Genomic DNA, 57671 nt, shown 5'->3' with positions numbered 1-57671 from the left:
CTGGCTTCAAGACCAAGGGCGTGGACCGCAGCCTCAAGGCCCTGGCTGCGCTGCCAGCGGCGTTGAAAAAACGCACGCGGCTGCTGGTGATCGGCCAGGACGACCCCAAGGTCTTCCAGCTGCAAAGCGCAACCCTGGGGTTGGGCGATCAGGTGCAGTTTCTCAAGGGGCGCAGCGACATCCCGCGCTTTTTGCTGGGCGCTGATGTGCTGATTCACCCGGCTTACAACGAGAACACCGGCACGGTGCTGCTCGAAGCGCTGGTCGCCGGCCTGCCGGTGCTGGTCTCGGCGGTGTGCGGCTATGCCCATTACATCGCCGAAGCCGACAGCGGCCTGGTGCTGGACGAGCCGTTCGAGCAAGAGCAACTCAATCGCTACCTGGTGCGCATGCTCGAAGACGATGCCGCACGGGCCCAATGGGCCAGCAACGGCCTGGCGTTTGCCGACACGGCTGATCTTTACAGCATGCCGCAGCACGCGGCGGATGTGATCCTGGCACAGGGGCGCGCATGAAACTGATACTGGCAGAACCCTTCAAGCGCCTGTGGGCCGGGCACGACCCGTTCACCGAGGTGGAAGCCTTGCAGGGTGTGGTCTATCGCGAGCTGGAAGGCCGCCGGACCTTGCGTACCGAAGTCGAAGGGCGCGGCTATTTCGTCAAGATCCACCGGGGCATCGGCTGGGGCGAGATCATCAAGAACCTGACCACCGCCAAGTTGCCGGTGCTCGGTGCCGGCCAGGAATGGCAGGCCATCCAGCGCCTGCATGAAGTCGGCGTGCCGACCATGACCGCCGTCGCCTATGGCGAGCGGGGCAGCAACCCGGCAAGCCAGCACTCCTTTATCGTCACCGAAGAACTGGCGCCCACCGTCAGTCTCGAAGATTTCAGCCTCGACTGGACGCGCAACCCGCCGCAGCCACGGCTCAAGCGCGCACTGATCGCTGAAGTGGCGAAGATGACCGGCGGCATGCACCGTGCCGGGGTCAATCACCGTGACTGCTACATCTGCCATTTCCTGCTGCACACTGACAAACCGGTGACGGCAGACGATTTCAGACTGTCGCTCATCGACTTGCACCGGGCCCAGACCCGCTCGCAGATCACCCGTCGCTGGCGCAACAAGGACCTGGCCGCGTTGTACTTCTCGGCGCTGGACATCGGCCTGACTCGCCGCGACAAGCTGCGCTTTCTGCGCGGTTATTTCCAGCAGCCGCTGCGCCAGATCCTGCGCGAGGAAGTGGCCCTGCTGGCCTGGCTCGATGCCAAGGCCGCCAAGCTGTATGACCGCAAGCAACGTTACGGGGATGCGCTCTGATGGCGGGTTGGAAACTGGCGCCTGCCTATGCATCGCTGGCCGCGGATTTCGGCAGCCTGGAAGCGGTGTTTGCACTCACGGGTGAGCGCCTGACCCATGACCGGCTGTCTGAAGTGATCCGCGTGCAACGTGGCGGGGTCAACTACTACGTCAAGCGCTACGTCGGTGCCGGCAAGGGCCTGCGTCGCTACGTCGGGCGCCCGCGGGTCAAGTCCGAATGGCAAAATCTCAAGCTGTTCGCCAAGTGGGGCATTCCCACTGCCGAAGTGGTGGCCTGGGGGCTGGAACGCCGTGGCGCGGCGTTCGGGCGCGGGGCGATGATCACCCGCGAGCTGCCGAATACCGAAGACCTGTCGGCGCTGGCCGACCGCAAAGATCCGCTGCTCAAGGATGCCGCTTGGGTCGACCGCGTCAGCCGCCAGTTGGCGAGCAACACGCGGATCATGCATGACCACCACTTCACCCATAACGACCTGAAGTGGCGCAACCTGCTGGTGGATGACAACGCGAAGCTGTACTTCATCGACTGCCCGACCGGGGCATTCTGGGTCGGCTTCATGCTGCGCTATCGGATCACCAAGGACCTGGCCTGCCTGGACAAGGTCGCCAAATATCACCTGTCGGCCACCCAGCGCCTGCGTTTCTATCTGCAGTACCGCCGGCGCACGCGCCTGAATGCCGCAGACAAACGCCGCATCCGACACATCGTCACGTTTTTCGAGGGACGCGAATGAGCGATTTCATTGCCAGCACGGAACAGGCACTGCTCGAACGCCACGGCCTTGCCGGTTTCGACGAACTCTGGAGCCTGCAACTCGATGCCGTTGATGAGTCCAGCACCGGGCGCGGCGGCTGGAGCAGCGTTTATCGCCTGGAGCTCGAGGGCAAGGGTTTTTACCTCAAGCGCCAGAGCGGCTACTTGACCCGCACCTTGCGTCGCCCGTTCGGCGAGCTGACCTTTGCTCGTGAGTTTCGCAATATTACCCGCTACCAGAAGCTGCAGATTCCGGCCTTGCAGGCCGTGTTTTATGGCCAGCGTCGGGTGGACGGCGAAGGCCAGGCGATCCTGATGACCCGCGCGCTCGATGGCTGGAATGACCTGGACAGCCTGCTGCTGCAATGGACCGCCCTGGCCTCGGTGCAGCGTGCCGCGATCCTGCGCGCCTGCGGCGAACTGGCTCGAGTGCTGCACAGCGCCGGGCAAGTGCATGGCTGCTTCTATCCCAAGCATATTTTCCTGCGGGCGCGAGGTGAGGGTTATCAGGCGCAGCTGATTGGCCTTGAGAAAACCCGGCCCTTGCTGCTCGGCCAACGTGACCGGGTCAAGGACCTGGAGCCGTTGATGCGCCGTGCGCCAGACTGGTCCGAGGCCGACATTCGGGTATTTCTCTCGGCGTACCTGGATCAAGGCGCAGACTCCACGCTGGTCAATGCCTGGCTCAAACGCCTGACTGAACGCCGCCATCACAAAGGAGCCCGTTGATGCGCTTGTCTGAACTGCAAAACGCCGGACGTACCCCGACCCTGCCCATGAGCATTGAGCTGGCCGACGGTGCCGGCAGCGCCCAGCTGCAACTGCTCAGCCTGCTGCGCGTACTGCCGGGGCAACGCTATGTCGGCGCCGGTATCTGGCGTGGCCGCAGGGTGCTGGCCAAGCTGTTGGTCGGGCCCAGGGCGGCGCGGCATTTTCAGCGTGAGCGCAGCGGTGTGCAGCGGCTGGCCGAGCAGAAACTGACCACTCCGGCCTTGCTGGTGGATGGTTTGAAAGAAGGTGAGGGCGGCTGGCTGTTGTTCGAACTCCTCGAAGATGCTCACAGCCTGGGCGACGCCTGGTCGGCGGTCGAGCAGCTGCCGCTGCTGGCGGATGAACAGCAGGCGGTGCTTGGCGAGGCGCTGGGAGCGATTGCCCGAATGCATGCCAAGGGACTGTGGCAGGAAGATCTGCACCTGGACAACCTGCTGCGCCATCACGGCGAGCTGTATGTGATCGACGGCGCCGGTGTGCGTGTCGAAGAAGCGGGCAAGCCCCTGTCGCGCCAGCGTGTGCTGCAGAACCTGGGGGTTTTTTTCGCCCAGTTACCCCATCATTTCGAGCCATTTACCGAAGAGCTGCTGGTGCAGTACCTGCTGGTCAATGGCGAACACGCGCTGCCGCTTGAGGCCTTGCAAAAGCAGGTGGACAAGGTGCGTGCCTGGCGCCTGAAGGATTTTCTCGGCAAAGTCGGCCGCGACTGCACGCTGTTCAGCGTGCGCACGGGTGCCTTTGCCCTGCGTGCCATTCGCCGCGAAGAAGAACCGGCGATGTTGTCGGTGCTGGCCGATGCCGATGCCTTGCTCGAACGCGGGCATCTGTACAAGACCGGTGGTGCGGCCAGTGTCGGTCGCGTCGAAGTGGACGGGCGCAGCCTGGTGATCAAACGCTACAACATCAAGAACGTGCTGCACTGGTTCAAGCGCTTCTGGCGCCCGAGCCGGGCCTGGCACTCCTGGGTCGAGGGTAACCGGCTGGCTTTTCTCGGCGTTGCCACGCCCAAACCGCTGGCGCTGCTGGAGCGCCGTTTCTGCTGTCTGCGCCGGCGCGCTTACCTGGTGACCGAGTATCTGCCGGGGCCGGATATCATCGAGCACCTGGCGCCATACGTGGCGTCGGGACAGGTGCCCGAGGCCGAGTTGCAGGCGCTGGATCAGCTGTTTATCGACCTGACCCGCGAACGCATCAGCCATGGTGACTTGAAGGGGCATAACCTGTTCTGGCATGACCAGCGCTGGGCGCTGATCGATCTGGATGCCATGTGTCAGCATCAAAGCCAAAGTAGTTTTGCTGTCGCTTATGCCCGTGACCGTGCGCGTTTCCTGCGTAACTGGCCCAGCGACAGCGCCTTGCACCAGATGCTGGATCAGCGTTTGCCCACTGTCGCCTGACCCGCCCCCACATGTAGGAGCCGAGCTTGCTCGCGATGCAGGCACCACGGTGTATCTGTTGCACAGCGGTGAGGCTATCGCGAGCAAGCTCGGCTCCTACACATAAGGTAAGCCGGGGAGTGTGGCGTCATGCGCTACAGGTGCCCTGCGCGATGGGCTATAATCCCGCCCTTTGGCTGCTGCTCGCAGATTCTGCGAGAGCACATTTTTGCAGATTGAAGAGGCTAGACCCTTGGCATTGACGATTCTTGGCCTGTCCGGCGCCCTTAGCCATGATCCTTCCGCGGCCCTGTATATCGACGGCAAGCTGATCGCGGCCGCCGAAGAAGAGCGCTTTGTTCGCGACAAACATGCAAAGAACCGCATGCCTTACGAGTCGGCGAAGTTCTGCCTGGAGCAGGCCGGCATCAAGCCGTCGGATGTCGATGTGGTGGCGATCCCGTTCGCGCCCATCAGCCTGTTCGGCAAGGCACGCTGGCACTACGCCAAGCGCTACTGGTATGCCCCCGACCGCGCCCTTGACGCGATCCTGATGGGCAACCGCCGCTACAAGCGCTACCGCAAGAAGATCGTCTGGTGCCTGGAGCAGCTGGGCTTCGACCCGAAAAAAATCAAGATCGAGCCGGTCGAACACCACCTGGCCCACGCCTCCAGTGCCTACCACTGCTCGGGCTTCCAGGAGAAAACCGCGATCCTGGGGATCGACGGCAAGGGTGAGTACGCCACCACCTTCTTCGGCTACGGCGAAAACGGCAAGATCCACAAGATCAAGGAATTCTTCGATCCGGACTCCCTGGGCGGCCTGTATGGCGCGATTACCGAGTTCCTCGGCTTCGAGATGCTCGACGGTGAGTTCAAGGTCATGGGCATGGCGCCGTACGGCGATGCCAGCAAATATGACTTCTCGCGCCTTGCCAGCTTTGAAAACGGCGAACTGGTGATCAACACCGAATACGCCAACGTCATCGGCCTGCGCCGCTACAAGGAAAAGGGCAAGGGCTTCTACTTCACGCCCAAGCTGATCGAGTGGCTGGGGCCCAAGCGCGAAGGCGACATCGCCGACGAGCCGTATATCCACTACGCCGCCAGCATGCAGGCGCTGTTTGAAAAGCTGGCGCTGCAGATGATCGACCACTACCTGAGCGATGTGCTCAAGGAAACCGGCAAGCTGGCCTTCGCCGGCGGTTGCGCGCTGAACGTCAAGCTCAACCAGAAGATCATCGCCCGCCCGGACGTCAAGGAACTGTTCGTCCAGCCCGCATCCGGCGATGCCGGTACTGCAGTCGGCGCGGCGGCCTACGTGTCCCACGCCCGTGGCGTGCCGGTCGAGAAGATGGAGCACGTCTACCTCGGCCCGGCCTACTCCAACGAAGACGTGATCGCCGCCTGCGCCCGACATGCCGACAAGCCGAAGTGGCGCAAGCTCGACAACATGCCGGAGCAGATCGCCAAAATCATGGTCGATGGCAACCCGGTGGCCTGGTTCCAGGGCCGCATGGAGTTCGGTCCGCGTGCGTTGGGCGGTCGTTCGATCATCGGTTGCCCGAGCGTGGCTGGCGTGGCGGACCGCATCAACCACCAGATCAAGTTCCGCGAGCGCTGGAGGCCTTTCTGCCCGTCGATGCTCGACACCGTCGCGCCGCAGATGATCAAGATCGATCACCCGGCGCCGTTCATGACCTTCACCTTCGAAGTGGCCGAGGAGTGGAAAACTCGCGTGCCGGAAGTGGTCCATGAAGATGGCACCTCGCGTGCCCAGGTGCTCAAGCGCGAATACAACCCGCGTTACTACGACATGATGAAGGCGCTCGAAAACCTGACCGGCAATGGCGTGTCGTTGAACACCTCGCTGAACCGCCGTGGCGAGCCGATGATCTGCTCGCCGACCGATGCGCTGAACATGTTCTTCGGCTCCGACCTGCAATACCTGATCATGGAAGACATCCTGGTGGTCAAGGACGGCGCGGATGCCTATGACGCGCTCGGCTGAACGCCACGTCCTGCAGTTCTGCCATGGCTATGACGGGCCCTTCCTGGACTGCGCGCGGCAGTACGCCAGCCTGTTCGAAGGCCGCGGCTACAAGGTGACCACGGTGTTTCTCACCGGGGTCGCCGACGCCGAGGTTGCCCAGGGTTGCGCGAGCGACCAGGTGTTGTTTCTCGAATACAGTTCCAAGGCCGTACGCGGCCTGAAACTGGGTGCGATCCGCGATCTGCGCAAGATCGCGGCATCGCGCGATTTCGCGTTCTGCATCGCCCACCGTTTCAAACCCGTCTACATCGCCCTGCTCGGCACCGGTTTGCCAGTCATCGGCGTGCACCATGCCTTCGGCGACTACCAGCGGCGCACACGCCAATTGTTCGCCAACCTGTTTCGCCGTCGCCTGAGCCTGCTCGGGGTCTCGGATGCGGTGCGCGACGAGATGCGCCAGTGCCTGCCGAAATGGCCCACCGGACGTATCCGTACCCTGTACAACCGGATCGACATCGACGCTGTGCAGGCCTCGTTGCTGACCGGCAGCGAGGCGCGCCTGGCCCTGGGCCTGGCCGAAGACGACTGGGTGGTGGGCAACGTCGGGCGGCTGCATCCGGACAAGGACCAGGCCACGCTGTTGCGCGGGTTTGCCCAGGCCTTGCCCGGGCTACCGGCGCGTGCACGGCTGGTGATCATGGGCAAGGGCCGTCTGGAACAGGATCTCAAGGAGCTGGCGATCGAGCTGGGTATTACCGCGCAGGTCGGTTTTCTCGGCCAGGTGCCCGATGCACGCCGCTATTTCCGGGCCTTCGATGCCTTTGTCTTGAGCTCCGACCATGAGCCGTTCGGCATGGTCCTGCTCGAAGCCATGGCCGCCGGCGTGCCGTTGCTGGCAACCGCCTGCGGCGGTGCGAAGGAAGTCGTCGAGGGTGTCGGACTTCTCTTTCCATTGGGTGATGCCGAGCATCTGGCCCAAGGGCTCCGGCACCTGGCGTCGCTCGATGCCGAGCAGCGCCAGGCCTGCAGCGATTTGATGCAGCAGCGATTGCAAGAACGTTTTTCCGATCACGCCGTGCGGGAAGCCTTCTGGCGCTTGCCACAAGTGACTGACCTGACCGCGGAGGCTTGATGCTCAACCGAATTCGAAGCTGGCGTGAGCGCGGCTGGACAGCCGTGGATGCGGCAACTTATGCACAGGCCTGGCAGCGCTTCGGTGGCAGTGTGGCGACTCACCCGCTGGTGATCGAACAGCTGGCCGAAGTGGCGGGTATCCCGGTGCGCTATCTGGCCTGGGAGCAGGGCGGTGAAGTGCAGGCGGCGATTCCCACCTGGGGCCGTCACCTGGCGCTGTCCAAGCAGGTGCTCAAGGCCCATGGCAAGAAAGGCGTGTTCGATATGGGCAATGCCGAGTTCATTCTGCCGGCGGCGACGGGGGCCGACGTACCGTTGCGGCATGTGGGGCGTTACCTGTCGGCGCTGAACCAGAACTGTTTCAGTACGCTCCAGGAGCAGGCTGAATCGCTGGCGATGGCACGCATGCCTGAAGAACTGTCCAAGAAGTTTCGCTACAACCAACGCCGTGAACTGCGCCTGCTGGAAGAGGCGGGTGGGGTGGTGCGACCGGTCAGTGAGTTCACCAGCGCGGAATTGGGGGCGATGTATTGCGACCTGTTTCTACGCCGCTGGGAATTCCCGGCCACCGGCGCCGAGCGCATGGCAGAAGTCATCGAGCGCCTGCGTTCATTGCTGATTGGCTCGGTGGTGTTTCTCAACGATGCGCCGATTGCGATCCAGCTGGTTTATCGGGTTGAAGCGCCGGAATGGATCAGCGTCGAATACGTCAACGGTGGCGTCGATCCGCAAACCCGTGAGTTCAGCCCGGGCAGTGTCCTGAGTTTCCTCAATACCCAAAGTGCCTGGGAAGATGCCCGCGCGCGCAACAAGCCGTTGCGCTTCTCGTTCGGGCGTTCGGATCGTGATTACAAGGACCGTTGGTGCAACCCCGTGCCGGTATTTCAGGTTTGAACCGCAAGCAGCAGTTGCTCAAGCGCCACCGGCGCAACAAGCGGCTGGGCCTGTTGGTGGGTCTGGTGCTGCTGGTTGTCGTGGGCGTGCTGGTGGCCTGGTGGCTGCCGTTGCTGCTGGCGGTGCTTGCCTGGGTCGCGCACGAAGCCTGGTTTGCCGACCATCTGTTCTATGCCCCTGATGAGGATTATCGCTACCGTTTCCCCGACGACAGCGAACAACCGCCGGTGCGGTTCGAGGGTGGCCGCCTGCTCGTCGAGCAGCCGTTGCAACTGGATGGCAGTGAGACCCTGATCCTGCAAATCAGGCTCAAAAGTGGTTGGCTGGGGCGTTTTCTTGATCCTGCGGTTGCGTTGATCGCCGATCAACAACACGACCGGCAAACCTTCGAGCGCGGTGTAAAAGGCCTGCGTTACCTCAATCTCAGCGGGATGGGGACGGCACTTGGCGAAGGGCGCTTGCGCCTGCGGGGGCGGTTCTGCCGGCTTCTCGGCCAGCCGACGCTGTGGGTGTTTCGTCATCCCGACTATCGCCACAAGCGGGTCATGGTCATTGCGCCCCATGCCGACGATGCCGAGCTGGCTGCCTATGGCCTGTACAGCCAGGCCGCGCAAGCCTGGATCGTGACCCTGACCGCCGGTGAAATCGAAGCCGAGCATTATCAGCAAATGGGCCTTGAGCGCGCGGCGGCTGCACAGCTCAAGGGCCGTTTGCGGGCCTGGGACAGTATCGCGGTGCCGCGCTGGGCTGGCGTACCTGAGGCCCAGTGTGTGCAGTTGGGCTATTTCTGCCTGCAACTGCCGGCGATGCAGGCCGCGCCCGATCAGCCGATCGGCTCGCGTGAGGCCGAGACTGGCGATACCCGGCCGTTCCGGCAGCTCAACAGCCTGGCCTTGCCGGGCGACGACGGGGTACCGAGCTGGAGCAACCTGCTGGCGGACTTGCGCGCCATGCTGCTCAAGGCCAGGCCGCAGGTGATCGTCATGCCTCACCCCACTCTCGACCCCCATCCGGACCACCTGTGCGCCCAGCAGGCGCTGATGGAAGCCCTGCGGGGCCTGGATTGGCAGCCTGAAGCCCTGCTTGGCTACGCCAACCACCTGCACGACAACGACCGTTGGCCCATGGGTGATACGGGCGCGGGGGTGGCCTTGCCGCCGGTGTTGCAAGGCGACGAGGCCTGGCTGCCTTACAGCCTGTCGCTTGACGGGCAACGTCAGTGCGACAAGGCCATGGCGCTGGGTATGATGCATGATCTACAGCCTCGGCCACCGCTCAAACGGCGGTTGCGCCGGGTACTGCAGCGGTTATTGGCAGGTCGTCACGGCTCGAAATTTGGCGAAAACGAGTTCTTTCGCAAGGCGGTACGCCGTCATGAGCTTTTCTGGGTCGTGAAACATGACGCAGACACTAAAATGCCCTGAAACGTCTTAAAACAGTGAGCTTCAAGTGATCAATCCCAACCCTCGCATCTTGTTCATCATCCCGTATTTCGGGCGTTGGCCGTTCTGGATGCCGTTTTTTCTCGAGAGTTGCCGGCGTAACGCCGATATCAACTGGCTACTGTTCAGTGACTGCGGAATCCCTCAGGACCTGCCCAAAAACGTGCAGGTTGAGGAGATTGGTTTTACTGAATATTGCAAATTGGTCTCTTCGAGATTGGCCATCGACTTCGCCCCTACCAACGCCTATAAGCTGTGCGATATCAAACCCGCACTGGGCTACATTCATGAAGATCGACTTCATGGCTATGACTTTTGGGCATTTGGCGATATCGACGTTATATACGGCAACCTGCGTGCCTATTTCACCGCCGAGCGGCTGTCGCGCAACGACCTGTTCTCGACCCACGAGCGCCGCGTTGCCGGGCATCTATGCTTGATGCGCAACACCGCCTGCAAGCGCGAACTCTTCATGCAGATCAAGAATTGGCGTGCCCGCTTCACCGACAATGAACACCATGCCCTCGACGAAGGCGCGTTCAGCCGCCTGTTTCTGTGGCGCAAGAATTTTCCCAAGCCGCTGTTCAAACTGGTTGGCAAGTTCAACCCGTTGCGTCGGCGCAGCGAATTTACCGAGGCGTTCAGTACGCCCGGTGGCGCCATCAAGTGGCATGACGGCAGCAGCGATTTCCCCAACCACTGGTACTGGCGCGACGGCCGCTTGAGCAACGACCGCGACGGTGACCGCTGCTTTCCCTATTTCCACTTTCTTTGCTGGAAACAAGACTGGTGGAAGCTGGCCATACCCGATCCCGCTCGGGTGCGGCAAATCGCAGAGTCGTCGAGCTGGATTATCGACCAGACCGGTTTTCATCAGGAAAAATCATGAGAAAGGTCTTGTCAAAGCAACTGGGCTAAAACGTACGACAGCGCGATTTACCGGCAGGGCTCGACTCATCTCGCAAGCGAGCTTTTCGCGAATTTGTGCGTCAGCATGAAATGTTCTGTCGCGTAGATGCCTGACAGTGTCGTGTGTGGCTGACAATCGCCGCAGGAAAAATGATGAAAGTTTTGTTTCTGGTACAGAAAGAACAGCGCGCTATCCTCGATCGCTTGTACGAAGGGGTAGCCGAACATTGCGAGTGTGACCTGCGATGGTTGAGCAGCGCAGAGCAGGCCGATTTGCGAGGCTATTTCCGCCGAGAAGTCGATGTCACCCGGTACGACAGAATCGTCTTTTTCCTTCGGTTCAAGCAAGAAATACGGCAGGTTGGGTTCATCAAGACGATTCCCAATCTGGTTATCCTGGAGCACGATGCCTATCAGAATTACGTCCCGTGCAAGTACACCGGTAAATTCAGTGCGCATTACCGCAAGTTGCCGTGGGCGCGGGTGATCACTTCGGGCTTTACGGTCAGCGAACGCCTGTGTCAGGAAGGCTTCGATGCGGTCTTCGTGCCCAAGGGCTACGACCAGGCGCTATTGAATAATCAGGGGCGTGAGCGGGATATAGAGCTGGCGTTTGTGGGTAGCACCAACAGCGTTGCCTACAGTGGTCGCAAGGCCCTGCTGGATGAGTTGGGACAGGTCGAGGATCTGGTCGTCACACGGACAAAGTCCGGCGAGGAGTACTGTGCCACGCTCAACCGCATCCGCTACTTTGTAAGCGCTGATGTGGACATGGGTGAGTACATGATCAAGAATTTCGAGGCCATGGCCTGCGGCTGCGTTTTGTTTGCGTTCGATCAGGGTGAGCAGGAGAACCGCGCTCTGGGCTTCCAGGATATGCATAACGTCGTACTGTATGGCAGCATTGCGCAATTGCGGGAAAAGCTTGCTCGATTACGTGCCGAGCCGGCACTGGCGGATCAGATTGCCCGTAACGGGCATGATTTGGTGACCTCGAGTTATGGGTTCGGGGAATTGGGGCGGCAGGTGGTCGCTGCACTACACCCTCAATTGCGTCATCACCCGCCGTTGAGCCTTTGGAGTCGGCTGCGTTTAAAGCTGGGAATCTGATCCGGAATTTGCAGGTGTCAAGTTGGGGTGTCTGTTTTTGAATGGTCTTTTGATTGGTGCAGGTTTTGGCTCATATCCCCTTGGAATCTGCCGATTCGAGCTCAGCGATGCATGAAATAGAGTGCGATGCTCAATGAATGTCATTAACGTGATGTGGGCCGGCGGCTCGCCTTATGCTTCGGTGCATAAGGTCCATCAGCAGATTTTGTCCTTTGCCGACTCAGGCGCTTCCATCAACACCTGGCTGCTGCAAGGGAAGGCTACAGGTTGCATAGGCGATATCGGCAAGTATCGAGAGTGGCACCTTCCGCATCGCCTGCTCAAAGGGCGTCACGTCTGGGCGGTGTTGAAGCGATGGATGCAGGCCCGGCTTCGCAAGGCGGTTGCTGCCAGTGGGGCGCAGGTCCTGTTGCTCGACGGGATCGGGGTGGCGCGTATGCTCTTGCCGGCATTGGTTGACCTGGACGACATTCGAGTCATTGTAATTTTCCACGGTGTAACCCGACTTCGAGCATCCGATCGGGCGCTGCTGCGAGCCTTTCCTTCTTCGCGCCTGGCTTTGGTTGCCGTCTCTCGCACCTTGGCGACTGACCTGCAGGAAGACCTGAACCTGTCCGTGATGGCTTTGCGCAGTGCCCTGGAACCCACGAATTTCTGCTCCAGGCTATTGAGCCGTGATGCCGCTCGCCGCGAGTTGGCGATCAATGAGCCGAACGTCAAAGTGATGGGGGCAGTGGGGCGGCTGGTGGCTGACAAGGGCTTCGATTATCTGCTCGAAGCCTTCTCCACCGCTTTGAAGGAGCAGTCCGATCTGAGACTGGTGATAGTCGGCGAAGGGCCTGACCGTCTTGTACTGGAGCGACAGATCAGGCGCCATGGATTGGAAAGCAAAGTGATGCTGCCGGGGCACCGAAATGGCCTGGATAGGTGTTATCGAGCATTCGACTGGTTGCTGATCCCCTCTCGCGAGGAAGGGCTTGGTCTTGTCCTGCAGGAAGCCGTCATGGCGGGAGTGCCGGTCCTGGTCAGCGATCTGACGGTGTTTCGCGAGCAGTTAGGCGATGCCGGTTTCTATGCCGCCGCTGGCGACCAACGCGGTTGGGCACAGGCAATCGCCCGATGTGCGTCGCTGGACGCGAAGCAGGTATCCGAGAGTCAGTTTCGTGCATTGTCGCCCGAAGCTGCCTGGCAACGATTCAGTCTGGAATCGCGCTTGTTGTTGAGCAGCAAACCCGCATCAGGCCGGCAGTAAGGCTTTCTCGAGCGCAGCGAGAGGGAACTCGCTGGTGAGCCTTTCGCGGCCGATGTACCGGGCAAAATGTTGAAGGTTGCGCCTGGCCAGCCGCTTTGACAGAGGGGCGCGCAAAAAGCGCATGTCAGCGACATCAATCAATCCCAACTCCCCTTCGGGTGTCGCTACGATATTTCCCAGATGCAGTGAGCGGAAATAGATACCCGATTGATGCAGGCTGCGAATCAGTTCAATCAGGGATGGCAATGCATCCTTCCAGCTGAAGCCGGGTTGAATACTTCTCTGGCGCAATGTTTCGCCAGGCAGAGGGCTATACAGAACCGCGGTCGTTCCCGGCAGGTCCAGCTTGTGAAAGCTCAGCACGTGTAATGTCGGTATCCCGAGCTTCTGCAGTTGCAGGGCATTGTCGATAAAGCGTTTCGAGTAAGGTCGCATCAAGGCCGAAGAGAACAGACGCTTGCGTCGAAACAGTTTGAGGATATTGCCGTCTTGCAACAGGTACACTTTCGCACCGAAGCTGTCGGACTCCAGTATTCTGGCGCCAATGATCATTTTGCCTAAGGCGGCCTGAGTCAGCCGGGAGCATTGCATTGTATAAGCCTTGTCGATTGGCGAGCAGTTTGATGAACGGCAATGATGCCGAAAAGTTTAAGGATTCACCATGCCAGGTTGGCTGATTCGATGGAGAGATGTTTGATGCATGCAAATCGTGGGGCTCAGGCGTGGTTGACCGCCGGCTTACTCTGGTTTCTTTTGGCCATCGCTTTCGCACCCAGCAACAAGATCTATCAGCAAGGCCTTGTTGTCTTTTTGTGGTTGCCGACACTGGTATTTGCATGGTCGGCCCATACCCGTCTGGTCGAGGTCTGGGACGCTCAGCGATTCGTGTGTGTGGCTGTGCTGTCACTTCTGGGTTGGGCAGCGCTCAGCCTGATCTGGAGCGCCTCGCCCGATAGCGGGCGAGAAGTGAAGCGTCTGCTTTATATTTCGGTATTTCTCCTGTTTTTTCCGGTGTTGGCCAATGGCCGGAGCGAGCGTGTCATTACCGTCATGCAATGCGCAGGCGTGGGGCTCGGGCTCGCGGCATTGATCTCGATAGTCAGGTTCTATGGTCAGCAAGGGCAAAGCTGGGTTGCACGTCTAGAAGGGATTGGAGAGCTTTCACACCCCATCCTGGGTGCTTATGTGATTGCCGCCGCAATCATCTGGCTGCTTCATTGGCAACCCCGCCAACGCTGGTTCCAGGTCCTCTGGGTTGCTTCAATCACCTCTCTGGCCGCATTCGTGGTGTTTTGCCAAAGTCGCGGCGCGGCTCTGGCCTTGATGTTTACCGTGATAGCGATGCCAATCTGGTGTCGGGATCGGCGCAGTTGCCTGATTGCGCTAGGTGCTATTGCGGCTGCAGTGCTAGGTTTCTGGCTGCTGGAGCCATTGGTTCTGGCTCGTGGGTTTTCCTATCGCCCAGAGATCTTCAGGGGCAGCCTGCAAATGATTGCCGAGCACCCCGTCCTCGGTCTTGGCCTGGGTTCATTCTATGAGGTACTGAGCAACGGTATTCAGTTCGACCATTCCCACAACATGTTCACCCACATCGCAATCGAACTGGGGCTGCCTGGCCTGGCATTGTGGCTCGCTGTCTGGCTCGCAGTATTGCTGGCCGTCTGGCGCAAGCGCGATACGCCCTTTGGCAAGGGGTTGCTTGGTCTGTGGGTGTTCTCGACGCTGGCGATGCAGTTCGATGCTGCAAGCATCTCGGGCAGCCCGCGGGCGGAATGGTTCATTACCTGGTTGCCGGTAGGTTTGGCCAGTGTTTTGACCTGGGCGCATGCCCATGACCAAGCCTGTGATAAAATCGCCCGTTCTTCATAAACAGAGAGCGCGAAGATGAGTGATTCATCGCCAGCATTGGAGCAAGGCTCCAGCCTGAAAATCTATTTTCGGTTGCTGGGTTATGTGAAACCGTATGTCGGCATCTTTTTGCTGAGCATCATCGGTTTCGTGATCTTCGCGTCGACACAGCCGATGTTGGCCGGCATCCTCAAGTATTTTGTGGATGGCCTGAGCAATCCCGAAGCGGTGCTATTCCCCCACGTACCCTATCTGCGCGACTTGCAATTGCTGCAAGCCGTGCCATTGCTGATCGTATTGATCGCGGCCTGGCAAGGAGTGGGATCGTTCCTGGGTAACTACTTTTTGGCGAAGGTCTCGTTGGGGCTCGTCCACGACTTGCGCGTCGAGTTGTTCAATAAGCTCTTGGTTCTGCCCAATCGGTATTTCGATACCCACAACTCCGGGCATTTGATTTCAAGAATCACCTTCAACGTGACGATGGTCACAGGTGCTGCGACAGATGCGATCAAAGTGGTGATCCGTGAAGGCCTGACCGTGGTCTTCCTGTTCGGCTACCTGCTCTGGATGAACTGGAAACTGACGCTGGTAATGCTGGCCATTCTGCCTCTGATTGCCTTTATGGTGGGTAGCGCCAGCAAAAAATTCCGTAAACAGAGCAAGAAGATTCAGGTCGCAATGGGCGATGTGACTCACGTAGCATCGGAAACCATCCAGGGCTATCGGGTGGTGCGCAGCTTCGGCGGCGAGCGCTATGAACAGGATCGCTTTTCCAGCGCCAGCCAGAGCAACACCGACAAGCAATTGCGTATGACCAAAACCGGAGCAGTCTATACGCCCATGCTGCAACTGGTGATATACAGCGCCATGGCCATGCTGATGTTCTTGGTGCTCTATCTCCGTGGCGATGCCAGCGCGGGTGATCTGGTTGCTTATATTACCGCCGCCGGTTTGCTGCCCAAGCCCATTCGCCAATTGTCCGAGGTCAGCTCGACCATCCAGAAAGGCGTTGCCGGTGCTGAAAGCATTTTCGAACAGCTGGATGTAGAACCTGAAGTGGATCAGGGCACGGTCGAACGCGAATCCGTTAGCGGGCTTCTGGAGGTTCGCAACCTGACCTTCAAGTACCCAGGTACCGAGCGTGAAGTACTCAGCGACATCACGTTCACCGCGATGCCAGGGCAAATGATTGCGCTGGTGGGACGTTCAGGCAGTGGCAAGTCGACCCTGGCCAGCCTGATACCGCGTTTTTACCATCACGAGCATGGGCAGATATTGCTCGATGGAGTCGACACCGAAGAGTATCGACTGCGCAACCTGCGGCGTCACATTGCCCAGGTCACTCAGCATGTCACCTTGTTCAACGACACCGTGGCCAACAATATTGCCTATGGTGATCTGGCCGGCGCTCCTCGCGATCAGATCGAAGCCGCTGCCGCAGATGCTTACGCCAAGGACTTTGTCGACCAGTTGCCTGAGGGTTTTGATACTCAGGTAGGGGAAAACGGCGTTCTGCTCTCAGGTGGTCAACGCCAGCGCCTGGCGATTGCGCGTGCATTGCTGAAAAACGCACCGCTGCTGATTCTCGATGAAGCGACTTCGGCGCTTGATACTGAGTCCGAGCGACACATTCAGGCAGCACTCGATCAGGTAATGAAAGGCCGGACGACACTGGTCATCGCTCACCGCCTGTCGACCATCGAGAAGGCTGATCTGATTCTGGTTATGGATCAAGGTCGTATCGTCGAGCGGGGTACTCACGCTGAATTGATGGCGCAAGGCGGCTTCTATGCCCGCCTGCACGCAATGGGGTTGGATGAACCGGTTCAAGCCGGTATCGCTTGAGTGTACGAGCGTCGGGCTGCAACAGCCCGGCGCTCGCTGGACGCCGATTGCGAGATCGACACCACGGTGCTGGACCTGAACACCGCGACCCAGCGGCTAGTGCAAACCCTTGACCGGCGTGGGGTCACGGCAATTGCAATCAATACCACCTCACGGCTGTAAACAAGGCGGCATCTTCCCTGTGCTAATATCGCGCCCCTGTTCATTTTGTATGTGGGTTGCTCCATGAAATTGTCGATGCCGCGATTCGATCAAGCCCCTGTGTTGGTGGTCGGTGATGTGATGCTCGACCGTTACTGGCATGGCGGTACCTCACGGATTTCGCCCGAGGCCCCGGTTCCGGTGGTCAAGGTCGAGCAGATCGAGGACCGCCCCGGTGGCGCGGCGAACGTTGCGTTGAACATCGCAGCCCTGGGTGCACCGGCGTCCCTGGTGGGCGTCACCGGTGAGGATGAGGCGGCCGAGAGCCTGGCCAACAGCCTGGCCGCCGCAGGCGTGCGGGCGAACTTCCAGCGCATTGCCCATCAGCCAACCATCGTCAAGCTGCGGGTCATGAGCCGGCACCAGCAATTGCTGCGTATCGACTTTGAAGAACCCTTCGCCACCGACCCGTTGTCGCTGGGCAACGCAGTCGATGCCTTGCTTGATGGCGTCAAGGTCCTGGTGCTGTCGGACTACGGCAAGGGTGCGTTGAAGAATCATCAAAGCCTGATCCAGGCCGCCCGCGACAAGGGCATCCCGGTGCTGGCCGACCCCAAGGGCAAGGATTTCGCCATCTACCGTGGCGCCAGCCTGATCACGCCAAACCTGAGCGAGTTCGAAGCCATCGTCGGCCGTTGCGCCGATGAAGCAGAGCTGGTCGCCAAGGGTGCGCGGCTGATGCAGGAACTGGAACTGGGGGCGCTTCTGGTGACCCGTGGCGAGCATGGCATGACCCTGCTGCGCGCCGATCACCCGGCCCTGCACCTGCCGGCGCGGGCACGTGAAGTGTTCGATGTCACGGGCGCGGGCGACACTGTCATCTCGACTCTGGCCGCGGCCATCGCGGCCGGCGAAGAGCTGCCCCACGCCGTGGCGCTGGCCAACCTTGCCGCTGGCATCGTGGTGGGTAAATTGGGTACCGCCGCCATCAGCGCGCCGGAATTGCGCCGGGCGATCCAGCGTGATCAGGGTTCCGAGCGTGGTGTGCTCAGCCATGACCAGTTGTTGCTGGCCGTCGACGATGCCCGGGCGCACAACGAGAAAATCGTCTTCACCAATGGCTGCTTCGACATCCTTCATGCCGGCCACGTGACCTACCTTGAGCAGGCACGGGCGCAGGGTGATCGCTTGATCGTTGCGGTCAACGACGATGCCTCGGTCAGTCGCCTAAAAGGGCCGGGCCGCCCGATCAACAGCGTTGACCGGCGGATGGCAGTCCTGGCTGGCCTGGGCGCGGTGGACTGGGTGACCAGTTTTTCCGAAGGCACACCAGAGAGCCTGCTGGCCCAGGTCAAGCCGGATGTGCTGGTCAAGGGCGGGGACTACGGGATCGACCAGGTGGTCGGCGCCGATATCGTCACCGCTTACGGCGGCACGGTGAAGGTGCTGGGGTTGGTGGAAAACAGCTCCACCACCGCCATTGTCGAGAAAATCCGCAAGAACTAATCCAAAAGCTTCGCGGATAAATCCGCTCCCACAAAAAGCCACCTCACCGGAAGGGGCGGGGCTTTTGTGGGAGCGGATTTATCCGCGAACAAGGTCACCGCCGATTCAAAGTTGCCCGCCCCGGGCAATCTGCAGCAACTCCCGCGCCTTGCTGGTCAACCGGTTCAAGCCCAGGCGAGCAGCGTAAGGCTGGGCGACCAGCCCTTGTTGCTTGAGCCAGTCCTTCCAGCGAATCCGTTCCTCTGTCACCAGCCAGCCCTTCTGGCGGGCGAAGCTTTCCGCCAGGAACACCCCGCGGGTGCTGGCCGGCAGCAACTGATCCTTTTTCAGGGTGTACAGCTGCGGGCAGGGATGACCGTCCTTGAGCGGCATCAGGTACAGGTCCGGGTGGCTGCGGTCGAGGCGGGCGACCAGATGATCACCCTCCAGACGTTCATCCACATGAAACAGACTCAGCGATTTGGCGTCCTTGGGGACTTCAAGGCGCAGGTCGTAAATCAATTGCAGGGAGGCCGTTGGCAGGTGCACGTAAGCGCGCGGGCGCTCGATCAATTGCAGGTTGGCGCAGCGAACCGGCCGCGCCGCGCCCGACAACGGCGTCAGGCGAAAGGGCAGGGCTTCACGGTAATGCAGGGCGTCACGGTAAGGCGTCGGCAACCAAGTGTCGTTGAAGCGCCCGCTCAGCCAGCCTTCAGGGGTTTCCAGCAGGCATTCCTCGGCCACTTCCTGCACGGCGGTGTGCAGCGGCAGGTTCAGTTCACGGGCGGGCACGTAGCCGGAAATCAGCTTGAGCACCACATCGCCCCGGTCCTGGCGACGCTGGCGCACCAGCACCCAGTACTCACGGTTCTGCCAGTGCAGGGTCAGTCGCACCGACACCCCAAGGTTCGCCAGCTCCACGGCAAAGCGCTCACTGTCGGCGATGTGCACCTGCTTGCGCCGCTGCAGGGTCTGGGCGAAATTCAATGGCCTGCCGACGCTCTGATAAGTCAGGCCTTCGGGGGTGGCTTCGACGAACAACGGCAGGGTCTTGAAGTTGCTTGGATTCTTTCTTATCAGGGTTCGCGGCATCTCGGCTCCTGCTTGCGTTGGGGGCGGCCGCGAGGGCGTCGCTAGCGATTGCGTAGCACGGCAGCGGCGGTGGCGACGTTATGGGCCAGGTGCACGGGGTTGATGGTGCCGACAATAGCACTGGTAACCCCCGGGTGCTCAAACAGCAATTGGAAGCTGGCCCGCACCGGATCAATGCCGGGGCTCAGGCAGACGTGGCCGCTGGCCAGAGCCTTCTTCACCAGAATGGCTTTGCCATGGGCGGCGGCGTAATCAATGACCGGGCGTTCCCCCTGCTCGTTCAAATTGTAGGTGACCATGGCGCAATCGCCTGTCTGCAATGCTTTCAATCCACCTTCGATGGTCTTGCCGGAAAAACCGAAGCCACGGATCTTGCCTTCGCGCTTGAGCGCCGCGAGGGTCTCGTACACGCCGGTCTCATCGAGAATCTGCAAATCATTGCCGTCCGAATGGACCAGCACCAGGTCGATGAAGTCCGTTTCCAGACGCTTCAGGCTGCGTTCCACCGAAAAGCGTGTGTGCTCGGCGCTGAAGTCGAAGCTCGACACACCGTTGTCGAATTCTTCGCCAACCTTGCTGACGATCACCCAGTCCTGGCGCTGGCCGCGCAGCAGCGGGCCCAGGCGCTCTTCGCTGCGGCCATAGGCCGGCGCGGTGTCAATCAAGTTGATACCCAGTTCCCGAGCCTGTTTGAGCAGCAGGCGCGCCTGTTGATCGTCGGGAATGGTGAAGCCGTTGGGGTACTTGACCCCTTGATCGCGCCCCAGCTTGACCGTGCCAAGGCCCAGCGGTGAGACGCTCAGGCCTGTGCTGCCCAATGGGCGGTGAAGTTCGTGCAGGGTCGGCAGGCTCATGGCAGCAGTTGCTCCCAGACAGGTTGCGCCACGGCGGGGCGCGGGAATTCAGGCAGGCTCGGGTGAGCGGCGGGCTTGATCGCATCGCGTTCAAGCTGCGCCAGTACGCGGTCGGCGAAGTCGGGTGCCAGCGCCAGTTTGGTCGGCCAGCCGACCAGCAGGCGGCCGCTTTCGGTCAGAAAAGCGTTGTCGGGTCGAACCAGGCCCGATTGGGCGGGTTCTGCACGGTCGACACGCAGGGTCGCCCAGCGCACTTGGCTTTGATCGACCCAAGGCAGCAGGTTGGCGATTTCCTTTTGCGCGACCGCGATCTGCGCTTGCGGTTCACGGGCAACGCCGTCAGCTTCGGCAATGTCGCCGCCCAGGTACCAGACCCATTGGCCATCAGCACCTGGATGGGTGGTGACGGTAATCCGCGGCTTGGGGCCGCCGCCCAGGCAGTGGGCGTACAGCGGTTTGAGGTTAGGCCCCTTGGCCAGCACCATGTGCAGCGGCCGGCGTTGCATGGCCGGCTGGTCCAGGCCGAGTGCGGACAACAACCCGGCATTGCCGGCGCCAGCACTGAGGACGATGCGCTGGGCACGAATTTCGCGGCCATCGACCTTCAGGCCAACCAGCGTGCCGCCTTCTTTCAACGGTTCGATGGACTGCCCGGCGAGCAGGCTGTCGCCCGCCAGCAAAGCCAGTTGCTGGATCAGGCTGGGGACATCGACCACCAGCTCTGCCAGACGGTAAACCTTGCCCTTGAAGCCACGGTCCTGCAGCGCCGGTGGCAGCTGGTCGCCCTTGACCTGATCGACACGGCCGCGCACCGCCTTGCTGGCGAAGAAGCTGGTCAGGTTGCCAGCCAGCGTGCCGGGGGACCACAGGTAATGGGCTTCAGACAGCAGTCGCACGCCGGACAGGTCCAGCTCGCCAGTGCCGGCCAGCGCTTCGCGCCAGCGCCGGGGCATGTCGGCAATCGCTTCGGAAGCGCCGGTGAGGGCACCATGCAGCGCATATTTGGCGCCGCCATGAATGATGCCCTGGGATTTGACGGTTTGCTCGCCGCCCAGGGTGGCGCTTTCCACCAGCACCGTCGAATAGCCCTGGCGGCGCAGGCGGGCATTGAGCCAGAGACCGGCGACACCTGCGCCGACGATCAGGATGTCGGTGGAAATAACGGATGGCATTGAACGACCTCACAGGCTGGAACAGACGCGCAGTATACAGCCTGTGAGGTTTTCTACCCGGGCGCAGGTCAATGCCCGGCAGTTTTCGAGAACACCTGAATCACCACCACGCCAAGCACGATCAAGCTCATGCCGGCCATGGCCGGCAGGTCGAGCTTCTGCCCATAGATGACCAGCGCCGCGACGCTGATCAAGACAATCCCCAGGCCCGACCAGACCGCGTAGGCGATGCCCACCGGAATGCTGCGCACCACCAGAGTCAGCATCCAGAACGCAACCGCGTAACCGGCAATCATCAACAGCAATGGCAGTGGGGTGCTGATGCCTTTGACCGCCTTCATGGAGGCTGTGGCGATCACTTCCGCGCAGATGGCGATGGCCAGGTAGTAGTAGGCAGTCATAGTGAAATCCTCCGTAGTTGCGCGCATTCTAGTCGATGGTCAGATGCGGTAAAGTCATTACCTATCTGAGCTGGAGATAGGTTGATGGCCCAACAATGGAACATCGAGCAAATACAGTTGTTTGTCCGCGTGGCCGAGCTGCGCTCGTTTTCGGCGGTCGCGCGCGAGCAGCACAAGGCGCAGTCGGCCATCAGCACGGCCATCGCCTTGTTGGAGACCGACCTTGGCGTGACCTTGTTCGAGCGCAGCAGCGGCCGACAGCCGCGCCTGACCGAGGCCGGCAATGCCCTGCTCGATGAAGCACGTGAACTCCTGCGCCAATGCGAGCGCCTGGACGGCCGCGCGCTGGCGCTGATGCGTGGGCAGGAGGCGCAATTGCGCGTGGCGCAGGATGAGGCTATGCCCTTTCAGCCGGTGATCGACAGCCTTGAGGCATTGGCCACACGCTTTCCGCTGGTTGAAGTGCAGCTCTCCAGTGCGGCCCAGGGCGATGTGGCGCGCAAGCTGGTGGAGCGTCGCGCCGACCTTGGTCTGCTGTTTCACCACGACCGGATGCCGCCAGCCATTGAGCGACGGGCCCTGGGCAGTGTTGAAATGGTCACGGTGTGCGCGGTCCATCACCCGCTGGTATCGCAGGGGCAGGTGACCCGCCAGCAGCTGGCGCAACATCGGCAGCTGCTGATCGCCCCACAGCAGAGCGGCTATCCGGGCGGCGACCCGATCAGCCCGCAGGTCTGGCGGGCCGACAGTTTCTACATGATGGCCGAACTGCTGATGCGCGGATTGGGCTGGGCCTGGTTGCCCCGCCATGTGGTGCAGTATTCGGCCTATCACGGGCACATGATCGAGCTGACCAGCGAGTGGATACCGCCGGCACTGGTGGTCGAACTGGTGTGGCGACGGGACGAGCCGCTGGGCCCTGCGGCGCAGTTCCTGGCCGAGCGCTTCGCACTGCACTTGCGAGCCATTGGCTAGTACACTTCGCCGCCATGAACAGAACTCTCTATACCCTGCTGTTTCACCTAGGCCTGCCACTCATTGCCGTGCGCTTGTACCTGCGTTCGCGCAAGGCGCCTGCCTATGCCCGGCGAATCGCTGAGCGCTTTGGCTTCAAGCTGCCGGCGCTCAAGCCTGGCGGCATCTGGGTGCATGCGGTCTCGGTGGGCGAAAGCATTGCGGCGGCTCCCATGATCCGCGCCTTGCTGGCGCGTTATCCGGACCTGCCCATCACCGTCACCTGCATGACCCCGACCGGTTCCGAGCGGATTCAGGCGATGTTTGCCAATGAACCGCGCATTCAGCACTGTTACCTGCCGTATGACTTGCCGTGGGCGTCGTCGCGTTTTCTTGAGGCCGTGAAGCCCGTGCTGGGTGTGATCATGGAAACCGAGCTTTGGCCTAACCATATCCACCAATGTGCCAAGCGCGGCATCCCCGTGACCCTGGCCAATGGTCGGTTGTCGGAGCGCTCGGCGCGCGGCTATGCGCGGTTTGCCAAGCTGACACGGCCGATGCTGGCCGAGATGAGTTTCCTGGCGGTGCAGACCGAAGTCGAAGCCGAGCGTTTTCGCCAATTGGGCGCGCGTGCCGGATGTGTGCAGGTCACTGGCTCCATCAAATTCGACCTGAACGTTGACCCACAGCTGTTGCAGCGTGCCGCTGAGCTGCGGCAAGGCTGGGGCGCCACGAGCCGTCCGATCTGGATTGCGGCCAGTACCCACGAAGGCGAAGACGAGGTGGTGTTGGCTGCCCATCGGCAGTTGCTCGATCACCACGGCGATGCCTTGTTGATTCTGGTGCCGCGCCATCCCGAGCGTTTTGCCAGCGTCTTTGCGCTGTGCAAGCAGCAAGGTTTCAGCACCGTCAGGCGCTCGGAAGGGGTCAGCGTTGAGCCTCAGACCCGCGTGCTGCTTGGCGACACCATGGGCGAGTTGCTGTTTTTGTACGCTTTGGCGGACAGCGCCTTTGTCGGCGGCAGCCTGATCGCCAGCGGTGGGCATAACCCGCTGGAGCCGGCAGCGCTGGCCAAGCCTGTGCTAAGTGGGCCGCACATGTTCAACTTCCTTGAAATTGCCGCGATGTTGCGCAGTGCCGGAGCCTTGCAGGAAGTTGATGATGCTCAGGGGTTGGCTGAAGTTGTCCGTCGCCTGATCGAATTGCCGAGCGAGGCGCAGAGGATGGGGCAGGCGGGGCTTGGCGTGATGCGCGCCAATCAGGGCGCGCTGCAGCGGTTGCTGGAGGGGTTGGGGCGGTTGCTCAAATAACCGCAACCTACTGTTGTAGGAGCAAGGCTTGCCTGCGATGGGGCGCGCAGCGGCCCCTGGGGTCTACTTTACAGCCCATCGCAGGCAAGCCTTGCTCCTACAGCAATTTCAGTCAGTTGATTTCGGTCTGGATCATGGCCGGGCCTTGAGCTGATCCTGCGCCGCCTTCGCCAGATCCGGTGGCAGGAAGTCCCTGTCCGGGTTGTAGTCAGGCTTGAGGTAACGCTTGAGGTCCTCCAGGTCTTGCGGGCTCAAGGTGCCCGCCGCCTGCTTCAGGCGCAGGTTGTCGAGAATGTAGTCGTAGCGAGTGTTGTTGTAGTCCCGCACCGAGGTGTACAGCTGGCGCTGGGCATCCAGCACGTCGACGATATTGCGCGTTCCCACCTGATACCCGATTTCGGTCGCTTCCAGCGCGCTCTGGTTGGAAATGATCGACTGCTTGCGCGCTTGTACCTGTTCCACGTCGGTGTTGACCGCGCGGTGCAGGTTGCGGGTGTTCTCCACCACCTGGCGACGCAGGCTTTCGCGCTGCTGCTCGGTCTGGTTCAGGCGCTGATAGGCCTCGCGCACTTGCGAGCTGGTCAGGCCGCCGCTGTAGATCGGGATGTTCAGTTGCAGGCCGATGCTGCGCTGCTCGACGTCACCGCCAAAGCGTACGCCGGCCTGCGGCGCCGGGTTGGTGAAGCCCAGGCTGTCGTTGTCACCTTTTTTGTATTGCGCCACGGCGTCCACGGTGGGCGCATGCCCGGCCTTGCGTTGGCGCAAGGTTTCCTCGGCGGCGCTGACCGCGTAGTGACTGGCCTGCAGGTTGAGGTTCTGGCGGGCGGCGGTGTCGACCCAGGTTTTGGCGTCGTTGGGGACGGGCACCAGCACCGGCAAGCTATGGACCACACCCTGGAGCGAGTTGTACTCGCGGTTGGTCAAGGTGATCAAGGCTTCGAACGCGTCGTCGACCTGGCGCTGGGCGACGATCCGGTTGGCCCGGGCGGTGTCGTAGCTGGCTTGGGACTGCAGTACGTCGGTCTTGTCGGACAGGCCGACATCAAATCGCTCGTTGGACTGGTCCAGCTGGCGCTTGAAGGCGGCTTCCTCGGCCTTGGTGGAGGCCAGGTTGTCCTGGGCGCGCAGCACCGCGAAGTAGTTCTCGGCACTTTGCAGGATCAGGTTTTGCTCGGTGGCCGACAGTTCCAGCGCCGCCTGCTCGTTGACGGCCTGCGCGGCCTGCAACTGGAACCAGCGGTCGGCGCGGAAGATCGGCTGCGCCAGGGTTGCCTGCCAGGAGTTGCCGCTGCGGGTAGAGGTCAGCGACGGCTCGTCGAGCCTGGTACGGGTGTTCAGCATGTCGGCCCCGGCCGACAGGTTCGGCAGCAGGCCGGCGCGGGCTTGCGGCACGACTTCGCGGCGTGCGGCATAGTCGGCGCGAGAGGCGGCGAGGTCGGCGTTGTTGCCGACCGCTTCCTGGTACACGCTGACCAGGTCGGTCTTGCTGGGAAGGGGCGCTTCAGCTGCCCAGGCCAATCCGTTGGAAGCACAAGACACGGCGAGGGCCAGTGAGAGTTTGCGCAGCATGAGGCGATCCTTGAAGAGGGTTGTCCCAAGGGCAGGACCAGACCAGCCCTTTTTCCGGGCCAATAAGCCCGTTGCGAGTGTAGTTGCGCAGGGGCATGGCAACAATCCGGCATTTGCGCCATTTATCGAGCGTTATGAGACAGGGCTTGGCTTTCATTGCCAGTTATGTCTAGACTGGCCGCGTTCTTGTCGGGGTGCCTTGCTGTAAGGCTGAGATCGGATAATCCGGATCCCGTTGAACCTGATCAGGTTAGCGCCTGCGTAGGGAACAAGATTTCTCGTCTTCCCGGCGAGTCCTCTTGTGCCGGGTCTTCGAATTCAGTTCATGCCGTGAAACTGCACTCGACGAGATCCAGCACAGCACCAGCACTGGTGCGTCCGTGCCTTTCAGGTTCGCTCCGACAATCCACCGCTAGGATGTGTCTGGAGAGCCTGTGATGAGTAAACAAGAAAAAAATGCTGCCCACCTGAGTGAATCGGCCCAAGTCGATCAACAGTCCGTGCAACCGTTCACCCGTTCGCAAAAAATCTACGTCCAGGGTTCGCGCCCGGACATTCGCGTGCCGATGCGTGAAATCAGCCTGGACGTGACCCCGACCGACTTCGGTGGTGAGATCAACGCCCCGGTGCTGGTCTACGATACCTCTGGCCCGTACACCGACCCGGCTGTGCAGATCGACGTGCGCACAGGCCTGGGCGATGTGCGTTCGGCCTGGATCGATGACCGTGGCGACACCGAGCGCCTGCCGGGCCTGTCGTCGCATTTCGGTCAGCAGCGCCTGAACGATGAAGAGCTGACCAAGCTGCGCTTTGCCCACGTACGCAACCCGCGCCGGGCCAAGGCCGGTGCCAACGTCAGCCAGATGCACTACGCTCGCAAGGGCATCATCACCGCCGAGATGGAATACGTCGCCATCCGCGAAAACATGAAGCTGCAGGAGGCCCGCGCCGCCGGCCTGCTGAAGCAACAGCACGCCGGGCATAGCTTCGGCGCCAGCATCCCGAAAGAAATCACCCCTGAGTTCGTGCGCGAAGAAATCGCCCGCGGCCGCGCGATCATTCCGGCCAACATCAACCACACCGAACTTGAGCCGATGATCATCGGCCGAAACTTTTTGGTGAAGATCAACGGCAACATCGGCAACAGCGCCCTGGGCTCTTCCATCGAGGAAGAAGTCGCCAAGCTGACCTGGGGGATTCGCTGGGGTTCGGACACGGTCATGGACCTGTCCACCGGCAAGCACATCCATGAAACCCGCGAGTGGATCATCCGCAACTCGCCAGTGCCGATCGGTACCGTGCCGATCTATCAAGCGCTGGAGAAGGTCAACGGTGTGGCCGAAGACCTGACCTGGGAGCTGTTCCGCGACACCCTGATCGAGCAGGCCGAGCAAGGCGTCGACTACTTCACCATCCACGCCGGCGTACTGCTGCGCTATGTACCGCTGACCGCCAAGCGCGTGACCGGTATCGTCAGCCGTGGTGGCTCGATCATGGCCAAGTGGTGCCTGGCGCATCACAAAGAGAACTTCCTCTACACCCATTTCGACGAAATCTGCGAAATCATGAAGGCCTATGACGTCAGCTTCTCGCTGGGCGATGGCCTGCGTCCGGGCTCGATTGCCGACGCCAACGACGAAGCGCAGTTCGGCGAGCTGGAAACCCTGGGCGAGCTGACCAAAATCGCCTGGAAGCACGACGTGCAGTGCATGATCGAAGGCCCTGGCCATGTGCCGATGCAACTGATCAAAGAGAACATGGACAAGCAGCTGGAATGCTGCGACGAGGCGCCGTTCTACACCCTCGGCCCATTGACCACTGACATCGCACCGGGTTACGACCACATCACCTCGGGTATCGGCGCGGCGATGATCGGTTGGTTTGGTTGCGCCATGCTCTGCTACGTCACGCCCAAGGAACACCTGGGCCTGCCGAACAAGGATGACGTCAAGACCGGGATCATCACCTACAAGATCGCTGCCCACGCGGCGGACCTGGCCAAGGGCCACCCGGGCGCGCAGATTCGCGACAACGCCTTGAGCAAGGCGCGGTTCGAATTCCGTTGGGAAGACCAGTTCAACCTGGGCCTGGACCCGGACACGGCGCGGGCCTACCACGATGAGACCCTGCCGAAGGAATCGGCCAAGGTCGCGCACTTCTGCTCCATGTGCGGGCCGAAGTTCTGCTCGATGAAAATCACCCAGGAAGTGCGTGAATACGCGGCCAACCAGCGCATTGAAGCGACCAGCGTCGAGGCCGAGGATGGCATGCGCGAGCAGGCCGAGCGGTTCCGCAAGGAAGGCAGCCAGCTGTACCAGAAAGTCTGATTGGCGGGGGCACCGCAAGGTGCTCCGGTTGAAACTGACTCCTTGTGGGAGCGGATTTATCCGCGAATAGAAGCAACTCGGTCTGCCTGATAAACCGCAGCGCTGCTATTCGCGGATAAATCCGCTCCCACGGTCCATTCCAGCAAGAGGATTTGGGGTCAAGCAGCATTCAGCGATTAACAACACTTATCCCCCTGAGATCGAACGCGTGAACACTTCATCCAGTACCTATTCGCCCGACCAGGCGATCAGCGCAAGCCAGCGTGTCTTCGGCGCACGTGACCTGTTTTCCCTGTGGTTTTCCCTGGGTATCGGCCTGATGGTGCTGCAGACCGGTGCATTGCTGGCGCCGGGCCTGGGTTTGTCGGGATCAATCCTGGCGATCGTGATCGGTACCACGGTAGGTGTTCTGTTGCTGGCGGCGGTCGGGGTGATCGGTAGCGACACCGGCCTCTCGGCGATGGCTTCGCTCAAATTGACCCTGGGCAAGCGGGGCGCTGCCGTGCCGGCCGTCCTCAACCTGTTGCAGCTGATTGGTTGGGGTACTTTCGAAATCATCGTCATGCGTGATGCCGCAAGCCTTCTGGGGGCGCGCGCCTTCGGCGAGGGTGGTCTGGGCTCGAACCCGTTTTTGTGGACCCTGTTTTTCGGCGGCCTGGCCACCTTGCTGGCGGTGGGCGGGCCCTTGACCTTTGTGCGCAAGATTCTGCGCAAATGGGGGATCTGGTTGCTGATGGCGTCTTGCGTCTGGCTGACCTGGAACCTGTTTGCCAAGGCTGACCTGGCCACGCTGTGGGCCCAGGCCGGTGACGGCACGCTGTCGTTCGCGGTCGGCGTCGACATCGCGATTGCCATGCCATTGTCGTGGCTACCGCTGATCGCCGACTACTCGCGCTTCGGCAAGGGCGGCAAACGTGTCTTCACCGGCACCGCGCTGGGCTATTTCATCGGCAACATCTGGATGATGAGCCTGGGCGTGGGCTATATCCTGGCCTTTGCCCCAAGTGGTGAAGCCAATACGATGCTGTTGGCACTGGCCGGTGCAGGGCTGGGTATTCCACTGTTGCTGATTCTGCTCGACGAGTCGGAAAAAGCCTTTGCCGATATTCATTCGGCAGCGGTCTCGACCGGCATGCTGGTGCATTTGAAAGTCGAACACCTGGCACTGGCGCTTGGCTTGCTCTGCACCCTGATCGCCTGCGTCGCGCCCTTGACCCAGTACCAGAACTTCCTGCTGCTGATCGGTTCGGTATTCGCGCCATTGTTTGGGGTGGTGTTGGTCGATCACTTCATCCTGCGCCAGCGCAGCGCCACCAGCGCGCTGGTCAACCTGCGCTGGACGGCGTTGCTGGCCTGGCTGGGCGGCATCAGCACCTACCACGTGCTGGCCAATCTGTACCCGGAGGTCGGTGCAACCCTGCCGTCACTGATTCTGGCAGGGCTGCTGCAGTACCTGTTGGGTCGGGCCTTCAGCCGCGGCCAGGAAACAGCTCGGGCTTGATCACCCCGTTCAGGCGGGCATAGGGGATCTTCAGTTCAACGTGGCCCTGAGCGTAAGGCGCGAGGGTGTACACGTCGTACTTGAGGATCACCCCGCCATACGTCAGGGCAATGTTCGGGGTTTTCTGGAACGGCCAGGTCTTGATGAACTCGGCGTCCTGGTCCAGTTTGCTGCTGATCAACCAGCCCTTGTGGGCTTCCTGAGCGGCCAGCCAGAAGGTGTTTTCCTGGCCTGGCACCAGCATGTCCTGCAAGGTCAGCGCCCGGTGCTGCTGGCGCGAATAGTTGATGAAGCCGCGGCCCGGCATGCCGTGGGCGCCGCCGGTGTCCAGGTAGCTGGACAATTCGATGATCACCAGCCCGTCATGCTGCTCGCGTACCTTGGCTTGCAGGTAGGTGCTGTGACGGCTTTGGGCGCTGCTCAGGAATTGCTCTTCGTAGGCCTTGAGTGAAGCCGGCATCGGTGCGTCGGGCGAATTGCGGGCCATTTCCAGCAATTTGCGCTCGATCAGCGGGTCCAGCTGAGGTTCAGCGGGAAAGTGCAGGGTGTCGATATTCACCAGTGGGCAGTCCGCAGCGCTGCAGCCCGGCTTGATGTGCTCCCAGGCGTCGCGCTTGGCCTCTAGCGGTGCGCGCAGGTTGGGCTGGAACAGACTTTGGCATGCGCCCAGGGTCAGGGCTACGCAGGCCACGGTGACAAGTTTGGATAACGACATGCTGATCCTTGGGGTGTCAGGGCAAAAATGGTCGTGGTTGGACTCTCTGCAACGCCTTCAGTTCGCCACTAAGCTCAATACAGTCGATTCGACCGGTGGCTGCCTATCGTGGCAGCCTGCTCGCTATCTTGAAAGGGGCTGCACGATCGCAGGGGCCGCGTTAGGATGGCCCGACGCTGTAACCGCAAGGTAACGAGGACTTTCATGACTGACATCGTTAATGCCGTACCGACTGCTGTCCAGATCACCCGTCGGGAGAATTGCTTTCAAGGCTTTTACCGGCTCGATCGGGTGCACCTCAAGCACGAACTGTTTGCCGGTGGCATGGGCCGCGAAATCAGCCGCGAGCTGTTCGTGCGCCACGATGCGGTGTGTGTGTTGCCGTACGACCCGCAGCGTGACGAAGTGGTGTTGATCGAGCAATTTCGCGTCGGTGCCATGGGCAAGATCGACAACCCCTGGATGGTTGAACTGGTCGCTGGTCTGATCGATAAAGACGAGCTACCGGAAGAGGTTGCACACCGCGAGGCGCAGGAGGAAGCTGGGCTGAAGTTCAAAGCGCTGTGGCCGATCACCAAGTATTTTCCGTCACCCGGTGGCAGCGATGAGTACGTTCACCTGTATCTGGGGCGCTGCGACAGCACGGGGGCTGGCGGTCTGCACGGTCTGGAGGAAGAGGGCGAAGATATACGCGTCAAGGTCTGGGCGTTCGAGGACGCTTTACAAGCCGTACGCGATGGGCAAATCATCAACGCGGCAAGCATTATTGCCTTGCAATGGCTGGCGTTGAACCGCGATGAAGTCAGGGGGCTATGGTCGTGAATCTGTTGCGCGAACGCTACCGGGTCGATCTGGTCGGGTTGCAGGCTGCCTGCGAGGCCAACTATGCGCGTTTGATGCGCCTGTTGCCGGACATGCGCGCCGCCGAGCGCACCCGTCGCATCGCCATGACCCAAGGGGACCAGATGCTCGGCGTGTTGTCGCTCGAGGTGGTGTTGGCCTGCCCGTACACGACCACCTTGCGGGTGCGCCAGGAGCACAGTTTGCCTTGGCTGCCGGTGCCACAGATGGAAGTTCAGGTGTATCACGATGCGCGCATGGCCGAGGTCATCGGTGCCGAGCATGCGCGGCGTTTTCGCAGCATTTATCCCTACCCCAACGCAGCCATGCACCAGCCTGATGAAAAAGCCCAGCTCAACCTGTTCCTGGGTGAGTGGCTGAGCCATTGCCTGGCCTGCGGCCACGAGTATGAAGCGGTTCGCTGAGCCGCCTGTCGAAACAGTTTGCATCGGGCTGCCGTGTAATACCCTTCCTACTGAAAACTCCCTTGGTCAACGCATGAATTCACTGCATTGGCGAAGAGGGAAGCATGAAAATAGGAATCATCGGCGCTGGCTGGAACGGATGCCACATAGCGCTGGAACTGGCCAGGGAAGGTCATCAAGTGGTCGTGCTGGAACGCAACACGGACATTTTTCGCGGGGTGTCGGGCGATTTTGGTATTCGTCTGCACAAAGGGCCGCACTATCCCCGCTCCAAAGCGACCCGCGACAGCTGCCTGGCGGCTTTCGAGCGGTTTTGCCGGATCTACCCGGAGCTGGTGGTCGCCCATGAAGCTTCGATCTACGCACACGGCACCTCCGATGCCTTGGGGGAGCCTTCCAAAGTCACCTCCGATCAGTTTGCCGCCGTCTGTCATGAGTCGCCGGAGTGCCGAGCGCTGAACCTTGGCACTGAAGGCTTCACCGCTCTGGAATCTGCCTTTGAACTGGAAGAGCCCAGCGTGGTGCTTGGCAGGCGGCTGCGAAATTTTTTCGCCGGCCGGCTGATTCAGGCAGGTGTCGAGGTGCGCTGCAATTTCCAGGTCTTGAGCAACGAGGTGCTGGACAACGGCGTGCGGCTCCATGGCGCGGACGGTCAGGCGCTCGCATTTGACCGGGTCATCAATGCCAGCGGCTACCAGGCGCTGATTCCCGACAGCTTCCCCGCGACGTTACCCGTGGCCATGGACGTGGTGTACCAGGTGTGTCTGGGGCTGACCTACGAAGACAACATGCCTGCTGAAAAGCCGCTGTCGTTTATCGTCATGGACGGCTGGTTTCCCTGCCTGATGCCCCTCATCGAATCAGACGCAGCGCCCGCCCGGCACTACGTGCTGACCCACGGCAGCTACACCATCATGGGCTCCTTCGATACGCCCGATGAAGCCCGCGCGATGCTCGGGCAAATCGAAGATGGCTTCGTCGAGGGCAAGGTCAAACCGTTGTGCGAGGCGCAAATGCAACGCTTCTGGCCGGTGTTCGACCGGCGTTTTTCCTACACCGGCTGGAAGGGCGCAGTACTGGCCAAGCTGCGGACCCGCACAGAGTTCAGAAGCTCGCCGGTCTTCGAGAACGCCAATACGATTTACGTCTTTCCGGGTAAGGTCAGCAATGTGCTGGCGGCGGCGGACGAAGTGCTGGCGTTGCTGCAAGACCGTGATTGCATTGAGCAACAGGGTTTCAGGTATGTGCGAGAGGGGGTGTTGGCGAGCGCCCGGCAGGAAATCCAGAGCCGGGCCGCCGTGGGCGAGCGCAATACCGCCAGTTTGCAGACCTTTGAAGCGCTGCAAGGGCATTAAGCTTTGCTGAACTGTGAGCGGGGCCGCATCTGCCGGTTTGCCCAGGCTGGGTGCAGTCCGCATAATTACGCCAGGTCCTATCTGGAGACGCATTTTGTCCAACCCGCTCAACCCGATCGCTGAGGCGCCGGTCACCCTCGTGCAGCTTTCCGACAGTCATTTGTTTGCCGAGGCGCAAGGCACGCTGTTGGGCATGAATACGGCTGACAGTTTGAGTCGGGTCGTCGATCAAGTCCTGGCCGAGCAGCCGCGGATCGATCTGGTATTGGCCACTGGCGACCTGACTCAGGACGGCACGCCGGCGTCCTACCAGCGTTTTGCCGCACAGAGCGCCCGGCTCTCGGCGCCAGTGCGCTGGTTGTGCGGCAATCACGACGAACCGCAGGCCATGGCCAGGGTCGGCGGCGCCCCGGTGGTGCTGGACCCCATCGTGGACCTTGGCAACTGGCGGGTCGTGCTGCTCAATTCGGCCATCACCGGTGCCGTGCCAGGGTATCTGGATGAAACACAGCTGGAGCGCCTGACCCACTCACTTGAGCAAGCCCCCGAGCGCCATCACCTGATTTGTCTGCATCACCAGCCGGTGGATATTCGTTGCGCCTGGATGGCGCCGATCGGTCTGCGTAACCCGGATGACTTATTCGCGGTGCTCGACCGCTTCCCACAGGTGCGCGCTGTGCTCTGGGGCCATATCCATCAGGAATGGGACCAGTTGCGCAACGGTGTACGCCTGCTGGCCTCGCCGTCCACCTGCGTTCAGTTTCTGCCGCACAGCGATGACTTCAAGATCGACGTCGACCAGGCGCCCGGCTATCGCTGGTTGCGCCTGCACACCGACGGGCAGCTGGAGACCGGTGTCTCGCGGATCAGCGGCTTCAGTTTCACTGTGGATTACGGCGACGGATACTGATCCGTCATTTCCCTTTTTCGTTGCGAAACATCTGAAGCTGATTTATCTCTCGGCTAACAGGCTAAACTGCGCATCTTTGCGTCCCGGGCGGGTAGCCGGGCGTTCATGGGGGCTCTGAGGGCGGTATGTCAGGTTCAATTCTTTATATCCATGGTCTGAACAGCGCGCCGGCGTCGAGAAAGGCCTGCCAATTGCTGGCGGCGATGCAGCAGTTGGGCCTTGCCGAGCAATTGCAGGTACCGGCCTTGCACCATCATCCTCGCCAGGCCATGGTTCAGCTCGAGGCTGCGATCGAGCAGCTGGGCAGCCCGTTGCTGGTCGGCAGTTCGCTCGGGGGCTACTATGCCACTCACCTGGCCGAGCGCCATGGCCTGAAAGCCTTGCTGATCAACCCGGCGGTCAATCCCCACCGGCTGTTCGACGGCTTCCTTGGGCCGCAACAGAATCTGTACACCGGCGAAACCTGGGAGTTGACCCTGGACCATGTGCAAGCCCTGGCTGAACTCGAAGTGCCAGCACCGCTGGATGCCCAACGCTTTCAGGTATGGCTGCAAACGGGGGATGAAACACTGGACTACCGCCGTGCCGAACGCTTTTACCGGGCCTGCGCCTTGCGTATCGAGGCCGGCGGCGACCACGGTTTCCAGGGTTTTGCCCAGCGCTTGCCGGCCCTGCTGACCTTTGCCGGGATACCGGCGGCGTGCTACCAGCGCCTTGATTTTTTCGCCCTGTGACAGTGCGCACAGCGCGTTTTTTCTTTTTCACGAACGATTGACGACGAGAACCCATGGCCAATCCCAGCGCTAGCTCCTATAACGCAGACGCCATCGAAGTCCTCTCGGGCCTCGACCCGGTCCGCAAACGACCGGGCATGTACACCGACACCAGCCGGCCGAACCACCTTGCCCAGGAAGTGATCGACAACAGTGTCGACGAAGCGCTGGCCGGGCATGCGAAATCGGTCTCGGTGATCCTGCACGCCGACCATTCCCTGGAAGTGATCGACGACGGTCGCGGCATGCCTGTGGATATCCACCCCGAAGAGGGCGTATCGGGTGTCGAGCTGATCCTGACCAAGCTGCACGCCGGCGGCAAGTTCTCGAACAAGAACTACCAGTTCTCCGGCGGCCTGCACGGTGTCGGTATTTCGGTGGTCAACGCCTTGTCGACTCAAGTCCGGGTCAAGGTCAAGCGTGATGGCAACGAATACCAGATGACCTTTGCCAACGGCTTCAAGTCCACTGACCTGGAGGTGATCGGCGCGGTCGGCAAGCGCAACACCGGCACCAGCGTCTATTTTTCCCCCGACCCGAAGTACTTCGATTCCCCCAGGTTTTCCGTCAGCCGCCTCAAGCACGTGCTCAAGGCCAAGGCCGTATTGTGCCCGGGCCTGCTGGTAAGCTTCGAGGACAAGGCCACCGGCGAGAAAGTCGAGTGGCACTATGAAGACGGCCTGCGCTCCTACCTGGAAGACGCGGTCAGCGAATTCGCCCGCCTGCCCGAAGCTCCTTTCTGCGGCAGCCTGGCCGGTAATAAAGAAGCCGTCGACTGGGCCTTGCTGTGGCTGCCCGAAGGCGGCGACAGCGTCCAGGAAAGCTACGTCAACCTGATCCCCACCGCTCAGGGCGGAACCCACGTCAACGGCTTGCGCCAGGGCCTGCTGGATGCCATGCGCGATTTCTGCGAGTTCCGCAATCTGCTGCCGCGCGGCCTGAAACTGGCGCCGGAAGACATCTGGGAGCGCATCGCCTTCGTGCTCTCGATGAAGATGCAAGACCCGCAATTCTCCGGCCAGACCAAAGAGCGCCTGTCATCCCGCGAGGCCGCCGCGTTCGTCTCGGGGGTGGTCAAGGACGCCTTCAGCCTCTACCTCAACGCGCACCCGGAAATGGGCATGCAGCTGGCGGAGCTGGCCATCAGCAACGCCGGGCGCCGGCTCAAGGCGAGCAAGAAAGTCGAACGCAAGCGCATTACCCAGGGCCCGGCGTTACCGGGCAAGCTGGCCGACTGTGCCGGCCAGGATCCGATGCGCGCCGAGCTGTTCCTGGTCGAGGGTGACTCCGCTGGCGGCTCCGCCAAGCAAGCCCGCGACAAGGAGTTCCAGGCCATCCTGCCGCTGCGCGGCAAAATCCTCAACACCTGGGAAGTGGACGGCAGCGAAGTGCTGGCCAGCCAGGAAGTGCACAACATTGCCGTGGCCATCGGCATCGACCCGGGTGCCAGCGACCTCAGTCAATTGCGTTACGGCAAGATCTGCATCCTCGCTGACGCCGACTCCGACGGCTTGCACATCGCCACCTTGCTCTGCGCTCTGTTCGTTCAGCATTTCCGCCCCTTGGTCGATGCCGGTCACGTTTACGTGGCCATGCCGCCGCTGTACCGGATCGACCTGGGCAAGGAAATCTACTACGCCCTGGATGAAGCCGAGCGCGACGGGATCCTCGACCGTCTGGTCGCCGAGAAGAAGCGCGGCAAGCCGCAGGTCACCCGTTTCAAAGGCCTGGGTGAAATGAACCCGCCACAGCTGCGTGAAACCACCATGGACCCGAACACCCGTCGTCTGGTCCAGCTGACCCTGGACGATTTTGCCGGGGCCTCGGAAATGATGGACATGCTGCTGGCGAAAAAACGCGCAGGTGATCGCAAGACCTGGCTGGAATCCAAGGGCAATCTGGCTGAGGTTCTGACCTGATGCGGCACGCGTTGGCAGCCATGTTGCTGCTGATCGCCTCAGGTGCCTGGGCTGAACCCTGGCCGCAGCTCAGGTTGTTGTCCGAGCACCCGGTCGAAGGGCTACGCGGCGGCAATCTTTCCGGCCTGGCCCTGTGTGGCAAGGATCTGTGGACGATTTCTGACCGCGACGACGACCAGATCTACCGGTTGGATACCCGCGCCCCGGTCTGGCAGGCGGTAACGGTCAGGATCGACGTACCGCCGGTGCCGGACAGCGGCCTGCCCTGGGGGCTGCGTTCGCGCACCTGGGCGGCGTCGTTCATCCGTGGTGGCGATCTGGACTTCGAGGGCATCAGCTGTGATGCCGCCGGTAACCAGTACCTGGTCAGCGAAGCCCATGCGGCGGTGCTGCAGGTGCCGGTCGATGGGGCGCCCAACTGGCTGAGAATTTCGCCGAACATGGTGCGTCAGGCCCGTGCCAGTGGCATGTTGCTGCATTTCAATGCGTTATTTGAAGGCTTGGCGGTCAACCCGGCCGGCGACCGTATCTGGCTGGCTGCCGAGCGGGGACGTCGAGGGTTGATGGTCGTCGACCGCCAGCAAACCCTCTGGAACTGCAGCGGTGGTTGCGTGCTCATGAGCCAGGCCGGTACGCAAATGCAGCCTGCGCAGTTTCCCGATGCCCGTGAATGGCCCCGGGATTTTGCGGACGTAGCGCTGTTCAACGGCAAGTTGTTCACACTCGAGCGCAATGCCTTCCAGATTTGCCGCCGTGATGCGGCCACGGCGGAAGTCGAACGCTGCTGGTCCTTCGCCGCTGGTGCGCTGAATGACGAACAACGCCGTTATTCGCAGCCATTCGGCCTGGTCGAGGCGCTGGTGATCGATGCGCAAGGCGCGTGGATCGGCGTGGACAACAACGACAAGCCCCGCAACGATGGCGAGTTACGGTCGATGGTGTGGCGCTTCGAGGCGCCCAAGGGCGGCTGGAGTGCCGGCTCGTGAGTAGCCAGCCACCCGGAAAGCGCGCCGGCAGGGTCCTGCTGGTACTGGCCTGGGGAGCGGGGCTGTTTCTGGCCACGCGTTTTTTTGGCCAATGGGAACAGCGTCAGGAAAACCCCAACGCCGTCGTCAGCTCGCAGCAGGGTGATGGCTTTATCGAGGTCCAGCTGGCCAGCAATGGCCAGGGGCATTTCGTCGCCGATGGTCAGATCAATGGCGAGCCTGTGCAGTTTCTGCTGGATACCGGCGCCACCGACGTGGCGATCCCCGAATCCGTTGCTCGGAAAATGGGCCTGGAGCGCGGCGCCCCGGTCACCTTGAGCACGGCCAATGGCCAGAGCCAGGGTTACCGTACCCAACTGACCGAAGTGCAGTTGGGCGATATCGTTTTGCGCAATGTTCGCGCACTGGTCGCACCGGGGCTTCCGGGCGAGCAGGTGTTGTTGGGCATGAGTGCGCTGAAACAACTTGAATTTACCCAGCGTGGTGGCACCTTGCTGCTGCGCCAGACTTTGAAATGAAGAGGCCCGCATGAGCGACTCCCTTGACCTCAGCCTCGACGGCGTAGAACGCCGCTCCCTCGCTGACTTCACCGAACAGGCCTACCTCAACTACTCCATGTACGTGATCATGGACCGTGCCCTGCCGCATATCGGCGACGGCCTGAAACCGGTTCAGCGGCGTATCGTCTACGCCATGAGCGAGCTGGGGCTGGATGCCGATTCCAAGCACAAGAAATCCGCGCGTACCGTCGGTGACGTGCTCGGTAAATTCCACCCCCACGGCGATTCGGCCTGCTACGAAGCCATGGTGCTGATGGCCCAACCCTTCAGCTACCGCTACACCCTGGTCGATGGCCAGGGCAACTGGGGGGCGCCGGACGATCCCAAGTCGTTCGCGGCCATGCGTTACACCGAGGCGCGGTTGTCGCGTTATTCCGAAGTATTGCTGTCGGAACTGGGGCAGGGCACCGCTGATTGGGTGCCTAACTTCGACGGCACCTTGGACGAACCCGCTGTGTTGCCTGCACGTTTGCCGAACATTCTGCTCAATGGCACCACCGGTATTGCCGTGGGCATGGCCACCGACGTGCCGCCCCACAACTTGCGCGAAGTCGCCAGCGCCTGTGTTCGCTTGTTGGACGAGCCCAAGGCAACCATCGAGCAGCTCTGCGAGCACATTCAGGGCCCGGACTACCCGACCGAAGCGGAAATCATCACGCCACGGGCCGAGCTGCTGAAGATCTACGAGACCGGCCGCGGTTCGGTGCGCATGCGCGCGGTGTACCGCATCGAAGACGGCGATATTGTCGTCACCGCCTTGCCGCATCAGGTGTCCGGCGCCAAGGTGCTGGAACAGATCGCCGCCCAGATGCAGGCCAAGAAGCTGCCGATGGTCGCTGACCTGCGCGACGAATCCGATCACGAAAACCCGTGCCGTATCGTGATCATCGCCCGCTCCAACCGGGTCGACCTCGACGAGCTGATGCAGCATCTGTTTGCCACCACCGAGCTTGAGTCGAGCTACCGGGTCAACATCAACATCATCGGCCTGGACGGCCGCCCGCAGCTGAAAAACCTGCGCGCTCTACTGGTCGAGTGGCTGGAATTCCGGGTGAATACAGTGCGTCGCCGCCTGCAATTCCGCCTGGACAAGGTCGAGCGCCGCCTGCACCTGTTGGACGGCTTGCTGGTCGCCTTCCTCAACCTCGATGAAGTCATCCATATCATCCGCACCGAGGATCAACCCAAGCCGGTACTGATGGAGCGTTTCGGCCTGACCGATATCCAGGCCGACTACATTCTCGACACCCGCCTGCGCCAATTGGCGCGGCTGGAAGAAATGAAAATCCGCAACGAGCAGGATGAGCTGGCCAAGGAGCAGGCGCGCCTGATCGCCTTGCTGGGCAGCGAAGCCAAGCTGCGCAAACTGGTGCGCAGTGAGCTGATCAAGGACGCCGAAACCTACGGCGATGACCGTCGCTCGCCGATCATTGCCCGTGCCGAAGCCAAGGCCTTGTCTGAAAACGAACTGATGCCGACGGAGCCTGTGACCGTCGTTCTGTCGGAAAAAGGCTGGGTGCGCTGCGCCAAGGGTCACGACATCGACGCGACCGGGCTTTCCTACAAGGCGGGTGATGGCTACAAGACGGCTGCCAACGGTCGTTCGAACCAGTTTGCGGTCTTTATCGATTCGACCGGGCGCAGTTACTCGGTGGCGGCCCACACGCTGCCGTCCGCACGGGGGCAGGGTGAGCCGCTGACCGGTCGGTTGGCACCGCCGCCGGGCGCGGCATTCGAATGCGTATTGCTGCCGGATGACGAAGCCTTGTACGTGATCGCCTCGGACGCCGGTTACGGCTTTGTGGTCAAGGGCGAAGACCTGCAGGCCAAGAACAAGGCCGGCAAGGCGCTGTTGAGTTTGCCCAACGGCGCGAAAGTGCTGGCGCCGCGACCCGTTGCCGATCGCGAGTTGAACTGGCTGGCGGCGGTCACTACCGAAGGTCGTCTGCTGATTTTCAAGATTTCCGACCTGCCACAGCTGGGCAAGGGCAAGGGCAACAAGATCATTGGCATCCCCGGAGATCGGGTTGCCAGCCGCGAGGAATACATCACGGATCTGGCGGTCATTCCCGACGGGGCCACCCTTGTATTGCAAGCTGGCAAGCGTACGCTATCGCTTAAAGCCGACGACCTGGAACATTACAAGGGCGAGCGCGGACGGCGAGGCAATAAACTGCCACGTGGCTTCCAACGGGTTGACGGACTGACGGTCGAGATCGCTGGATAAGGCTGGCTAGAGGTGTTGGTCCGGATTTTTCCCACATGATCAATGCACAAACGCTGGAGTCAGAGCGCATATTCGCGGATGATATGCGCTTTTGCGGCACCGGCGTAGCTGAGTGCCCGAATGAATTCATGAGTATCACTGCGGCGCGCCTTGTGGCTGCCGCCTGGATGACAAGATGACTTTTCTGCGCCTTCCTTTCGTATTGTTACTGACTGGCGTCCTCGGTCTGGCCGGTTGCAGCGTGCGCCAGCCGGTCTCTCTTTATCAGCTGGATGCCGGCAAACCCGAGCAACCCAAGCAAAGCGCGGGCATGGCGGTTGTGATCGGCCCGGTTTCGGTTGCCGACTACCTGCAGCGTGAAACCTTGCTGCAACGCCAACCCGACGGCAGCCTGACTGCTGCGACCGACGGCCGCTGGGCCGGTAGCTTGTCTTCGGACATCGACCAACTGCTGGTGCGCCAACTGGCGTGGCGTCTGGACAGCCAACGCGTCATGCTGGCGCCGGCCACCGCCGGGTTCACCCCGGACGTGCAAGTGCTGTTGTCCATCACCCGCCTGGACTCCGGTGCTAACCAATCGGCGATTCTTGATGCCCAATGGCGGCTGATCGACCGTCGTGGCCAGGTTCGCGATAACCGCATCGTGCATCTGGAAGAACCGCACGCGGGCACCACCGCCGCGCAGGTTCACGCTCAGGGCGTGTTGCTGCAGCGCTTGGCCGAGCAACTGAGCACCGCGCTCAAGCCGTTGGCCAATCAGCCTGCCATCGTCGAAGAGCCGCGCAAGTCCGCGCCTGTTCAGGTGCGCAAGGAAGAGTCCGGGAAGCCGAAAATTCCGTTGGCTGCGCCTATTCGCACCGATATGGAAGTGTTCCGCTTCTAATGGCGGTGTTGGCCCCCCAGGCCGATGAATAAGTAACGCCGACGCCTTCCCTGCAGCTGTTCTCCTGTGAATTCATTGCCACAGGAGAACAGCTGTATGCCTACCCCCAAGATTCATTCCGCTGAAAAAGCTGACGCGCTGGGCTACCAGGGTCGTTTTCTTGCCAGCCGTGTTCCGCAATGGCTGGTCGATGCAACGCCGGCGCAACGTCAGACGCTGCGCCGGCTGATTGCCGACAGCCAACACGCCAGTCTCCAGGTGCGCCAGCGACTGGCCGGTTGGCAAAGCCCCAGCGAGTTCGCCACGCCTTTACTCAAGCAGGCCCTGAAAAGCCGATTCGGCCTGGAGCCTGATCTGCTCGGGTGCAGCTTTGCGCAGGTGGTGCGTTCCTCACGCCCAGCTTCCGAGCGGCCAGGTCCGATCCTGAAATTCTGGCAGCGGCCATTGCTTGAGGCGGCGCTGCAAAACTTTGTTGCTGATGAAGTGTTCGACGTCGGCAGCGGCCTGGTCGATGCCGACGGCCAGGCACTGCCCATTGATCCAGTCGAATTTGCCACGCTCTGTCATTCGCTGGATCTGGGAGGGCGCTATCAGGCTCATGTGGCGCGCATTTTCCCCCCCGCGTTCAGCCGAGGCGGATCAACCACCCCCACCCAGACTGCTGATCGCGCCCTGTTTGTGCGGAACCTGCGGGCAGCCTGGCGCCTGGATCTGTATCAGGCGAAGTTGCAGGGTGGGATCGACGGACAGGTCTACAGTCAGCTCAAGGCGCTTTTCGATAGCGAAGCCGGCTTGCCAGCTGCGGCCTTCGGCCTGAGTCTATGGGGACTGAACCTTGATGAAATCATGCTGCTGGAGGTTGAAGGAGCGGATAACAGCGGTAACCGGCCGGTCATCGTCTATCTGCCCACGGACAGTGGATTGGCATTCCAGCGATATAGCTCGCGACAGGCCTTTTTCACGCAATTGATCAAGAAACTGCAGGGCAAACCCTTCCAGCGTGCTTTCGCCCGCTTTATCAGCCAGCGCGACCGCTGCGCGTACTTCCAGCAAGTCGAACAGGTGTTTAATCACACCGACGTCAGCCATGCGGCCGGGCTGGTGCCGACGCCGGTTGATCCGCGCAAAGTGATGCTGGAAGCGGTGGCGCTTCAGGGAGGGCTGGCGCAGGCGCAATACGACCGCCATCGCTTGAGGATCAAGGACGACGCGCTATTCCTCGCGGTCAGCAGCGCCGACGTCGATGCCAGGCAGCGACTCGAACGGCTGGAGTCCTGGCTGGATGCCGGTATCAACGTCTTGAATGTCATCGGCACCTTTGTGCCGGTGCTCGGGCTGTTGCTGATTCCGGTCGCGGCTGCCCAGCTGCTGGGGCAGTTTTTCCACGGGGTCGAGGCCTGGGAGCAGGGGCATTCGGAGCAGGCGCTGGATTACCTGATGGGCATGGTGGAGAACCTGATCGTCGTGGGCGCACTGGCGGGTGCGCATGTGAGTGTGGATAGCGTGTTTGAGCCTGCTGTCCATGCCGGGCCTTTTGCCCGGCGCTTGCAGTTGATCTCTACACCTTCGGGGCGGCAGCTGCTCTGGGCCCCGCACATGCAGGCCTACCGCCAGACCCTGACGCTGCCTGAGGGCCTGGCTGCGAACGCGCTGGGCCAATATTCGCTCGACAACCGGTTATTCGTCCGCCTCGATGATGACCTGTATGAAGTCGCCAGGATGCCGGACAACAGCTGGGGGATTGTCGACCCCGCCGCCAGGCAGGCCTGGTCGCCACCGCTACGACACAACGGCGAAGGGGCCTGGTGGCTGGCCCATGAAGACCCTGATCAGTGGGCCGAGGACACCCTGCTGCAGCGCCTTGGTCCGAGGGTCCGGCGTTTCAACGAAGCGACGCGCAGGCACATTCTCGACATCAGTGGCGTGACTGCGCAGCAATTGCGTCAGGCGTACCTGGAGAACCGCAGCCTGCCGTCACTGCTGAGCGACACCTTTGAGCGCTTCGAATTACGTGCTGATTTTGATGCGATGATCGAACAGCTGGCGCTTGGGAAAACGGCGTCGAGTCCGCTTTGGCGTACGGTTGCGGCTCACTGTGTGCAGGCCGGGGAGTGGCCGCAGTCTGTCTCCATCAGGGTGTTCGAGGGGGCGGAGCCATGGGGGCAAGATGTCGTGTTCCAGCCTGCGGGGAGCCTGGGGCTGGAGTTTCTGGAGCTGACGAGTGCCGAGCTGCTTCAAGGGGAGCTCCCGGCCAGATTGCTGGCACGCTTGAATGAAGACAGCCTGACTGCACTGATGCCAGATGGCCTGCCCGTTTCGGCGCTGCAGCGGCTGAAATCGATTCGGGGTTGGTTCGCGAGGCTTGGGCGAACGGGTCGCTCAGCGATGCTGGAAACCGCCTATCAGCAGGCCAATACTTCCCGGGATCCGCTGGCCGCTGTGTTGATTCGTGATTTTCCTTCTCTGCCCGCCCGTGCCGCCGAGGAAATCCTCAGCCGAGCCAGCACCCATGAGCGAGGCTTGCTGCAGTCGCAGCAGCGCGTACCGTTGCGCCTGGCGCAGGAAGCGCGCCTGCTGGTTCGGGAAGTTCGCATCAACCGGTTGCTTGAAAGCCAGCCCCTCAAGCCGCTGGAAGAACCGGCTGCACGACGTGCAGAAGCCGCACGTGCGCTTGGATTGCAGCCACTCCCTTCAGGGTTCAAGTCTCCGCTGCGACTGGCGAACGGACGTCTGGGTTATCCATTGAGCCCGCAGCAGCCTTCAACGTCTGTTTCCGGCCGCCTGGCGGCGCTGTATCCCGATCTTTCGCATGCGCAGCTGCAGGCAATGGAGGCGTCATTGCTCTCCCGGTTTCGCACCGCAGACGCCGGCGTCTTGCATCTGGAAACCGAGCTGCGCCTGCTGCGCCGAACCCTCGATACCTGGGTCAACAATGCCTCGATCATGTCCTTCTCCGGGCTTGATGCCCAGGAAAGCATGTTGGCCAGGCAAGAGCACGTCATGGGTCGGTCCAATGTACGCGATACGTTGATCGCCGCATGGCAGCGACGCGTGGGCAGCGCACCGGTCAGCGAGGCTGATGAGGGTAGCTTTCGCCTGAACCTTTCCGGCCACGTGACCGGTGAGTTTCCCGGAGTTTTCGCCAATTTCAATCACGTCACCGAGTTGGCCATGGACGATATGCAGCTCAGCGCCCGGGATATCGCCGGCTTCCTTCGGCGTTTTCCGCGCCTGAGGCATTTGTCGCTGCAATCGAACCTGCTGGAGTGGGTGCCCGAAGATGTGTCGGCGCTGACCGAGCTGAGGTCGCTGGACCTGTCGGAAAACAACCTTCAGTCTTCGGCGCAGATGTTCCAACGCCTGCCAGCGCTGACCGCACTGCGGGAGTTACGGTTAAACCATAACGAAATAAGCCTGCCCGACGAGGCGATCGTTCATATCGGGCGGTTGCGCCAATTACAGATCCTTGACCTGGAGAACAACCTGATCCACCTCTCGGCCTCGCAACTGGCCCATTGGCGCGAGCTGCCGCTGACCGAGCTGTACCTGGATGACAACGACATCACCCTGACGCCTTCGAGCGTCGAGCAACTCGCGGGTTTCAGCGGGTTGCGGATTTTGATCATGAGCAATAACCCGTTGCAGCTGGCACCGGACCTGAGCCAGATGCTTCATCTCAGAGCGTTGGGGTTGTCCAGTGCACAGATAGAAGTGTGGCCCGAGGGGTTGAGCCAGCTGATGGACCTTGCGCCAGTGCTGCTGCGTCAGGTGGACCTTTCCAACAACCTGATCGAAGAGGTACCGGATCTCTCGGGGCTGCGCTGGGCGGCGCTGGATCTTCAGACCCCGGGCTTTTCATTTCAGCTTGAAGGCAATCCGCTGAATGCCGTTACGCTTGAGCGCCTCGGCACGCTAGGCATTCAAGTCGATCAGCAACAACCGTTCGTCAATGAGCGGGCGTGGCTTCAGGGCGTCGATACCGAAGACAGTCAGCGCTGGGCCTTGCTGCAAGCAGAGCCGCATTCGCGCGGGTTTTTCGAGGTGCTGTCGCGCCTGACACGCTCGGCCGAATTTCACAGCAACCGGGTATCGCTTCACCAGCGCGTGTGGCGGGTCATTGATGCGGCAGCTGGGGATGACACGTTGCGTCAGGCAATGTTTTCGATTGCCGACGATTATCCCGCCACCTGCGGTGATGCCGGGGCCCTAGGGTTTTCAGAGCTGGAGGTTCAACTACAGGTCCACCAGGCTGCCAGCACTGCACCTGCTGAAGTTGTTGCCCTGTTCAGAGGGCTGTATCGGCGGGAGCTGATCACGACAGTGGCTGATCGAGTGGTTCAAGCGCGCCTGGCGCGGCGCAGTGCGATGGACAGAAATCTTGATCTGGCGCCGTTTCCGCTGGACCCCGTCGATGACATTGACGACCTGCTGCTGGCGCAGTTTGACATCGATGATGTCGAGGTACGGCTGACTTTTCGCCTGGAACTGGCTCAGCGACTCGGCTTTTCGGAGCCGGTCGAGAGCATCTTGTTCGGCTCGATGGCCGAGGTTTCGCCCGCCATGCTGGATCGGGCATTCACCCAGGTCGTGGCGCAGGACACCGTGGCAGCGCGACGAGAGTGGGTTTCGGCCCAGCCGGGGTGGCGACGTTTTCTGCGGATGCAGCACAGCGCGCGCTTTGAGGAGGTTCAAGCGCCGTGGGCATTGGCGCAGGAATATCTGGATGAGTGCCTGATGCCCTCGACACCGGTCAGCCTGCCAACGCTGTCGGCAGAGGTGACCGCAGGGCTGGAAGCAGCGTTGGGCATCGCCATCGAGCGGGAAGGGGTGTTGCAGCTGGTTTCGCCCAGCAGCGAACAGTACCGCGTCGGGGTCAGTTACATCCTCGATCAGCGTGAGCAGGCAGCCACTGAATTGGTGAATACGCTGACCGCTCAACTGATTGACTGACAGGCGCTCAGCCCTTGACCCGTGTCTCGTGCATGCGTGCCAGTTGACGTTCCAGCAACGATGGATATGGCTCCATCAGTCGTTCGACACAGCAAGCCCCTTCGGGGCTGGCGATCGAGCGGATGCGGGCACGCTGGCGGATCAGCGGGTCATCGCTGACCGGGCGCTCGACCAGCAGCAGGTTACGGCTGTGCTGGGACAGCGCCAGGGCGCTTTGGGCCGACTCGGTCAGCAGCAGGTCAGCCTGGCTCAGGCTGTAAAGGTCTTCGCCCTGGGCAAGGCCCAGCTGCAGTTGCAGGGTAATGCCGCTGTCGGCCACTTCGACTTGCAGGGCGTGGCCAAGGGCGCGCAGCAGCTCGCCGCAGCAAATCGCGTTGGTCAGGTAGTCCTCACCACAGTCTTCGCTGTGGAACAGCAGCAGTGTGCTGCCGTCATTGAGCGTATGGACTTCGCTCTGGTACAGCGAGGCCGCTTGTTCCAGGCAGTCGCGATAGCGATCCTGCAGTTCGGTCAGGCGGGTGCGGGGCAGGCGTCGCAGTTGCTCCTGGGAGCCCAGCTGCACGGCCAGCACGGCGCTGTCTTGCGGCTCGCGGTTAACCGGCAGCGCGGCGGCGCGCACCACGGGCGTTGAATCGCCGTCACGCAGGTCGGCGAAGGGGTCTTCGCCGTCATCCTCATCTTCTTCAGCGCTCAGCGCACGGGAAGCCGGTTTTGCTGCGATCGGGGCTGCGTCGAAGCTTGGATCGCGCAGATTGCGGACCTTGAAGGCGGGCTCTTCGTCGAAATCATCTGCAGATTCGATATCAGGCTCCGGCTCCGGCTCCGGCTCCGGCTCGCGCGGCGGTGGCGCAAACTTGGAGTGCAGGTGCCGGGCCAGGTCGCCAATTTCGTCCTGGCGCTGGGTCGCCGGCGTGTGTTCATCCAGGTTGCGCAGCCACACCCGCAGTTGCAGCAGCGGTGTCGAGATATGGCGGCCAAGGCGCAGGCTCAAGGCCAGCGCCAGAGTCAGCAGGATCCCCCCCAGAATACCCATGCTCTGCAGGCTGATGGTCAGCGGCTGCTGGAACTGGGACATGTCCAGGCTCAGGCGCAGTTGCCCGGCGGTCACATCCTGGAAGGTGATCCTGGTTTCGTAGAGACCCTGGGTTTCGCCCAGCAACGAGTTTTTCGGGCGCTGGCCGGCTTCGGCGAGGATCCGGTTGTCGACGCTGTAGATGGCCGCGTGGGCCACCAGCGGGTTCTTCACCAGATTGCCCAATAGCACGTTCAGGCTGAGGATGTCGTTGGACACCAGCAGCTCGGTGGCTGAGGTCGCGGTCTGCGTGGTCAGGCTCTGCCCCAGGGCGTCGGCCTGCTCGTGCATGGCCTGCTTGAACTGCAGGGCCATCACGCAGGCGTAGATCACCAGCGCCAGCGCGACCAGGAACACGTTGTTGAAGGCAATGCGCAAAGCCAACGGAACGCGGCGATGCCGCAGGGCCCGAAAGATCAGCAGGAAGAAGTTGTCGTTTTTAACGGGCTGATGCCGGTTCACTGAGCACGGCTCTTTCTGTGAGGTAAGGTGCTGCGCAGTATAGCGAGCGACCCTTGACCGGCAAAGCACCGACGGTGCCCGATGGGCATGGAAAGTGGGTAGAATGCGGTTTTTTTCCACGATGGGGGTGCGCCTTGCGCGAAATCGTCCTGATTAACATCACCGGCGAAGACCGTCCGGGTTTGACGGCAGCCATTACCGGGGTATTGGCCCAGGGTGGTGTGAATATCCTGGATATCGGTCAGGCGGTGATTCACGACACCTTGTCGTTTGGCATCCTGATAGAGATTCCCGCCACAGGGCAGGCGTCTGCCGTGCTCAAGGACATTCTGTTCACCGGTTATGAGCTCAACCAGCAGGTGCGTTTTACCCCGGTGTCCGAAGAAGATTACCGCCAGTGGGTCGACGGCCAGGGCAAAGCTCGCCACATAGTGACCCTGTTGACGCGCAAGGTGACCGCCGAGCAGTTGCAACGGGTGAGTTCGATCACCGCCAAATACGGCTTGAACATTGACCATATCGACCGTCTGTCCGGTCGGGTGTCAATGGACGCGCCGGTCGAGCAGGGCAAGGGCTGCATCGAGTTTTCCGTGCGCGGTGAGCCCGCCGATCCGCAGGCGCTGCGCGCCGAGTTCCTCAGCGTGGCTCAGGAACTGAACGTCGACATCGCCTTCCAGCAAGACTCGCTCTACCGCCGCAACCGCCGCCTGGCGGTATTCGATATGGACTCGACGCTGATCGAAGCCGAAGTCATCGACGAGCTGGCCAAGGCCGCAGGCGTCGGCGAGCAAGTGTCGGAAATCACCGAGCGCGCCATGCGTGGCGAACTCGATTTCCGCGCCAGCTTCAAAGAGCGCCTGGCCTTGCTCAAGGGGCTGGACGTCAATGTGCTCGATGACATCGGCGCCTCGCTGCGTCTGACCGAAGGGGCTGAAACCCTGTTCGCCGAGCTCAAGCGGCTGGGCTACAAGACGGCCATCCTGTCTGGCGGCTTCACCTACTTTGCCAAGCAACTGCAAGCCAAGCTTGGCATCGACTATGTGTTTGCCAACGAACTGGAAGTGGTCGACGGCAAGGTGACGGGCGTTGCCATCGAGCCGATCGTCGATGCGCAGCGCAAGGCCGACCTGCTCAGCGAGCTGGCGGCGCGTGAAGGTCTGCAGCTGGAACAGACCATCGCCGTGGGCGACGGCGCCAACGACCTGCCGATGCTGGCAATCGCCGGCCTGGGTGTGGCGTTCCGCGCCAAGCCGCTGGTCAAGCAATCGGCCAAGCAGGCCATCTCGACCCTGGGCCTGGACGGTGTTCTTTACCTTCTGGGCTTTCGCGACCGCCACGGTCGCAGCTGATAGCGCGCCTGGTTACCGTCCGTCCTTGAAGTGGACGAGCGGTAACCAGTGGTCGTCAGATCACGCCGTCTCTGGCGCGCCTGTTTCAACCTGGGCAGGCAAACCCATGCCCTGGCCCATGGTCACGCTAGAGCCTGCGGACAGGTGATGGGCCCATTTCACCTGGTCTGGGCCAAACAGCACGACCGCGGTTGAACCCAGTTTGAAGCGGCCAAGCTCTGCACCTTTTTCCAGATGGATCGGCGCGCGGGCAGTTTCGTCGTAGCGGAAGGTTTTCAGTTCGCGCTTGGGTGGCGTGACCAGCCCTGCCCAGACCGTCTCGACCGAAGCAACGATCATCGCACCGACCAGCACCACCGCCATCGGCCCGCGTTCGGTGTCGAACAGGCAGACCACACGCTCGTTGCGGGCAAACAGCTCCGGCACGTTTTCAGCGGTGGTCTGATTGACCGAGAACAGCCGGCCCGGCACGTAGATCATTTCGCGCAGGGTACCGGCCAGTGGCATGTGCACGCGGTGGTAGTCCTTGGGCGACAGGTAGATGGTGGCGAACTCGCCGCCCATGAACGCCGCGGCATTGGCCGGGTCGCCGCCCAGCAGCTCCTGCGCGCTGAAGCTGTGGCCCTTGGCCTGGAACAGGCGACCATGCTCGATACGGCCAAGCTGGCTGACGGCACCGTCGGCCGGGCAGAGGATGGCACCCGGGGTCGGGTCCAGCGGGCGGGCGCCGGGTTTCAGCGCACGGGTGAAAAAAGCGTTGAAGTGTTCATAGGCGGTCAGGTCTTCGACCTGGGCCTGGGACATGTCCACCTGATAGCGCTTGGCAAACCAGGCGGTGAGGGCATTCTTGAACCAGCGCACGCGGCATTCGGCAACGCACCCGGCCAGACGCGACAGCAGGTTATGCGGCAGCAGGTACTGGCTGAAGATGAATAAACGGGATTTCATCGATTTTCCTTAAACTTCTACTGGCGTGTCGGGGTGATTGCCCCATTCGCCCCAAGACCCGGCATAGGCCTTGACGCGGGGGTAGCCAAGTGACTTGGCCACGAGGTAAGTAAAACCTGAGCGGTGATGGCTCTGGCAATGGGTGATCAGCTCTTTGTCCTTGGTGATCCCGAGGCCTTCGAGCACGGCCGGCATGTCACTGCGAATGCGCAGGGCGCGTTCGGTATCCATGCCCTTGGTCCACTCGAAATTGACTGCGCCGGGGATATGCCCGGCCTTGGCGGCCAAGACTTTTTCGCCGCTGTATTCGAGCTGGCCACGGGCGTCCCAGATCGCCAGGTCAGCGGCACCGAGGCGGCTTTGCAGGTACTCGCGGGTAGCGGTGGGCTCATCGTGCAGGGTCAGGTGGACCGACGTGCCGGCCGATGGCGGGACATCGGTGCTCAGACCCAGGCCGGCACCGTGCCAGGCATGCAGGCCGCCATCCAGGTAGTGATAGGCCCCGTGGCCGATCACATCCAGCAGCCAGATGAAGCGACCGGCCCAGCCGCCGCCTTCGTCGTCGTACACCACATAGACCGCATCGGGATTGTGACCCAGTTCACCGAACAGGGTCTCCAGGTCATCCTTTGCCGGCAACAAGCCCGGTGCGGGTGGTTTGCCCAGTTGAGTGCGCTTGGGGTCGACGAAGCGGGCGCCGGGAATATGCCCGGTGCTGTAGCGGCGGTCGCTGGTCAAGTCGACCAGGATCAGTTCTGGAGCATCGAGGCGCGCCTGCAGATCGGCAGGCTCGATCACCAGGGGCAAGCCAGAAAAAACAGACATGTCAGGTCTCCAGATAGAAAGAGAGGCGCGATTGTAGCGCAAGGTTCATTGGCTGCGGTTGCTGAAGCTGGTCAAGGCCCGCTCGATGCACTGCACGGTCTTGCCAAACGCTTGAACACTGATTTCGGAAAACGGGCTGCCGCCCTGATCGGCGATCACCACCATCACCACCCGACCGTTGCTGCTCAAGGAGCGCAACAACAGGTGCTCGCCCTTGAACAGGGGGGCGATGCCGTTGGGCAGCAACGGCTCGAATTGCTCGAAATTACTTGGGGTCAGGCGAATCTGAGCCGGTTGCGAGAGCAGGCGCTGGACCAGTTTGTTCTGGTGGATGATCACCGTCTGGCTGGCGGCCGCGGCCGGCAAGCCTGCGATCTGGTGGACGCGCAGGTTGCTCTGGGTCTTGTCGACCATCAGCAGCATCAGCCGTTGCATGCCGCAGGCCTGCAGGGCATCGCGGGCATGGCTGGTCAAGTGCAGGGCGTTGGCGAAGCGGCTGGGCTGGACCAGCAGCTGCGAGCAGAATTTGCGCCAGGCCGCCAGCGACTCGGCCGACGGCGGTGTGGCGGGCAGCAGGCCACGATGGACCCGGCGCATCGACCATGGCCAGATCAGTGCGTGCGCCGGGTGAGCGAGCCCCGGCGTCGCATGGTAACGGGCGCTTTGCACGGCTTGCAGGTGAACCTGTTGTTGCAGCTCGTCCATCGGTATTTGCAGGAACAGGCAGGTCAGAAACTCCCAGCGCAGCGTGTGCGGGCAGTCCCAGCCCTGTTGCGATGCCAGTGCCAGGCCGTTGGCCAGCAATACGGTATTGGGCGGCTGGCTCAACCAGCGGCGCAGCGCCGGATCGGCATCGAGCTGCTGTTGCTGGCGCAGCGGGTGATCGTTGTCGCGGGCAATGTGCAGCGCTTTGACCAGCCAGCGGCGCTCGTGCTGCAACACCTTGTAGCCGTGGCTGACCCAGGCTGGCAGGCGCCAGACATCGGCCAATGCTTCGCACAGGGCCAACAGGCGAATGCCGAACAACTCCAGTTCGACCTTGGCCGCTGATTCACCCTTGTGGATAACCCGCAGTTCCCAGGCTTCGAGCAGTTCCGGCTCGGCCAGCGCCATCGGCCACAGCGGTGAAAGAAACAACAGGCTGCCCCAGTGGATGTCCTGCCAGAGCCGCGCCAAGCGGTTGGCGAACAGGCCGTTGGCCTGCTGGGTGGCGTGCTGGCTGATCATCTGCAACTGGCGCAGGGCCAGGGGGATTTCTTCTATATCGGCCACTGGCAATCGCTCAAGCAGCTCTTCGGTGCGCTTGAGGCCGAGGCGGTTGATGGCGATTTCAAGGTTTTCGGCAGGTTCGGCCAGGCTGCCGTGGGTGTGGTGGTTGGCCTCGCGCAGCACACTGAGCGCCAGCGCCGGGCTTTGTTGCATCAGCTCCGCGATATCGCGCAATGAGCGGCGGCTGTCGGCCAGCGCCTTTCGCACGCGTTCATGGCTGGCGCGTGGAACGGGGAGGCGGACGCTGTCGAGGAGCTTGAGCCAGGCGTCCAGGCTTTTCGGAGTCTGAGTTGGCACGATGGTTTTGATAATTGCTCTGCAAGGGGCCCGAACTGGCTTTTCGCCTTTTGTGACTATAGTCTGGCGCAGTTCTGCCGATAAGTAGAAGCAGAGTTTTACAACTCGCTCACGACCCTGACCACGACTTTAGTAAGTGCGCTTAATCCATGGCTAAAATTATCGGCATCATCGTCGTATTCGCGAGTGTCCTCGGCGGATATGTCCTGTCCCACGGCAAGATTGCTGCCCTGATCCAGCCGTTCGAGGTGCTGATCATCGGCGGTGCGGCGCTGGGCGCATTCCTGCAGGCCAACCCTGGCCACATGACCAAGCATGTCTTCAAGAAATCGCTGAGCATGTTCGGCTCGCGCTTTGGCCACACCTTCTATATAGAGGTGTTGGGCCTGGTCTACGAGATCCTCAACAAGAGCAGGCGCGAAGGCATGATGGCCATCGAGGCCGATATCGAAGATGCCGCTGCCAGCCCGATCTTCGCCAAGTACCCGGCAGTGCTGAAGGATGAGCGCATGACGGCGTTCGTTTGTGATTACCTGCGCATCATGTCGTCCGGCAACATGGCCCCGCACGAGCTCGAAGGCTTGTTCGACATGGAGCTGTTGAGCCTGAAGGAAGAACTCGAACACCCCTCCCACGCCATCACCGGTATCGCCGATGGCATGCCGGGTTTTGGCATCGTCGCGGCAGTGCTGGGTATCGTGGTGACCATGGCGTCGCTGGGCGAGGGTGATCAGGCCGCCATCGGCATGCACGTGGGTGCAGCGCTGGTGGGGACCTTCTTCGGTATTTTGGCGGCCTATGGTTTCTTCGGCCCGCTGGCAACGTCGCTGCGCCACGATGCCCGTGAAGAATTGAACGTCTATGAGGCCATCAAGGCGTCGTTGGTGGCTTCGGCTTCCGGCATGCCGCCGTCGCTGGCCGTGGAGTTCGGTCGCAAGGTGCTGTTCCCGCTGCATCGGCCAAGCTTCGCCGAGCTGGAACAAGCCGTTCGCGGTCGCTGAGTCATGGAAAATAATCAGCCGATAATCGTCAAGCGCGTCAAGCGCTTCGATGCCGGGCACCATGGCGGTGCCTGGAAGATCGCGTTTGCCGACTTCGCCACCGCCATGATGGCGTTCTTCCTGGTGCTGTGGTTGATGTCCACCGCAACGCCTGAGCAGAAGATCGCCATCGCCGGCTATTTCAAGGACCCGATCGGTTTCTCCGAAAGCGGCACGCCGTATGTGATTGATCTGGGCGGCTCGCCCAAGCTTGCGCCGGACAAGACCATCAGCCCTGAGGTCGACGCCCAGCCGCAGCCCGATGTGACTCAGAAACTCGACGAAGAAAAGGTGCAGAGCATGGCCGAACAGGTCGAGCGCGAACGCCTTGAACTGCTGCTGCAAGAGCTGCAGAACAAGGTCGAAGAGAACCCGCAGCTGCAGAAATTCAAGGACCAGATCCTGTTCGAAATCACCCAGGACGGCCTGCGGATCCAGATCATGGATGCAGAAAACCGGCCGATGTTCGACTTGGGCAGTGCGCGCCTGCAGCCGTATTTCGAAGACATCCTGCTGGCCATGGCCGACACCATCAAGGCGGTGCCGAACAAGATCAGCGTCAGCGGCCACACGGATGCCAAACCGTACGCCGGCAGCGGCGAGTACGGCAACTGGGAGCTGTCGGCCAACCGCGCCAACGCCGCCCGCCGTGCACTGGTCGCCGGGGGGTATCCGGACAATCAGGTGGCACGCGTGGTCGGCTATGCCTCTTCGTCGCTGTTTGACCGGCAAAACCCGCTGAACCCGGTGAACCGGCGCATCGATATCGTGGTGCTGACCAAAAAGGCCCAGCGCGAAATCGAAGGCGAGCAATCGCCGCCGACCCCACCCGCAGCCGAGCAACCCGGTGCCGCCCCGGCACCTGTTCCCGCTCCGGCGCCTTCGGCCGAGCCGATGCAGCCACGGGAATTACGCGAGAAACTGAACATCTTCGAGAACGGCACCTTGAAGATGGAGGAGCCCGAACAGTGATGTGCGCGCCATGGCCTGCGGAGCCATGGCGCTGCGTCATCAGGCGCCGCGACGGATCCTGGCTTTGAGCGCGGTGTGAAAGATATCGGCGTTGCGCTTGTTGCCGGCAATGGCGGCCAGCGACTCGCTGTCAATAATCCGTTGGTTTCGCTGCTCGTCGCGATAACACTCGATAAAGAAATCCACATCTTCACTGCAAGTCATGGCCGGCCAGCGCTTCAGGTACTCAGGAAGCTGCATGCGCAGGGTGTTGTAGGTGGTGATGCGCCGATCGATCATGGTTGCCTCGCCAATCTGGAAGGGCAGCCACCAGGACTGCGCCGATCTGTCGGACACCACCGTGATCAGGTGGCTGCACTCCATGACGCAGCGGGTGATCATGGTCGTGATGTCATTGATGGTGCAGGACTCAAGGTCCACTGCGTTCATGCAGGTGGGAATGTCGTGGGCCTTCAGGCGCTCATTGATCAGATGCGCGCTGAATCGGTCGGTGTAGCGATAGCTGATGGATACCGTCATCGATGTGTCCCTCAAGGGTAAAGGGACACCATTGGACACAGACAGCTATGGGGCAATGCCTGAAGGGGAATTGAGAGAAGGACTACGGCCTGAGGTTAAATATCCTACAGATCCGTCTGATCTATTGAGATCGCCATCACCGCGGTAGGAGCCGGGCTCGCCGGGACGCCGGACCGCCGCGATGGGGCGCGCAGCGGCCCCAGGGTCTGCTTCGCAGCCCATCGCGGGCTAGCCCCAATGCCAGTCAGATAAGGACCGGAGCACAGACGTCCATGTAGGAGCGGACCTGGCCGCGATGGGCCGCACAGCGGCCCCTGAGGCCAGTAATATCTGCGACTCAGCCAGCGAGTGCAGGTGATTTCAGAATCGCCGGGGCCGCTTCGCAGCCCATCGCGGCCGGGTCCGCTCCTACAGGTGTTGCGTCGTTCAGTTGCCTTAACTGACTGGCATTGCGGCTAGCCCTGCTCCTACAGTGGATTGATTGCTGAAGTCAGTAAGTATCCTGCGGCAAACTGGCAATGATCGAGCGGTAGCTGTTCATTCGCTGCTGCTGGACCCGGCCATCTTCCAGCGCCATCAACAAGGCACAGCCCGGTTCCCGGTCATGCTTGCAGTCGCGGAAGCGGCAGTGGCCGATCAGGTCGTGGAACTCGATAAAGCCCGCCTCCACGTCGGCACGGCTGACGTGCACCAGGCCAAACTCACGGATACCCGGCGAGTCGATGAGCTCACCACCGCCGGGGAAATGGAACAGCCGCGCCGTGGTGGTGGTATGAGTGCCCTGACCGGACCATTCCGACAGCGGCCCGACCCGCGTCTGTACTTCAGGTAGCAGGCTGTTGACCAAAGATGACTTGCCAACGCCGGACTGGCCCACGAACACACTGATGTGCCCGTCAAGTTGCGCCTGCAATTGCTGCATGCCATTGCCATGGTGCGCCGAAACTTCCAGCACCGGATAACCCAGCTGACGGTACACCGCCAGCAGCGCATTGAGCGCGGGAGCGTTTTGCTCGTCGATCAGGTCGGCCTTGTTCAACAGCAGCAACGGGTGAATGCCAGCGTGCTCGGCCGCCACCAGGTAGCGGTCGATCAGGTTGGCGTGAGGTTCTGGCGTCGGTGCGAAGACGATGACGATCAGGTCGACGTTGGCCGCCACCGGCTTGAGCTGGCCGCGGCTGTCAGGCCGGCACAGCTCGGTGCTGCGTGGCTGCTGGGCGACGATGACGCCGATGCCCTGGTTGCCGGCGCGCCAGACCACCTGGTCGCCGGTAACCAGCGCGGGCAGGTTGGCGCGCAGGTGGCAACGGAACACTTGGCCGGCTTGCTCGCCTTGCAGCGCCTCGACTTCCACTTGAACGCCGAAGTGCGCGATCACCAGGCCGAATTGTTCGGGGCCCAGATCGCCGCCTTCCAGTTCGTCCAGCGCGTGTTGCTCGCGTTTGGCGGCGCGGGCAGCGCGCTCGCCCTGGATTTTTTCGATGCGCCAGTTTTGGCGGCGGTTCAGCTGGCGTTTGGCCATGAATGTTCCGTGTCGATAAAGCAAAGGTATGAAAGAAACGGCGACGAGTTTAGCACGCCCCACTAGGCTAAACTGCGCAGCTACGCCGAGGAGCACACCATGCAGAACCCACAGAACCTGATTTGGATTGATCTGGAAATGACCGGTCTGGATCCCGACAGTGACGTCATCATCGAAATGGCGACCATTGTTACCGACAGCGACCTGAACACCCTGGCCGAAGGTCCGGTCATCGCCATCCATCACAGCGACGAAGTGCTGGCCCGGATGGACGAATGGAATACCCGCACCCACGGCGCCTCGGGGCTGACCCAGCGGGTTCGTGACAGCCACATCAGCATGGCCGAAGCCGAAGCCCAGACCATCGCCTTCCTGGAGCAGTGGGTGCCCAAGGGCACATCGCCGATCTGCGGCAACAGCATTTGCCAGGACCGCCGTTTCCTCTACCGGCACATGCGTAACCTGGAAACCTTTTTTCACTACCGCAACCTCGATGTTTCCACCCTCAAGGAGTTGGTAGCGCGCTGGGCGCCGAACGTGCGCGACAGCTTCAAGAAGAGCGGTACTCACCTGGCGCTGGACGATATCCGCGAGTCGATTGCCGAGCTGCGTCACTACCGCGAGCACTTCATCAAATTCTGATCGGCGCCCTCTATGGGTGCGCAGGGCAACTGGATAGACTGCGCGTCCCTTTGCACGGATCGCCACCATGTTGTTGATGCTCTACCTCATTGCAATCACTGCCGAAGCCATGACCGGCGCACTGTCGGCCGGCCGGCGGGGCATGGACTGGTTCGGTGTGGTGTTGATTGCCTGCGTCACGGCGCTGGGAGGCGGTTCGATGCGGGATGTGCTGCTGGGGCATTACCCGCTGACCTGGGTCAAACACCCTGAATACCTGGTGCTGACCAGCGTTGCCGCGCTGGTCACCATCTTTATCGCGCCGCTGATGCGCCATCTGCGCTCATTGTTCCTGGTGCTCGACGCCCTGGGCCTGGTGGCCTTCACCCTGATCGGCTGCATGACCGCGCTGGAACTGGGCCACGACATGTTGGTGGCCTCCATCAGCGGCATGATCACCGGCGTGTTCGGCGGCATCCTGCGGGATATTTTCTGCAACGACATTCCCTTGGTCTTCCGCCGCGAGTTGTATGCCAGCGTGTCGTTTGCGGCGGCGTGGTGCTACTTGTTGTGCATCCATCTGGAATTGCCGGGGGAGCAGTCGATATTGATCACCTTGTTTGGTGGCTTTTTGCTGAGGCTGCTGGCGATTCGTTTTCACTGGGAAATGCCGAAGTTTCAGTACAACGACGAGCATTGAAAATTTAGGGCCGCTTCGCGCCCCATCGCGGCCAGGTCCGCTCCTACAAGTCCGCGCGGTTCGTGTAGGAGCGGACCTGG

Annotated in this window: 49 protein-coding genes and 1 riboswitch (1 of these 50 running past the window's edge); of the genes, 36 read left to right on the top strand and 13 right to left on the bottom strand. The window is 61.5% G+C overall.

The annotated features are described in order from the left end of the window. The 12 genes from GUY40_RS03175 to GUY40_RS03120 form a co-directional block, all read left to right on the top strand. Positions 1-515, top strand: partial view of a glycosyltransferase family 4 protein gene (locus tag GUY40_RS03175; RefSeq protein ID WP_166567492.1) — the 3' portion only. Its footprint begins 610 nt before the window's first position; the window shows 515 of its 1125 coding nt (coding positions 611-1125); its start codon lies off the left edge, out of view; its stop codon occupies positions 513-515. Beyond that, on the top strand, positions 512-1318 hold the full coding sequence (gene rfaP, locus GUY40_RS03170; protein ID WP_166567491.1) for a lipopolysaccharide core heptose(I) kinase RfaP: 807 nt from the start codon (positions 512-514) through the stop codon (positions 1316-1318). The genes GUY40_RS03175 and rfaP overlap by 4 nt, the downstream gene beginning before the upstream one ends. After that, positions 1318-2052 carry a lipopolysaccharide kinase InaA family protein gene (locus GUY40_RS03165; protein WP_166567490.1) on the top strand — a complete coding sequence of 245 codons (735 nt, stop codon included), beginning with the start codon at positions 1318-1320 and terminating at the stop codon, positions 2050-2052. The genes rfaP and GUY40_RS03165 overlap by 1 nt, the downstream gene beginning before the upstream one ends. Beyond that, entirely contained in the window at positions 2049-2801 is a 753-nt protein-coding gene (locus GUY40_RS03160; RefSeq protein ID WP_166567489.1) for a lipopolysaccharide kinase InaA family protein, read from the top strand. The genes GUY40_RS03165 and GUY40_RS03160 overlap by 4 nt, the downstream gene beginning before the upstream one ends. Then, entirely contained in the window at positions 2801-4240 is a 1440-nt protein-coding gene (locus tag GUY40_RS03155; protein ID WP_166567488.1) for a lipopolysaccharide kinase InaA family protein, read from the top strand. The genes GUY40_RS03160 and GUY40_RS03155 overlap by 1 nt, the downstream gene beginning before the upstream one ends. A 232-nt stretch (positions 4241-4472) precedes the next feature. Beyond that, the gene (locus GUY40_RS03150) at positions 4473-6230 is read left to right on the top strand and encodes a carbamoyltransferase (protein WP_166567487.1); all 1758 of its coding nucleotides are present in this window, start codon (positions 4473-4475) and stop codon (positions 6228-6230) included. Then, positions 6214-7344, top strand: coding sequence for a glycosyltransferase (locus GUY40_RS03145; RefSeq protein ID WP_166567659.1), 1131 nt, complete (start codon positions 6214-6216; stop codon positions 7342-7344). Before GUY40_RS03150 ends, GUY40_RS03145 begins: the two co-directional genes overlap by 17 nt. After that, positions 7344-8240 carry an antimicrobial resistance protein Mig-14 gene (locus GUY40_RS03140; protein ID WP_166567486.1) on the top strand — a complete coding sequence of 299 codons (897 nt, stop codon included), beginning with the start codon at positions 7344-7346 and terminating at the stop codon, positions 8238-8240. Before GUY40_RS03145 ends, GUY40_RS03140 begins: the two co-directional genes overlap by 1 nt. Next, entirely contained in the window at positions 8207-9664 is a 1458-nt protein-coding gene (locus tag GUY40_RS03135; protein WP_178117657.1) for a PIG-L deacetylase family protein, read from the top strand. The genes GUY40_RS03140 and GUY40_RS03135 overlap by 34 nt, the downstream gene beginning before the upstream one ends. 25 nt (positions 9665-9689) lie before the next feature. Further along, positions 9690-10571, top strand: a complete 882-nt coding sequence (locus tag GUY40_RS03130; RefSeq protein WP_166567484.1) for a DUF6625 family protein — start codon at positions 9690-9692, stop codon at positions 10569-10571. Between the two features lie 173 nt (positions 10572-10744). Continuing rightward, positions 10745-11701 (top strand): glycosyltransferase, encoded by a 957-nt coding sequence (locus GUY40_RS03125; RefSeq protein WP_166567658.1) that lies wholly within the window; start codon positions 10745-10747, stop codon positions 11699-11701. Between the two features lie 133 nt (positions 11702-11834). Continuing rightward, the gene (locus tag GUY40_RS03120; protein ID WP_166567483.1) at positions 11835-12953 is read left to right on the top strand and encodes a glycosyltransferase; all 1119 of its coding nucleotides are present in this window, start codon (positions 11835-11837) and stop codon (positions 12951-12953) included. Here the strand turns inward: GUY40_RS03120 and GUY40_RS03115 are convergent. Further along, positions 12939-13544: a toluene tolerance protein gene (locus GUY40_RS03115; protein ID WP_166567482.1), complete on the bottom strand. Its 606-nt coding sequence runs from the start codon at positions 13542-13544 to the stop codon at positions 12939-12941. The two genes, GUY40_RS03120 and GUY40_RS03115, sit on opposite strands and share 15 nt — an antisense overlap. A 105-nt stretch (positions 13545-13649) precedes the next feature. Here GUY40_RS03115 and GUY40_RS03110 point away from each other — a divergent pair, with 105 nt between their 5' ends. The 4 genes from GUY40_RS03110 (at position 13650) to hldE (ending at position 18293) form a co-directional block, all read left to right on the top strand. Further along, entirely contained in the window at positions 13650-14822 is a 1173-nt protein-coding gene (locus GUY40_RS03110) for an O-antigen ligase (RefSeq protein WP_166567481.1), read from the top strand. Positions 14823-14837: 15 nt separating this feature from the next. After that, entirely contained in the window at positions 14838-16646 is a 1809-nt protein-coding gene (gene msbA / locus GUY40_RS03105; protein ID WP_166567480.1) for a lipid A export permease/ATP-binding protein MsbA, read from the top strand. Beyond that, on the top strand, positions 16647-16808 hold the full coding sequence (locus tag GUY40_RS03100; protein WP_166567479.1) for a hypothetical protein: 162 nt from the start codon (positions 16647-16649) through the stop codon (positions 16806-16808). It abuts the gene before it with no gap. 63 nt (positions 16809-16871) lie between these two features. Further along, complete coding sequence (gene hldE / locus GUY40_RS03095; RefSeq protein WP_166567478.1) at positions 16872-18293, top strand: bifunctional D-glycero-beta-D-manno-heptose-7-phosphate kinase/D-glycero-beta-D-manno-heptose 1-phosphate adenylyltransferase HldE; 1422 nt, start codon at positions 16872-16874, stop codon at positions 18291-18293. Between the two features lie 105 nt (positions 18294-18398). Here hldE and GUY40_RS03090 read toward each other — a convergent pair whose 3' ends face one another. The 4 genes from GUY40_RS03090 to GUY40_RS03075 all read right to left on the bottom strand — a co-directional run bounded on the left by GUY40_RS03090 (position 18399) and on the right by GUY40_RS03075 (position 21791). Further along, positions 18399-19364: a metal ABC transporter ATPase gene (locus tag GUY40_RS03090; protein ID WP_166567477.1), complete on the bottom strand. Its 966-nt coding sequence runs from the start codon at positions 19362-19364 to the stop codon at positions 18399-18401. 41 nt (positions 19365-19405) lie between these two features. Next, positions 19406-20218 (bottom strand): aldo/keto reductase, encoded by an 813-nt coding sequence (locus tag GUY40_RS03085; protein WP_166567476.1) that lies wholly within the window; start codon positions 20216-20218, stop codon positions 19406-19408. Beyond that, a complete protein-coding gene (locus GUY40_RS03080) occupies positions 20215-21390 on the bottom strand; it encodes an FAD-binding oxidoreductase (protein WP_166567475.1) in 1176 nt (391 codons plus the stop codon). The genes GUY40_RS03085 and GUY40_RS03080 overlap by 4 nt, the downstream gene beginning before the upstream one ends. Positions 21391-21458: 68 nt before the next feature. After that, positions 21459-21791 (bottom strand): multidrug efflux SMR transporter, encoded by a 333-nt coding sequence (locus GUY40_RS03075; protein WP_166567474.1) that lies wholly within the window; start codon positions 21789-21791, stop codon positions 21459-21461. Positions 21792-21875: 84 nt separating this feature from the next. Between GUY40_RS03075 and GUY40_RS03070 the strand changes: the two genes are divergently transcribed. Continuing rightward, positions 21876-22766: a LysR family transcriptional regulator gene (locus GUY40_RS03070; protein ID WP_166567473.1), complete on the top strand. Its 891-nt coding sequence runs from the start codon at positions 21876-21878 to the stop codon at positions 22764-22766. 14 nt (positions 22767-22780) lie between these two features. Then, positions 22781-24055: a lipid IV(A) 3-deoxy-D-manno-octulosonic acid transferase gene (waaA, locus tag GUY40_RS03065; protein WP_166567472.1), complete on the top strand. Its 1275-nt coding sequence runs from the start codon at positions 22781-22783 to the stop codon at positions 24053-24055. Positions 24056-24187: 132 nt separating this feature from the next. Here waaA and GUY40_RS03060 read toward each other — a convergent pair whose 3' ends face one another. After that, positions 24188-25624 carry a TolC family outer membrane protein gene (locus tag GUY40_RS03060; RefSeq protein ID WP_166567471.1) on the bottom strand — a complete coding sequence of 479 codons (1437 nt, stop codon included), beginning with the start codon at positions 25622-25624 and terminating at the stop codon, positions 24188-24190. A gap of 180 nt (positions 25625-25804) precedes the next feature. After that, positions 25805-25909, top strand: a riboswitch (TPP riboswitch). A 152-nt stretch (positions 25910-26061) separates the two neighbouring features. On the opposite strand from GUY40_RS03060, the gene thiC reads away from it, so the two are divergent. Beyond that, complete coding sequence (gene thiC, locus GUY40_RS03055) at positions 26062-27951, top strand: phosphomethylpyrimidine synthase ThiC (protein WP_166567470.1); 1890 nt, start codon at positions 26062-26064, stop codon at positions 27949-27951. Between the two features lie 208 nt (positions 27952-28159). Further along, positions 28160-29452 carry a putative hydroxymethylpyrimidine transporter CytX gene (gene cytX, locus GUY40_RS03050; RefSeq protein ID WP_166567469.1) on the top strand — a complete coding sequence of 431 codons (1293 nt, stop codon included), beginning with the start codon at positions 28160-28162 and terminating at the stop codon, positions 29450-29452. Here the strand turns inward: cytX and GUY40_RS03045 are convergent. Further along, on the bottom strand, positions 29421-30167 hold the full coding sequence (locus GUY40_RS03045; RefSeq protein ID WP_166567468.1) for an RsiV family protein: 747 nt from the start codon (positions 30165-30167) through the stop codon (positions 29421-29423). The two genes, cytX and GUY40_RS03045, sit on opposite strands and share 32 nt — an antisense overlap. Before the next feature lie 204 nt (positions 30168-30371). On the opposite strand from GUY40_RS03045, the gene GUY40_RS03040 reads away from it, so the two are divergent. The 11 genes from GUY40_RS03040 (at position 30372) to GUY40_RS02990 (ending at position 45995) form a co-directional block, all read left to right on the top strand. Continuing rightward, on the top strand, positions 30372-30989 hold the full coding sequence (locus GUY40_RS03040) for an NUDIX domain-containing protein (protein ID WP_166567467.1): 618 nt from the start codon (positions 30372-30374) through the stop codon (positions 30987-30989). Continuing rightward, positions 30980-31432, top strand: a complete 453-nt coding sequence (locus GUY40_RS03035; protein WP_166567466.1) for a DUF1249 domain-containing protein — start codon at positions 30980-30982, stop codon at positions 31430-31432. Before GUY40_RS03040 ends, GUY40_RS03035 begins: the two co-directional genes overlap by 10 nt. A 104-nt stretch (positions 31433-31536) precedes the next feature. Beyond that, on the top strand, positions 31537-32787 hold the full coding sequence (locus GUY40_RS03030; protein WP_166567465.1) for an FAD-dependent oxidoreductase: 1251 nt from the start codon (positions 31537-31539) through the stop codon (positions 32785-32787). 94 nt (positions 32788-32881) lie between these two features. Beyond that, complete coding sequence (gene cpdA, locus GUY40_RS03025) at positions 32882-33697, top strand: 3',5'-cyclic-AMP phosphodiesterase (RefSeq protein WP_166567464.1); 816 nt, start codon at positions 32882-32884, stop codon at positions 33695-33697. Between the two features lie 125 nt (positions 33698-33822). Continuing rightward, positions 33823-34431: a YqiA/YcfP family alpha/beta fold hydrolase gene (locus GUY40_RS03020; RefSeq protein ID WP_166567463.1), complete on the top strand. Its 609-nt coding sequence runs from the start codon at positions 33823-33825 to the stop codon at positions 34429-34431. A gap of 53 nt (positions 34432-34484) precedes the next feature. After that, a complete protein-coding gene (gene parE, locus GUY40_RS03015) occupies positions 34485-36389 on the top strand; it encodes a DNA topoisomerase IV subunit B (RefSeq protein WP_166567462.1) in 1905 nt (634 codons plus the stop codon). Next, the gene (locus GUY40_RS03010; RefSeq protein ID WP_166567461.1) at positions 36389-37375 is read left to right on the top strand and encodes an esterase-like activity of phytase family protein; all 987 of its coding nucleotides are present in this window, start codon (positions 36389-36391) and stop codon (positions 37373-37375) included. Before parE ends, GUY40_RS03010 begins: the two co-directional genes overlap by 1 nt. Then, entirely contained in the window at positions 37372-37893 is a 522-nt protein-coding gene (locus GUY40_RS03005; RefSeq protein WP_166567460.1) for a TIGR02281 family clan AA aspartic protease, read from the top strand. The genes GUY40_RS03010 and GUY40_RS03005 overlap by 4 nt, the downstream gene beginning before the upstream one ends. Positions 37894-37903: 10 nt before the next feature. After that, entirely contained in the window at positions 37904-40162 is a 2259-nt protein-coding gene (gene parC / locus GUY40_RS03000; protein ID WP_166567459.1) for a DNA topoisomerase IV subunit A, read from the top strand. Between the two features lie 175 nt (positions 40163-40337). Continuing rightward, positions 40338-41045 carry a membrane integrity-associated transporter subunit PqiC gene (locus GUY40_RS02995; protein WP_166567458.1) on the top strand — a complete coding sequence of 236 codons (708 nt, stop codon included), beginning with the start codon at positions 40338-40340 and terminating at the stop codon, positions 41043-41045. A 96-nt stretch (positions 41046-41141) separates the two neighbouring features. Beyond that, on the top strand, positions 41142-45995 hold the full coding sequence (locus GUY40_RS02990; RefSeq protein WP_166567457.1) for an NEL-type E3 ubiquitin ligase domain-containing protein: 4854 nt from the start codon (positions 41142-41144) through the stop codon (positions 45993-45995). A gap of 7 nt (positions 45996-46002) precedes the next feature. Here GUY40_RS02990 and GUY40_RS02985 read toward each other — a convergent pair whose 3' ends face one another. Continuing rightward, a complete protein-coding gene (locus GUY40_RS02985) occupies positions 46003-47529 on the bottom strand; it encodes a histidine kinase (protein WP_166567456.1) in 1527 nt (508 codons plus the stop codon). Between the two features lie 134 nt (positions 47530-47663). Between GUY40_RS02985 and serB the strand changes: the two genes are divergently transcribed. After that, the gene (serB, locus tag GUY40_RS02980) at positions 47664-48878 is read left to right on the top strand and encodes a phosphoserine phosphatase SerB (RefSeq protein ID WP_166567455.1); all 1215 of its coding nucleotides are present in this window, start codon (positions 47664-47666) and stop codon (positions 48876-48878) included. Positions 48879-48938: 60 nt separating this feature from the next. Here the strand turns inward: serB and asd are convergent, their stop codons facing one another. The 3 genes from asd to GUY40_RS02965 are packed head-to-tail and all read right to left on the bottom strand — an operon-like array spanning position 48939 to position 52232. Continuing rightward, a complete protein-coding gene (gene asd, locus GUY40_RS02975) occupies positions 48939-49826 on the bottom strand; it encodes an archaetidylserine decarboxylase (RefSeq protein ID WP_166567454.1) in 888 nt (295 codons plus the stop codon). A gap of 9 nt (positions 49827-49835) precedes the next feature. Then, positions 49836-50651, bottom strand: a complete 816-nt coding sequence (locus GUY40_RS02970) for a rhodanese-like domain-containing protein (RefSeq protein WP_166567453.1) — start codon at positions 50649-50651, stop codon at positions 49836-49838. A gap of 45 nt (positions 50652-50696) precedes the next feature. Then, positions 50697-52232 carry an HDOD domain-containing protein gene (locus GUY40_RS02965; protein WP_166567657.1) on the bottom strand — a complete coding sequence of 512 codons (1536 nt, stop codon included), beginning with the start codon at positions 52230-52232 and terminating at the stop codon, positions 50697-50699. 134 nt (positions 52233-52366) lie between these two features. On the opposite strand from GUY40_RS02965, the gene motA reads away from it, so the two are divergent. Both motA and motB read left to right on the top strand, forming a co-directional pair. Further along, complete coding sequence (gene motA, locus GUY40_RS02960; RefSeq protein ID WP_166567452.1) at positions 52367-53218, top strand: flagellar motor stator protein MotA; 852 nt, start codon at positions 52367-52369, stop codon at positions 53216-53218. Between the two features lie 3 nt (positions 53219-53221). Continuing rightward, positions 53222-54229 carry a flagellar motor protein MotB gene (gene motB, locus GUY40_RS02955; RefSeq protein ID WP_166567451.1) on the top strand — a complete coding sequence of 336 codons (1008 nt, stop codon included), beginning with the start codon at positions 53222-53224 and terminating at the stop codon, positions 54227-54229. Positions 54230-54268: 39 nt separating this feature from the next. Here the strand turns inward: motB and GUY40_RS02950 are convergent, their stop codons facing one another. Both GUY40_RS02950 and rsgA read right to left on the bottom strand, forming a co-directional pair. Further along, on the bottom strand, positions 54269-54748 hold the full coding sequence (locus GUY40_RS02950) for a molecular chaperone Tir (protein WP_166567450.1): 480 nt from the start codon (positions 54746-54748) through the stop codon (positions 54269-54271). Between the two features lie 490 nt (positions 54749-55238). Further along, complete coding sequence (gene rsgA, locus GUY40_RS02945) at positions 55239-56270, bottom strand: small ribosomal subunit biogenesis GTPase RsgA (protein WP_166567449.1); 1032 nt, start codon at positions 56268-56270, stop codon at positions 55239-55241. 99 nt (positions 56271-56369) lie between these two features. On the opposite strand from rsgA, the gene orn reads away from it, so the two are divergent. Next, positions 56370-56912 carry an oligoribonuclease gene (gene orn, locus GUY40_RS02940; protein ID WP_166567448.1) on the top strand — a complete coding sequence of 181 codons (543 nt, stop codon included), beginning with the start codon at positions 56370-56372 and terminating at the stop codon, positions 56910-56912. A gap of 67 nt (positions 56913-56979) precedes the next feature. Then, the gene (locus GUY40_RS02935) at positions 56980-57591 is read left to right on the top strand and encodes a trimeric intracellular cation channel family protein (protein WP_166567447.1); all 612 of its coding nucleotides are present in this window, start codon (positions 56980-56982) and stop codon (positions 57589-57591) included. Positions 57592-57671 lie beyond the last annotated feature (80 nt).

Source organism: Pseudomonas sp. R5(2019), assembly GCF_009905435.1.
Classification (GTDB): Bacteria; Pseudomonadota; Gammaproteobacteria; order Pseudomonadales; family Pseudomonadaceae; genus Aquipseudomonas.
The sequence above is the reverse complement of the archived record's forward strand: the minus strand, read 5'-3'. Positions and strand labels throughout refer to the sequence as shown.

Excerpts from the sequence above, each read along its gene's own strand:
- GUY40_RS03165 (WP_166567490.1), top strand. The coding sequence starts at position 1,318 with ATGGCGGGTTGGAAACTGGCGCCTGCCTATGCATCGCTGGCCGCGGAT.
- motB (WP_166567451.1), top strand. The coding sequence starts at position 53,222 with ATGGAAAATAATCAGCCGATAATCGTCAAGCGCGTCAAGCGCTTCGAT.
- GUY40_RS03040 (WP_166567467.1), top strand. The coding sequence starts at position 30,372 with ATGACTGACATCGTTAATGCCGTACCGACTGCTGTCCAGATCACCCGT.
- GUY40_RS03125 (WP_166567658.1), top strand. The coding sequence starts at position 10,745 with ATGAAAGTTTTGTTTCTGGTACAGAAAGAACAGCGCGCTATCCTCGAT.
- GUY40_RS03070 (WP_166567473.1), top strand. The coding sequence starts at position 21,876 with ATGGCCCAACAATGGAACATCGAGCAAATACAGTTGTTTGTCCGCGTG.
- hldE (WP_166567478.1), top strand. The coding sequence starts at position 16,872 with ATGAAATTGTCGATGCCGCGATTCGATCAAGCCCCTGTGTTGGTGGTC.
- GUY40_RS03090 (WP_166567477.1), bottom strand. The coding sequence starts at position 19,364 with ATGCCGCGAACCCTGATAAGAAAGAATCCAAGCAACTTCAAGACCCTG.
- motA (WP_166567452.1), top strand. The coding sequence starts at position 52,367 with ATGGCTAAAATTATCGGCATCATCGTCGTATTCGCGAGTGTCCTCGGC.
- GUY40_RS03060 (WP_166567471.1), bottom strand. The coding sequence starts at position 25,624 with ATGCTGCGCAAACTCTCACTGGCCCTCGCCGTGTCTTGTGCTTCCAAC.
- GUY40_RS02970 (WP_166567453.1), bottom strand. The coding sequence starts at position 50,651 with ATGTCTGTTTTTTCTGGCTTGCCCCTGGTGATCGAGCCTGCCGATCTG.
- GUY40_RS03140 (WP_166567486.1), top strand. The coding sequence starts at position 7,344 with ATGCTCAACCGAATTCGAAGCTGGCGTGAGCGCGGCTGGACAGCCGTG.
- GUY40_RS03010 (WP_166567461.1), top strand. The coding sequence starts at position 36,389 with ATGCGGCACGCGTTGGCAGCCATGTTGCTGCTGATCGCCTCAGGTGCC.
- GUY40_RS03115 (WP_166567482.1), bottom strand. The coding sequence starts at position 13,544 with ATGCAATGCTCCCGGCTGACTCAGGCCGCCTTAGGCAAAATGATCATT.
- GUY40_RS02935 (WP_166567447.1), top strand. The coding sequence starts at position 56,980 with ATGTTGTTGATGCTCTACCTCATTGCAATCACTGCCGAAGCCATGACC.
- GUY40_RS03075 (WP_166567474.1), bottom strand. The coding sequence starts at position 21,791 with ATGACTGCCTACTACTACCTGGCCATCGCCATCTGCGCGGAAGTGATC.
- parC (WP_166567459.1), top strand. The coding sequence starts at position 37,904 with ATGAGCGACTCCCTTGACCTCAGCCTCGACGGCGTAGAACGCCGCTCC.
- rfaP (WP_166567491.1), top strand. The coding sequence starts at position 512 with ATGAAACTGATACTGGCAGAACCCTTCAAGCGCCTGTGGGCCGGGCAC.
- GUY40_RS02950 (WP_166567450.1), bottom strand. The coding sequence starts at position 54,748 with ATGACGGTATCCATCAGCTATCGCTACACCGACCGATTCAGCGCGCAT.
- orn (WP_166567448.1), top strand. The coding sequence starts at position 56,370 with ATGCAGAACCCACAGAACCTGATTTGGATTGATCTGGAAATGACCGGT.
- GUY40_RS03145 (WP_166567659.1), top strand. The coding sequence starts at position 6,214 with ATGACGCGCTCGGCTGAACGCCACGTCCTGCAGTTCTGCCATGGCTAT.
- GUY40_RS03120 (WP_166567483.1), top strand. The coding sequence starts at position 11,835 with ATGAATGTCATTAACGTGATGTGGGCCGGCGGCTCGCCTTATGCTTCG.
- thiC (WP_166567470.1), top strand. The coding sequence starts at position 26,062 with ATGAGTAAACAAGAAAAAAATGCTGCCCACCTGAGTGAATCGGCCCAA.
- GUY40_RS02990 (WP_166567457.1), top strand. The coding sequence starts at position 41,142 with ATGCCTACCCCCAAGATTCATTCCGCTGAAAAAGCTGACGCGCTGGGC.
- rsgA (WP_166567449.1), bottom strand. The coding sequence starts at position 56,270 with ATGGCCAAACGCCAGCTGAACCGCCGCCAAAACTGGCGCATCGAAAAA.
- GUY40_RS03160 (WP_166567489.1), top strand. The coding sequence starts at position 2,049 with ATGAGCGATTTCATTGCCAGCACGGAACAGGCACTGCTCGAACGCCAC.
- parE (WP_166567462.1), top strand. The coding sequence starts at position 34,485 with ATGGCCAATCCCAGCGCTAGCTCCTATAACGCAGACGCCATCGAAGTC.
- GUY40_RS03080 (WP_166567475.1), bottom strand. The coding sequence starts at position 21,390 with ATGCCATCCGTTATTTCCACCGACATCCTGATCGTCGGCGCAGGTGTC.
- GUY40_RS02995 (WP_166567458.1), top strand. The coding sequence starts at position 40,338 with ATGACTTTTCTGCGCCTTCCTTTCGTATTGTTACTGACTGGCGTCCTC.
- GUY40_RS03085 (WP_166567476.1), bottom strand. The coding sequence starts at position 20,218 with ATGAGCCTGCCGACCCTGCACGAACTTCACCGCCCATTGGGCAGCACA.
- GUY40_RS03035 (WP_166567466.1), top strand. The coding sequence starts at position 30,980 with ATGGTCGTGAATCTGTTGCGCGAACGCTACCGGGTCGATCTGGTCGGG.
- GUY40_RS03020 (WP_166567463.1), top strand. The coding sequence starts at position 33,823 with ATGTCAGGTTCAATTCTTTATATCCATGGTCTGAACAGCGCGCCGGCG.
- GUY40_RS03045 (WP_166567468.1), bottom strand. The coding sequence starts at position 30,167 with ATGTCGTTATCCAAACTTGTCACCGTGGCCTGCGTAGCCCTGACCCTG.
- GUY40_RS03110 (WP_166567481.1), top strand. The coding sequence starts at position 13,650 with ATGCATGCAAATCGTGGGGCTCAGGCGTGGTTGACCGCCGGCTTACTC.
- GUY40_RS03155 (WP_166567488.1), top strand. The coding sequence starts at position 2,801 with ATGCGCTTGTCTGAACTGCAAAACGCCGGACGTACCCCGACCCTGCCC.
- msbA (WP_166567480.1), top strand. The coding sequence starts at position 14,838 with ATGAGTGATTCATCGCCAGCATTGGAGCAAGGCTCCAGCCTGAAAATC.
- GUY40_RS03030 (WP_166567465.1), top strand. The coding sequence starts at position 31,537 with ATGAAAATAGGAATCATCGGCGCTGGCTGGAACGGATGCCACATAGCG.
- waaA (WP_166567472.1), top strand. The coding sequence starts at position 22,781 with ATGAACAGAACTCTCTATACCCTGCTGTTTCACCTAGGCCTGCCACTC.
- asd (WP_166567454.1), bottom strand. The coding sequence starts at position 49,826 with ATGAAATCCCGTTTATTCATCTTCAGCCAGTACCTGCTGCCGCATAAC.